A 54,861-nucleotide genomic window follows, 5' to 3' on the forward strand; every position below is an offset into this window, starting at 1 on the left:
AGGCGAAAGTTGACCTGGCGCTTTCCGACCGGGCGGTTCCCTAAGCTCGCGACTTCGAGACGCTTGGCGACCTCGGCCTTGGCCGCCTCGATGGTCATGCCATCGAGGAAGCGCGAGTTGATGATTTTACCCTCGCCGTCGTAAGCGACGTCGGTGACCACGAAGGTGGCGGGATCGGCATCGGGCGGGCAGACCACGGGCGTATTGCCGAGGCCATACTTGTTGGCAAAGTCGAGATCGCGCTGGTCGTGCGCCGGGCAACCGAAGATGGCGCCGGTGCCGTAGTCCATCAGCACGAAGTTGGCGACATAGACCGGCAGCTGCCACGTCGCGTCGAACGGGTGGGCGACGGTGAGGCCGGTATCGTAGCCGCGCTTTTCCGCCGTCTCGACCGCCGCCGCCGACGTGCCGCTGCGCCGGCACTCGGCGATGAAGTCGGTCAGATCAGGGTTGCCCTCGGCGGCGGCCAGCGCTATCGGATGATCGGCGGCGATCGCCAAAAACTTGGCGCCGAACAGCGTGTCCGGCCGGGTCGTATAGACCTCGACCTCAGTGGTGCCGAACGCGTTGGCGGCAAGCGCGAAACGGACCATCTGGCCTTCCGACCGGCCGATCCAGTTGCGCTGCATCACCTTGACCTTCTCGGGCCAGCGATCGAGCGTGTCGAGGCCGGCCAGCAGGTCTTCCGCGAACAGGCCGATGCGGAAGAACCATTGCGTCAGTTCGCGCTGCTCGACGAGCGCGCCGGAGCGCCAGCCGCGGCCGTCGATCACCTGCTCGTTGGCGAGCACGGTGTGGTCGACGGGATCCCAGTTCACCTTGGCCTGCTTGCGGTCGACAAGGCCCTTGGCGAGGAAGTCGAGGAACAGGCGCTGCTGATGCTTGTAATAGCTGGGGTCGCAGGTCGCGACCTCGCGCGACCAGTCGAGCGACAGGCCCATGGACTGCAGCTGCGTCCGCATCGTTGCGATGTTCTTATAAGTCCAGGTCGCGGGGTGGCTGGCATTGTCGCGCGCGGCGTTCTCCGCCGGCATGCCGAAGGCGTCCCACCCCATCGGATGCAGCACGTCGAAGCCCTTGGCCCGCTTGTAGCGCGCCACCACGTCGCCCATCGCGTAGTTGCGCACATGGCCCATGTGGATGCGGCCGCTGGGATAGGGAAACATCTCCAGCACGTAATATTTGGGGCCGGTGCCGCTATTGCCGGTGCGAAAAATCCCGCGCTCGTCCCAGATTTTTTGCCACTTGGGCTCGGCCTCGCGGGCGTTGTAGCGTTCGGTGGTCATGATGCTTTCGGTGAATTGACGCGTCTGTCTCTTTGTCGGCGGAGACAGCATGAATTTGGGTTAGGAGCAAATTTAACGGAGCACTCTGCGAATTCTCGCAAACGGCTGAACGGCCACTTGCCTGCTGCGAAAGCGCATGTCACGGTGAAGTATGGCCAAGAGGTCTAGCAGAGCCGACGAAATACCTGGTATGGCAATACCAACGCCGGGGCGGGTTTAGGCCTGCCTTGAACACAGCCTTTTGCTGTGGAAAACCCTTACTCTATGTCGGCTCTGCGGCCTGTCATGGGGATTAAATTGCAAAGCAAAATTAAGAGAGCAATTAGATTTAGGGCCGTAAAATTATTAAAGAAAAGAACAGCGATAGAAGCAAAAGCAGCCGAATATAGGAAGAAGTTTAGCAAGCGCACTGGCTTACCTGCGGGTCTGCCGAAACCGAAAACATATCCTGTTTTAGATAATCAATTCGAACCTATATATTGCTTGAAGAGGTCCTCACAAATTGCAAGAGGCATATGGCGATCCTCTTTACGCAAAAAATACACCGCGAAGGCAGCGCTCTTACATCGAATTCCAAAGCCCGGAGCTTTACAAAAACGTGAAATTATGGAGTTTTCGGTTCCAGATGCAGCGTTTGCTACTGTTCTGAATAATTTACTGCTAAAAAGAAATTTAAAGCGCTTTTCAGGCAACCCGTTTGCATATCGTCCAGACCGCAATCAATTCGACGCAATTATAAATCTGAAGCAATATCTTAGAAGCGACAAGATATTTGTTATACAATTTGACTTCAAAAATTATTTTGATACTATACCCCACGCTTACATAAAGCGCCTTCTTGATAATTACGGCATTATAAGCATATCTGAAGCTGAAAAACGAGTAATAGATGCTTTTTTAATTCATAAATTTGCGACCCGTAAAAAATATATTTTGGGCAGTTTTTCGCAGAAAAAAGAGATTGGAACGCCACAGGGTTCGAGCGTTTCTTTATTTTTGGCAAATTTAGCTAATGACGCTTTAGCCAAAAGGATAGAAGGCGTCAACGGTCAATTTGTTCGCTATGCGGATGACGTTGTTGCAATCGCTAATACCTATGAAGACGCTATTAAGATAGAGCAGTGCTTTCACGAACATTGCAATGATACTGGATTAGAGATCAATTTTGAGAAGTCCGACGGAATACGTTTGCTGTCTCAGAAAGCGCAGAATGAGATCTCAACCATCCAAAAATTTAAGTTTCTTGGATATGATTTTAGCCAAAAGGGCTGCGCAATATCCGATAAGGCGATTGAAAAAATTAAGTCGAAGATATCTCGTTTGATTCAAATATACCTAATTCAATACGTACATAAACATAACTTTAATCATAATAGAACGCTGCCCTCGTCGTCTTTGCCATTTTTTGACTGGGATTTGATGGGTCTTGTTTCCGAAATACGCAACTATTTATACGGGGGCTGCAGTGAGGATTTAATTTACTCTCTGCTTTCAGAGGGCAAACGGATCCCTCCTATGAGAGGTCTCATGAGTTTTTATGCACTAGTTGACTCTAAAGACGAATTGATGACGCTCGACGGCTGGATGGTCAACACTCTCAGATGCGCCTTAAACAAGAGAAGACTTATTTTCTCTGGAAAGTACTCCGTGATATATCCGCGGTTTTCGAACAAGTCTCTTATTCTAGGCTCTTGGTACGACCCCGCATGGAACAAGACTAAGTTTATTCCCGACCCGCGGCTCCCTAGCTTTGTAAGGGGCTGGCGCGCAGCTCAGAAATACTATCTTACGTTCGGATTGAGCGAGGCGGCGCCTCCGCCCTACTCCGGCTACTGATCGATTGAAAAAGCGTAACGCCCGCGTCATGAGATAAGCTCACCCGGTGTGCCAGGAAGCGACGATTACAGCCGATGCTTCGCCCAGACGGCGCGGACCTCCGCATCAGTCGCGAATTCGCCTCGCTCAGCCTGGGTTAGAGACTCCATAAATGAAGCTTCTTCGTCGACCGTCATAGAGAGCGGCTGCGCGTCGGCAGCAAGCGGTATCGTGGGTTCAACTGCAGCGGACCTGACCACTGCAGCGGTCTTGAAGAAGTCCACGTCGAGCTCTGGGATATAGCTGTCGATTTCAGAGCCGGGCCGTTCGGCCAAGGCCTTCAACGCCACCAATCTTTCTTCGGAAACGCTCATTCTTGACCCCTCCCCGACGCCCTCATCCGACCTCGCTCCGCGAGGCCACCTTCTCCCGCTTTGCGGGAGAAGGGAAGCACTTCAGTGCGGCGCGAGCATCGTGTCGGCGCGGACGATCGAATCGAATTCCTCGCCCGTCACGAACCCAAGCGCCAGGGCCTCTTCGCGCAAAGTCGTGCCGTTGTGATGCGCCTGCTTCGCCACCTTGGCGGCATTGTCGTAGCCGATTTTTGGGGCCAACGCGGTCACCAGCATCAGCGAACGGCTCAACAGTTCGCCGATGACCTTGGTGTTGGCCTGGAGCCCCTCGACGAGGTTCTTGCGAAAACTGTCGGAAACGTCGGCGAGCAGCCGGACGCTTTCGAGATAGGCGAAGGCGATCACCGGCTTCATCACGTTGAGCTCGAAATGGCCCTGGCTCGCGGAAAACGCCACCGTGGTCTCGTTGCCGAAGACGCGGGCGCAGACCATCGTCATCGCCTCGACCTGGGTCGGGTTCACCTTGCCCGGCATGATGGAAGAACCCGGCTCATTCTCCGGCAGCAGAAGCTCGCCGATGCCGGAGCGCGGGCCAGAACCCGCAAGGCGAATGTCGCTGGAAATCTTGTAGAGCGCCGCGGCAAGCGCGTTCAGCGCGCCATGGGCGAAGCACAGCGCGTCATGCGTGGCGAGCGCCTCGAACTTGTTTGGTGCCGTCTCGAACGGCAGGCCCGTATAGTCGGCGATCTTCTTCGCGAAGGCGGTATCGAACCCCTTCTTGCTGTTGAGGCCGGTGCCGACGGCGGTGCCGCCCTGCGCAAGTTGCAACAGGCCCGGCAGCGTCATCTTGATCCGCGCCTCGGCATTGGCGATCTGCGCGATGTAGCCGGAAAATTCCTGGCCAAGCGTCACCGGCGTCGCGTCCTGCAGATGGGTGCGGCCGATCTTGATGATGTGGTCGAAGGCCTCGGCCTTGACCTGCAGCGCGGCGCGTAGGCGCTCCAGCGCCGGCAGCAAGGCATGCGTGACCTCAAGCACCGCGGCGATATGCATGGCGGTGGGGAAACTGTCGTTCGACGACTGGCCGCGGTTGACGTGATCGTTGGGGTGCACTGGCTTCTTGGTGCCGAGCGGCTGGCCGAGCTTTTCGTTGGCCCGGTTCGAGATCACCTCGTTGACGTTCATGTTGGACTGGGTGCCCGAGCCCGTCTGCCAGACCACCAGCGGAAAATGATCGTCGAGCAGGCCGTCCTCGATCTCGCGCGCCGCTTCGACGATGGCGTCTGCGAGATGAGACTCGAGGTCGCCCTGGGCGTGGTTCACCTCGGCGGCGGCGCGCTTCACCATCGCCAGCGCATGGACGACGGGGAGCGGCATGGTCTGGCCGCCGATATCGAAATTTTCCCGCGAGCGCTGGGTCTGTGCGCCCCAGTAGCGGTCGGCCGCAACGTCGATCGGGCCAAAACTGTCGGTTTCCGCGCGCGTCGCGCTAGCGGTGGTCTCGCTCATGGAAATGTCCTGTGATCCGTGGCAATTCCACAGCGTCTTACCGCTCTCTTTCCGTCCGGGAAAGAGAGCGGTTGGCTTGGGCGGCTCAGTCGCTGCCGGTGCGCGAAAAACGCTGGCCGAGGAAGATCGGATCGATCGCCTGCCAGTCGCCCTCGTTGCCGAACTCGCCGCTGGATTTCAACGACAGCATCTCGGCCAGGCGATTGCGCGCCCGGTTGACGCGGCTCTTCATCGTCCCGACGGCGCAATTACAGACGCCGGCGGCTTCCTCATACGAAAGACCCGACGCGCCGATCAGGACCAGCGCCTCGCGCTGGTCGGTCGGTAGGCGCTGCAGGGCCTCGCGAAAATCGAGGAAGTCCATGTGGCCGTGCTGCGCCGGCGCCGCGGCGAGCTTGGCGGCGATCGCCCCATCGGTATCAGCCACTTCGCGCCGACGCTTCCGATACTCGGAATAGTAGATGTTGCGCAGAATGGTGAAGAGCCACGCCGGCAGGTTGGTCCCCTCGACGAAAGACCCCAGATTGCTCCAGGCCTTGACCAGCGTTTCCTGCACGAGATCGTCGGCGCGGTCGGGATTGCCGCAGAGCGACACGGCGAACGCACGCAGGTTCGGGATGACGGCGATGAGATCGGCCTTCATCTGAGCGCTTGCGGGGGGCCTTGGTGCTGGGACAGGCGGTGTAACGACGGGTTCACCGGTCACTTGGCTGCCTTCTTTTCACTCTGTCGCGGAAGCGTATCGAGATCCTTTAGGAGGTCGAGAAAACGGTCGGGCACGGGCTGCGCCAGAACGTCATTGTACACGGAACGCAACTGCCGCCCGATCTGGTCGGATATCTCCGGCTTGGCGGTCGTTTTTTTGACACGAAGAGACGACAAAGGGCTTACCTCAAAGTGTTGCTGGCGTCGTGCGACGACGCGGGTCTTGCATGCGAATGTGAGACGAGGTCATAAGCAATCCGCTGGCCGCCTCGAAGGCGGGACCGCAGTGGTCGTTCTGGCACCGAAATGGAAATCAATTCTTTTCGGTCTCTACGTTGGATCTCAGGCTATGACGGCGATGCGCGTTGCACGCGCTGGCTTGTTAATGCGGCACTTTAGAATTCGTTCCGTGCAGACGGAACTTTTCTTCGATGTCCGCGTTATGCTGCTTAGCTTGAGCTTGTGCTGCAGAGTGCCGGAAGTGTTGAGAGGAATACGTTAATGTCTGTTTCCCAAGCGATCGCCTCTCATATTCCCTATCTGCGCCGGTTTTCCCGCGCCTTGACGGGCAACCAGTCCGGCGGCGACGCCTATGTCCTGGCGACCCTCGAGGCGATCGTCGCCGATCCCAGCGGGTTCGATGCCGGACACGACGTGCGCGCCTCGCTCTATCGCGCGTTCCTCAAGGTCTGGGGCTCCATGCCGGTCAACGCGCATGTCGACCAACCCGACCTCTCCTCCGATGAACACGGCGCCCGCCGCAACCTCGAAGCCATCTCGCTGCGCCCCCGCATCGCCTTTCTTCTCAGCTCATTGGAAGGTTTTGATACGGCGGAAGTTGGACGGGTGCTTGAATGCCCTGTCGAGCAGGCCGCCTCGCTCATCGACGCTGCGGGCAAGGAAATCGCCCATCAGATCCGCACCGACGTGTTGATCATTGAGGACGAGCCGTTCATCGCGCTCGACCTGCAGACCCTCGTCGAAGAGCTCGGCCACCGCGTGGTCAACGTCGCCCGCACCCATCACGAAGCGGTGGAAGCGGTCAGCAAGGAACGCCCGGGCCTAATTCTCGCCGACATCCAGCTCGCCGACGGCAGCTCGGGCCTCGAAGCGGTCAATCAGATCCTCGACACCTTCTCGGTGCCCGTGATCTTCATCACCGCCTATCCCGAGCGCTTCCTCACGGGCGCGCCGCCCGAGCCGGCCTTTCTCATCACCAAGCCGTTCGGCGTCGACAGCCTGAAAGCCGTGATCAGCCAGGCACTGTTCTTCGACCGCCGCTCGCACCGCAAGGAAGAAGCGGAAAGCGTCGGCTGATTTTTTCGCCGGCACTATTCAGCATCTAAGGAAAAGCCGGTCAGCCTCCTGACCGGCTTTTCCTTTGTACAGCGCAGCGCCCCGAAATCGCGGCCGACCTGCCTTGACGCGTCTTCGAGGGGGCAGTGACGTAATCCAGGGCTGCTGCGTCAGGCGAGGGCGCTCAAACTGCCTGGATTGCTTCGCTGCGCTCGCAACGACAGCATGCAGAGCAACAGCAATCCGATGCCCTAGTACAGCGGCGACAGGGCGACGGGGGTCACTACCGGACCGACGCCGAGGCGACCGTTGCGGAAGACGATGGGCAGGCTGATCGCGTCGGGACCCGCCGGCTTGGATCCCGCATCATGCTTGCCGAACAGGCTGTTGAGAATCGAGCCGGCCGCGGCGAGGTTCGGGTTGATCCCGTAGCGGCGCAGGATCGGCCCGGCGCCGGTAAAACTCGCGTCGAGCTTGCCCTCGATGCGGTGCGCGTCGTCGAGGTGAAGCGGGCCGCTGGCGTCGACGCGGCTCGGACCGCGGGCCAATTGCGCCGAAGCGAAGGTGATCGCGCCACCACGCTGCCGCCAGCGTTCGATCAGCGCCGCCGGGGAAGGCGCGTCTTCGAGATCGGCATGAGTGACGCGGCCGGTCAGGGTGAGTTCGGCGGGCTGCACGCCGCCCAGGACATCGTCGAGCACCGGCACGCCGGCGCCGCCGACCGCAATCGTGAAATCGACCGCGGGATCGGCCGTTCCAGATGACGCCGCCAGGGTCACGTCGGCCTTGGCCGCGCGCGTGGCCTGTGCGCCCAGAGCGCCGAATCGTCCCTGAACGACGATGTCGGTGCCGCTCGCCGCCCCGGCATTCAGCTGCGTCGTCAGGCCGTCGAGATCGACGCTCATCCGCGACCAGGTAACGGAGAAGTCGGTCTGCCCACCAGCGGTGCGATAGACGAAGGGCGGGGCCAGCGTCAGGGTGGCGTGGCTCGGGCTGGCCAGGGAAGCCCGCATCGTCAGGCCGGCGAGCGAGCCGACGGCCTGTTCGCCGAGCATGGGGCCGGCAAAGCTCGGGAGATCGCAGGCCACATCCATCGCCAGGGGATAGCCGGTGACGGCGCGGTTCGGGCAGACCCAGCGGCGCCCCTGTGCGGCCTCCTGCGCCATCCAGGCCTCGAGCGAGCGTCCGGTTTCGCCCGCGGCGTAGAACCAGAACGCGGTCCAAGCACCCCCGATCAGCACGGCGAGAACGAGGAGGACTCCAAGGATACGCATAAATCTGCCTTTGACCGGGGACGGACGACGAGGCCATAACGGCGTTCGGCTCGAACGTCACCTTTGTCCGAGCGTCGCCGCCCTTTGGGCGTGGAACATGTCCCTTTCTTGTCCGGATCGCTGATGGAGAACGACCTCTGGGTTTTCGGTTACGGGTCGCTGATGTGGCGCCCCGGCTTCGATTATGAAGAGAAGCAGATTGCGGTCGTCCGTGGTTACCACCGGGCGCTTTGCGTCTATTCGCATGTGCATCGCGGCACGCCGGAGCGGCCCGGCCTGGTGCTCGGGCTCGACCGCGGCGGGTCCTGCAAGGGCATCGCCTTCCGAGTCGCCGAAAGCAAGGCGGCGGAGACGATTGCCTATCTGCGGGCCCGCGAACAGGTGACCATGGTGTATCGCGAGATCGTGCTGAAGGCGTCCACCGCCGATGGTCGTATCGTCAAGGCGGTGTCCTACGCCGTCGACCGAAGCCATCTGCAATATGCGGGGATGCTGGAGCTGCCCGATCTCGAGCGCTTCGTCGGACAAGGCATCGGTGTTTCCGGGGCCAATCCCGACTACGTCCGCAGCACCTACGAGCACATGGCCGGGCTTGGCATTGCCGACGCGACGTTGAAGGCGCTGACGCAGCGGTTTTCCGCCGCCCTCTGATGATGCGCCCTCTGATGATGCCGGGGGCCTGCACGGGACCTTAGAGCATCGGACGCAAAAGTTGCAGACTTTTGCGTGCGATCCGATGCTCTAAGTCTTTGAAAGATGCTCTAGGTCTTTGAAAAGAGAGCGACGGCTTATCGCTTAAGTAAGTCCCCTTAAGCGGCCGGCGCTCTAGGCGACGCTCGCCACCCGCTGGCTGGTCCCGAGATCGGCCAGCACCGCAGCACGCGCGGCGCGGTCCGGGGCCAGGAGATGCACATGCCATTCGTCGGCGCCCGGATGCAGCCGCGCCACAGCGTGCGCCCAGTCGCTGTCGCGTTCGATCGTCACCAACCCGACCATGGCGCGGCGAGCGCCATGGCGCGCCACGGCGATGAGAACGGCCGGGCCCAGGTCCGGCAGGCCGGATGCCGGATCATCATGATCGATCGAATAAACGGTCGCGGTGTAGCGCTGGCCCGAACGCCCGTGCCAGCGGTGAAACCGCACGGCCATGGCATCATCCAGCAGACTGGCGAGCGGCGCCTCGCGGACCGTCGTGCCAACGAAGCCCGCAAGAGAACGGACTCGGAATTCTACGTCCACGATCTGCATGATCCATGCTCCACCCTAGGAACAAGACTAGAACAAACACAAAACATGTCAAGTCATTCAGGCGGCAGCGGCATCAACCTTTTGGCTAAACATGAGCCCGGGGTTGGCCCGGAGCGCCTCGTTCACGAGCGCGTCGGTCGCCGGCTCGATCGCGGTTTCGAGCGCTTGAATAAACTGGCGCTTGTCGAGGCCCGGCTTGATCGGCGGCAGGAATTCGATGACGACGGTGCCCGGCGGGCGCAGCATGCTGCGGCGCGGCCAGAACAGGCCGGCATTGAGCGCGACCGGCGTGCACGGCACCGCGCAATCCGCGCAGAGAATCGCGACACCCGTCTTGTAGGCCGGCGCCGCCCCGATCGGCTTGCGTGTCCCCTCGGGGAAAATCACCACCTGCCGCCCGAGCGCCAGCTTTTCCCGCACCGCCTTTTGCAGCTGTGCCAGGGTGCCGCTGCCTTTGGCGCGATCGATGGCGATCTGGTCGCTCGCCTTCAGCCACCAGCCGAAGAAGGGGATCGCGATCAGCTCTTTCTTGAGGATGTAGGTGAAGTCGGAAAGCACCGCGATGAGGGCGATCGTCTCAAGAAACGACTGATGCTTGGGCGCGATGATCGCGGCGCCTTTGGGGAGATTGTGGAGCCCGCGAAACTCCACCTTGGTGCCGCAGATCGTGGCGAGCAGCCAGAGCGACACCCGCGCCCAGAGCCTCACGACGATCAGAACGCTCCCGCGCGAGATGATCATGGTCGGCAGGCCGATGATCATCAGGAGGATGAAAGACAGGTAGAAGGCGACGTTGAAAACGAGGGATCGGATCAGGATCATACAGTCTCGGCCATTGGGTCGCGTCCTCGACAAAAATCTTAACATTTCGCCCGACGACGGAGCCGCGGCCAAGGGATCGTAGCATTGAGAAGGCGGCACGTCGATTTCCGCGCGGCAAGACGGTGGCGAAGCGAGGGCAAGCATGGCAAGGAAGCCGCCAACCGCCGTCCGTTCGCCCAGATCCGCGGACCATCTTTCAGCCCTACCCGCATGGTCCAAGCCTGATGGTGAATGCCGAGCGCCCTTTCGAGAGCAGGATGCGATGAGCGACCCAAGCCAAGCCGCCCCGCTGACCGCCGTACCGGGACAGCCCGTCGCCGAAGGGCCGATGAAGCGGCTCTACCATTGGACGCTGCGGCTCGCGGAAAAGCCCTACGCCCCCTGGGCGCTCGGCATCATCGCTTTTGCCGAAAGTTCGTTCTTCCCGGTGCCGCCGGACGTGATTCTCGTGCCGATGTCGTTGGCGCGACCCAATCGTGCCTGGCTTTACGCCTTGATCTGCACGATCGGCTCGGTGCTCGGCGCCCTGCTCGGTTATGCCATCGGCGCGGTGCTGTTCGAGACGATCGGCAAGTGGCTGATTCATCTCTACGGCTACGACACAAAGGTGGCCGACCTCCGCACCTTCTTCAACAGCTGGGGTTGGGCCTTCATTCTGGTGAAGGGGCTGACCCCGATCCCCTTCAAGCTGGTGACGATTTTTTGCGGTCTCGTCACCTACAACCTGCCGCTCTTCGTCCTTCTCTGCTTCATCACCCGTGGCGCGCGCTTCTTCCTGCTGGCGCTGCTGCTCAACACCTTTGGCGAGACGATCAAGCGCTACCTCGAGCGATTCTTCGGCGTGTTCATGGTGGCCCTCGTGCTGATCGTGCTGGTCGGCTTCTACGTCGCCGCGAAGATCATCTGACATGAGTATGGAAGCCGTCGCTCTCGACCGCCGCATCACGCCGCTGATCCTGGCCTTCGTCGTCGTGGGTCTCGCGGTGGCGACCATCGGCGGCGCCTTCGCCTTCCAGGCCGCCGGCATTCTGCCGTGCGAACTCTGCCTGAAGGAACGCCTGCCCTACTACGCCGGCATGGTTTTGGGCGCGTTGACGATCCTTGTGGCGTGGCGCCGGCGCGGGGCCGTGCTGGTCGCGTGCTTCGCCCTGCTGGCGCTGCTGTTCCTCGGCAGCGCCGGGTTCGGCGCCTATCACGCCGGCGTCGAATGGGGCTTTTGGGCGGGCCCGAGCGACTGCACCGGCACCCTCGACCGCGCGGGTTCGATGGGCGATTTCATGAAGCAGTTGCAGACGGTCCATGTCGTGCGCTGCGACGCCGTGGCGATCCGGATTTTGGGGCTGTCGCTGGCGGGCTGGAATGCGGTGGTGTCACTGATGATCGCGGGCGTGGCCATATGGGGTATGCGGCGGGCGGTCTAAATTGAAGGCCGCAACCTTCGCTCCTCTCCCCCTTGCGGGGAGAGGTTGGGAGTGGGGGTCGAGCCGTTCTTCGCCAATAGAAGCAGGATGACGGACCCCCATCCCTAACCCTTCCCCGCAAGGGGGAAGGGAAATGCCCACTGTCACGCGTCGCCCAGATCCGCATTCAAGCGTTCGAAGACGCTTTCGCCATCGACCCCGTGCCCGGCTTGAAGCGAAGCTATACCGGCAGCAATGGCTCGCCGGACCTCGTCCTTGTCCCACGTCTCAAGTCGGTCCCGCTCGCCCAAAAGGCGCAAGGCTTCACCCACCACTTCGCTCTCCGAGCCGAATTGGCCATTCCGCAGCTTGCGCCGCACGAGGTCTTCCAGGTCTGAGGTGAGATTGACGATCATCGCTCGTCTCCGGGCTTGAGAGGCAATGTAGGCTGGATAGGTGCCGATAAAAGCGATCGCCCCCCGCCAACCTTGCCGCGTGCCCCCTCGCGCGGTAACCAGCGCACATCCGTTTTCACGCGCACCTTCATCGAGAACACGCCATGGGCTTCAAATGCGGCATTGTCGGTCTGCCGAACGTCGGCAAATCGACCCTTTTCAATGCCTTGACGCAGACGGCGGCGGCGCAGGCGGCGAATTATCCCTTCTGTACCATCGAGCCCAACGTCGGTGACGTCGCGGTGCCGGACGATCGCCTCGAGACGCTGGCCGGCATCGCCGGGTCAAAGGAAATCATCCCGACGCGCCTGACCTTCGTCGACATCGCCGGGCTGGTGCGCGGCGCCTCGAAGGGCGAAGGCCTCGGCAACCAGTTCCTCGCTACTATCCGCGAGTGCGATGCCATCGCCCATGTCGTGCGCTGCTTCGTCGATGACGACATCACCCATGTCGACGGCAAGATCGCACCGATTTCGGATATCGAGACGATCGAGACCGAGCTGATGCTCGCCGATCTCGATTCCCTGGAAAAACGCCTGTTCAACCTGGAGAAGAAGGCCAAGGGCGGCGACAAGGAGGCCAAGGAGACGGTCGATCTGGTCAACCGCTGCCTTGTCCTGCTGCGCGAAGGCCAGCCGGCCCGGCTCGTCGCGGTGAAGCCGGAAGAGCGCAAGATCTTTTTGGGGCTCGGCCTGCTGTCGTCGAAGCCCGTTCTCTACGTCTGCAACGTCGAGGAAAGCTCGGCCGACAAGGGCAACGCCTTTTCCGAAGAGGTCGCCGCCCGCGCCAAGCTGGAGAACGCCGTGGCGGTGGTCGTCTCGGCGCGCATCGAGAGCGAGATCGCGGTGATGCCGCAGGACGAGCAGAAGGACTATCTCGACGCCGTCGGCCTCGCCGAGCCCGGCCTAAACCGCGTCATCCGCGCCGGCTACGACCTGCTCAACCTCATCACCTATTTCACCGTCGGCCCGAAGGAGGCTCGCGCCTGGACGATTTCGCAAGGCACCAAGGGCCCGGCGGCGGCCGGCGTGATTCATACCGACTTCGAAAAAGGCTACATCCGCGCCGAGACGGTCGGCTATGACGACTACGTCGCCAACAAGGGCGAAAGCGGTGCCCGCGATGCCGGCAAATTCCGCCTCGAAGGCAAGGACTACGTCGTCGCCGACGGCGACGTGCTGCATTTCCGCTTCGCCAATTGAAGGACGCCGGTTTGGCTGATCTGCGCTATTTCGAGGACATTGAGCCGGGCGAAAGCGTCCGCTCCGGCCCGGTCGCGGTCACCCGCGAAGCGATCCTCGCCTTCGCCCAGATCTATGATCCGCAGCCGTTCCACCTCGACGAAGCAGCGGCCAGCGATTCGCTGCTCGGCGGGCTTGCGGCCTCCGGCTGGCACACGACGGCGATGGGCATGCGGCTGTTCTACGAGGGCTTCGTCCGCCACGTCGCGTCGATGGGCGCGCCTGGGATCGACGAAGCGCGCTGGCTGCGGCCGGTGCGGCCGGGCGATCAGCTCAGCCTCGTGACCACCATCGTCGACAAGCGGGTCTCGGCGTCGCGCCCGGATCGCGGCTTTCTCGCCATCGCGCTCGATCTGCGCAACGGGGCCGACGACAGCGTCATGACGCAGCGTTTTTCCATGATCGTCCAGCGCCGCGGCACCGGGCATGCCGCAAGCGTCAGCGCCTATGTGCCGCCGCTTGCCACCGGATCATCCATTCCGCCGGCCGATCCGACGCTGACCGCCTTCTACGAGGACGCCGAAATCGGCCACGAGACGCAGCTCGGCAGCCAGCTGTTTACGCCGGAAGCGATCATCACCTTCGCGACAGCCTACGACCCGCAGTATTTCCACCTCGATGCCGAGGCGGCGAAGGCAAGCCACTTCGGCGGGCTGATCGCCTCGGGCTGGCAGACCGCCGCCTTCTGGATGAAGCATTATATCGCCGCCCGCACCCGCTCGACCGAAGCCCGCGAGTCCGCAAGGCTCTCCGCGGCGGTCGGCGGCCCGTCGCCCGGCTTCAACGACCTCAAATGGATCCGGCCGGTCCAAGCCGGCGATACCATCACCTATTCGCTGAAGGTGACGGGCAAGCGCCCGACATCGCGCGCCGGACAGGGCCTGATCCTGACGGAAAATACCGGGCGCACGGCGGACGGCACGCTCGTCTTCTCGTTCGAGGGGCGCCTGATCTGGCCGATGGCCGCCAAGGGCTAGGCGGCGTGGACAAATTCCGACTTCAGGAGCGCGTCCGATGAATCTCCACCCCGCTGTGGTGCCGATAAATTGCTCAGCATGTTTCGAAGAGCGGAAGGGGCCGACCGTTCGCCCTTCATATTGCTCTCTGATGCCGCGCCAGCGAGTGATGACTTACGCGGCTGATCGGAACGAAGGGACCATGTAGACCTTGCCAAACTGCCATTGTATTTTGTGTCGGCTCGTCGGCCGATGGCTTGTACTTCGGCCGGGTAATTCTCCACAATGCAGTTCGACGGCCATCCGCGACGACAGCCCCTTCTAGTCCACGCATGCATTTTCTTTCGCCAGCTGAATATTCAGCAGCACAAATGGGAGCGATGCAATGTCCACGATCACGACGGCAGACGGCGTAAACATCTACTTCAAGGATTGGGGATCGGGTCAACCGATCGTTTTTAGCCATGGTTGGCCGCTCACAGCGGACGACTGGGATGCCCAGATGACATTCTTCCTTCATCACGGGTATCGGGTGATCGCCCACGACCGGCGCGGCCACGGCCGGTCGGACCAGCCCAGCACCGGCAACGACATGGACCGCTGGGTTGCCGACCTCGCGGCCCTGACAGAACACCTCGACATGCGCGACGCGATCCATATCGGGCATTCGACGGGCGGCGGTGAGGTTGCTCGCTATGTCGCTCGCCACCAGGAGCGGGTCGCGAAGGCGGTGCTGGTCGCATCGCTGACGCCGAACATGTACCGGAGCGAAGATAACCCGGCCGGTCAACCGCCGGAGTGGTTCGAAGCGATCCGGGCAGGCGTGCTGGCCAACCGGTCGGAGTTTTACCGTTTCGTGCCTGAGAACCCTTTCTACGGCTTCAACCTCGATGGCGCGAAGCCTTCGGAGGCGATCATTGCGAACTGGTGGCGCCAAGGCATGGCCGGCGGTGCCCTCGCTCACTACGCGACGGTCGACTCATGGCTCGAAGATTATACCGAAGACCTCAAGAAGATTACTGTGCCGGTGCTGGTGATGCATGGCGAAGCTGATCAAGTCGTCCCGTTCGCAAGTTCAGTGCCGCGTGCGGTCGACCTGCTTAAGAACGGGTCGTTGAAAACGTATCCCGGCTATCCACATGGCATGCTCACCACGCATGCGGATGTCCTCAACCCCGACCTGCTCTCGTTCATCAAGTCGTGACTCGCTCTTTGCCCGCCTAGGCGCGCTTGAATGGCAACCGTGACTTGTGGCATTCGCCCACGTCGCCTAGGCCTCGACGAGCTTTCGATACAGGTGCCAGGTGGCGTGACCGAGCACCGGCAGCACGATAGCCAGGCCGACGAACAACGGGAGCGTTCCGACGATCAGCGCGGCCGCCACGATCAGGCCCCAGAGCGCCATGGTCATGGGATTGGCCGCCACGCAGCGCACCGACGTCGACAACGCGGTTACAAGACCTACCGGCTTGTCGACGAGCATCGGCAAAGAGACGACGCTGACCGTCAAGGCCAGGGCCGCGAAGACGGCGCCGGCCGCGTGCCCGACGATGATCAGCGCCCAGCCCGCCGGGGTCGCGACGAGATCGTCGAGGAACAGCATCACGGAGGTGGGAGCGGCGGGCCCCAGCGTGGCGTCGTAGATCACATGGGCCGCGGCCAGCCAGGCCACGAAAATCACCGCGAGCAACACACCCACCTCGAAGATCGCCCCGAGCGACGGGGCATGGCGCAGCGAGAACACCTGCCCCCAGGACGCATCGAGCCCCAGTTCGCGGCGACGGCTCAGCTCATACAAGCCGATGGCCGCGAAAGGACCAATCAGGGCAAATCCTGCCACCAGCGGGAAGAACAGCGGAATGAGGTCGCTCCGTGCCGTCATGCGCGCCATCAAAAGCCCGACGACGGGATAGATGATGCAGAGGAAGATCATGTGGCTCGGCTTGGCCGAAAAATCGGCGAAGCCCTGAGCCAGAGCATCGGACAAATCGGGCCAGCCGATCTTGCGGACGGTCGGGCGGACGACGGTATCGGACGAACGGGTGAGAACGGCGCTTTGGGGCATCATGCGTCTCCCTACAGCAGGACTGCTGTGAGCGACGGCTCCAAGGGCAAAACGTACGATCGGCCCGCGCTCAAAGACCGTGTGGCGGCCCTGCCCTAAAACGTGTGCCGTAGCGCGCGAAGAACAAGCACGGCATTCGAGGGATGCCGCTCCGTCAGGGCCTTCAATGGGACGCGTTTTGAACGATGGGCGCGGGTTCGGAGGAGGATGTCGCCGCCGGCGTCGCGCTCGGGCGCGGATTGTTCGGTGACCCGAGCGGCCCGACCTGCCCGTCGGCCATGGTGCGCCCGCTGTTGATCGCGTTCTGTGCCCCGCTGCCCCCAGCGCTGCCGCCGCCGCCAGCAGCCAGAGCCATGGTCGTTGCGCCGACGGCCAGCACCGCCATCATAAGGGGAAGACTCACAAGATCCATGGCGTGCTCCTGCTAATGGTCGGACAGACTGCGATCGACGCGATATTTGCGCTGGTTGATGCTGCGAACGAGATGCTGGTGGTGGTGATGTCCGACAATCGGGGCGTTGCCCTGGGCTGTCGCGCCGAGAATCTGCGGATAAGGATCGTCGGTGAGATGCTGCGGGCCGCCGAGGCGCTGCGGCTCGGGATCGAGCACCTGGGCGTTGCCGCCGACGGCGCCGGGATAGGGCGTCGCGATGAGCGACTGCCCCGCATATGCGGGAGCCGCGGCGGCCGCGATTGCCACGGCAAGCGAAAGTCTCACGATCGATTTCATGCCGTAAAAATCGTCGCCGAGGCGGAATGTTCCGTCGAGCGACGTCGCGTTTTCGTGTCTCGCGTTGACGTGATCCGCGCGACCTCCTAGCTATGAGGCATCACGCCTCCATCAGACCCTGACGCGCCCCCGGCTAGCCCTGGGCGAGGCTTGCGGACGGGCCAAAGGGATCATCATGACGACGGAAACGACGGAGCTGACCACCCAGGACACCGGTTGGGTCGCGCGAAAAGTCACGGCGCTGCTCGTGCTCGCCGACGGCACCGTCCTTGAAGGCGAAGGGTTCGGCGCCATCGGCGACAAGGTCGGCGAGGTCTGCTTCAACACCGCGATGACCGGCTACGAGGAGATCCTCACCGACCCCTCCTACGCCGGGCAGATCGTCACCTTCACCTTCCCGCATATCGGCAACGTCGGCGCCAACGACGAGGACATCGAGACCTCGAACCTGGCATCCGAGTCCGGCGTGCTCGGCGTGGTCGTCCATGCCTCGGTGACCGGCCCTTCGAATTTCCGCGCAACGTCCCGTTTCGACGATTGGCTGAAGCGGCGCGGCATGATCGGCCTGTCCGGCCTCGACACCCGGGCGCTGGTTGCCCTGATGCGTGACAAGGGCGTGCAGAACGCCGTCATCGCCCATGCCGAGGACGGCGTCTTCGACATCCCGGCGCTGAAGGCCAAGGCGGCGAACTACGCCGGCATGGTCGGCGCCGATCTCGTGCCCGAGGTCACCACGGCGCAGCGCTTCGACTGGGACGAGACGGTCTGGTCGCTCGGCAACGGCTTCGGCCGCCAGGAATCGCCGCGCTACAAGGTCGTGGCGATCGACTACGGCATCAAGCGCAACATTTTACGCCTGCTCGCCGAGGCCGGCTGCGCCGTCACCGTGGTGCCCTCGACCGCCACCGCCGACGAGATCATGGCGCTCAAACCCGACGGCGTGTTCCTGTCCAACGGCCCCGGCGATCCCGCCGCGACCGGCGACTATGCGGTGCCGGTCATCAAGGATCTTCTCGAGCTGAAAGTGCCGACCTTCGGCATCTGCCTCGGCCATCAGCTGATGGCGCTGGCGATCGGCGCCAAGACCGAAAAGATGCACCAGGGCCACCACGGCGCCAACCATCCGGTGATGGATTATACCACCGACAAGGTCGAGATCGTCTCGATGAACCATGGCTTTGCGGTATCGGGCGCCAGCCTGCCGGCCAATGCCCGCGAAACGCACAAGAGCTTGTTCGACGGTTCGAACTGTGGCCTGGAGCTGATCGACCGCCCGGCCTTCTCCGTGCAGCACCATCCCGAGGCCTCGCCCGGCCCGCGCGACAGCCACTATTTGTTCAAGCGCTTCACCGAGCTGATGGACGGCAACAAGAGCCTTGGCGTGATCGCCTCGGTCTAGCCCGCGCCGCCATGGTGCGATTTCGATGAACAGCGTCATGAAAGCCTGGGCGGATCTGCCGCCCATCTTCGCCGACCGCCTCATGGCGCTGCTGACCGCGCCCGGCCGCATTGCCCAGGGTCTGCATCGCACCAACCAGCTGCTGCTCGACGCCGACGCTTTTTGCGAGCCGCACTGGCTGCGCCCGCTGCGCTGGGCGATCCTCTACCGCTATGCCGTGTTCGACCCGCTCGTCTCCGCGGCGGAGAATGCGATAGCCTCGGCCGAGCTGTGGGCCGAGCATTTTCCGGCGATCCACGACACCGTGCGCAACGTCAGCGGCGCCTGGGAGGACGAGGCGGCGGCCGCGCTGCTCGCCGACCCGTTCGCCCGGCCGGACGGGTTTTTGCCGTGGCAGCACGCGTTGCTGGACCTGGATCTGGGCTGGCTGGGGGCGGCGGCCGCGGTGTACGAGGCGCAGCGGTTGTTGATTGTGGCGGAGTTTGCCGCGGCGGGTGGCACGGATTGGGCTGCGGCGCGGCGGGGCTTTTTGCAGCGTGCGCTGGCGTGTCCGATTTTGTTCCAGAAGGTCCATGTAGACCGAGAAGCCGCAGCGCGATCGAACTTGAAAGGCGAACTCACGAGGATTGATAAACTAGAATCGTGATGAAGTGCCGCGACCAGCCCCTCTCCCCCTTGTGGGGAGAGGTTGGGAGTGGGGGTCGGCGTGTTCTTCAGCATCGAAGCAGAAGGTTAGCCCCCACCCCTAGCCCCCCGGAATGGGAAGAGGCTAGGGAATTCCAGCTTGAGTGGCGCATACGCTAATGGCGCACATCACTGCTTGCGACATATGCGCTGACAGCGTATTTGTTTGCTCGTGGACTTCGACTTCGACCCCATCAAAAGCGACAGAATCCTTGCGGAACGCGGGTTCGATTTTGCTTACGCCACCCGGGTGTTCGAAGGGCGGGTCGTCAGCTTTATCGACGACCGCCGCGGGTACGGCGAAGTCCGCATGGTTGCGATTGGCGAGATCGATGGCAGGCTCTTCACGGTCGTCTACACCGACCGGGAGGGCATTCGCCGCATTATCTCCGCCCATCGCGCAAGCCGACAGGAGAGCAGGACATGGCGACAGTCAGAATGACGGCGAAGGAGGCTAAGGCAGCGGCGCGCACCAACCTCGCCAGGCTTGACGCCACGACGGAAGAGGACATCCGGAGCCAGATGACGGAAGACGGGATGGACGCCGACGAGCCGTTCGCGGGTATGCGCCCGGTCGTGTCGCCGGCAGAGGTCCGCAAGCGCGCGGGCATGTCCCAGGACACGTTCGCGAAAGCGCTCGGCATTCCGGCCGCCACGCTGAGAAATTGGGAACAAGGGCGGACCCAACCGGACCCGGTGGCGCTGTCGTTCTTCGCGCTCGTGGCCGACGACCCGGAGCGGGCGTTCAAGGTGCTGGCGCTGCCCCGGTCTCCGAGCAAAATGCGGATTCGCATCTGATTCCGACGGCGCCTTGTGGGGTCGCGGGCAAAGACGGCGGCTGGTCTGCCGGGCCGGTGCTGCAATCTCATGCGGAAGGACAGCGGGGGCCGTGACGCGTGACGCATCGTGACGCAAGAATGTCGGGAGTCGATCGCGAATCGTGGTTTTCGTGTCACACAAAACGCGAGGCAGATGAGAGGACCCCCATCCCGTCCTTCCCCACAAGGGGACGAGGCCACGCATTTGGGATGCGGGACGCCTAAGCCGGCAGCCCCTGCTCCACCAGGCGGGCAAAAAACGCCGCGCCGTAGGGGATCGCCGCGTCGTTGAACGCATAGGCCGGATTATGCAGTGCGGCGGCATCGCCGATGCCGAGGTGAATGTAGGCGCCCGGCACCTGGTCGAGCATGAAGGAAAAGTCCTCCGAGACCATCAGCGGCGGCTCGTTGCGCGCGATACGGGCCTCGCCGACGAGCGCGGCGGCCGCATCGGCCATCGCGGTGGTGTGGATCGGATCGTTGATCAGCGGCGCGAAGATCACCCGCCAATCCAGCTCCACGCTGGCACCGAGCCCCGCGGCGACGCCCTCGGCGGTCCGGCGGAACAGGTCCTCCATCTTCGGCAGGGTCTGCGGCTGCAGCCCGCGCGCGGTGCCGCACAGCACCACCTCGGCCGGGATGACGTTGTAGGAATTGCCGCCCACGATCTTGGTGATGCTGAGCACGGCGGGCTCGTGCGGCGACAGGCTGCGCGCCACGATCCCCTGAACGGCCGAGACGATCTGCGCCGCGACGACGATCGGATCGACGCCGGTTTCCGGCCGCCCGCCATGGGCGCCGACGCCCTTGACCGTCAGATCGAAGAAGGCGCCGCCGGCCATCGACGGACCGGGATTGATGGCGAAGCGCCCGAGCTCCAGGCCCGGCTTGTTGTGCAGGCCATAGACGGCGTCGCAGGGGAAGCGGTCGAACAGCCCGTCGGCGAGCATCGCCAGCGCCCCGCCCGCGCCCTCCTCGCCGGGCTGAAAGATCAGCCGCGCCACGCCTTTGAAGCGCGGGTTGGCGGCAAGATATTTCGCCGTGCCGAGCAGCATGGTGGTGTGGCCGTCATGGCCGCAGGCATGCATCCGCCCCGGCGTCGTGCTGCGCCAGGGGACGTCGGCCGCCTCTTCGATCGGCAGGGCGTCCATGTCGGCGCGCAGGCCGATGACAGGGCCGTTGCCCGTGCCGCGGATCGTGCCGACGACGCCGTGGCCGCCGACGCCGGTCTCGACCTCGATGCCCCAGCCCTTCAGTTTTTCCGCCACCCGTGCCGCCGTACGCGGCACCTCGAGCCCGAGTTCAGGATGGGCGTGGAGGTCGTGGCGGATGGCGACGAGTTCGTCTTGGTAGGGAGCGAGAGCGTCGAGGGTGGACATGGGCGTCTCCTTTACGGGTCACAGTCTTTAGGCGGTCCGCAGCCAAACCCCTCTCCCCCTCAAACGCGGGCCTGCCCGAGTTTGACTTTAAAATGACCAAGTCAGGCAAGCCCGACTTGGTGCGGGGAGAGGTTGGGAGTGGGGGTCATGGTGTTCTTCCAGTTGATATGGAAGCACACCATGACCCCCATCCCTAGCCCTTCCCCGCAAGGGGGAAGGGGACGTACCGCGAAATCGTGTTCAGCGCGGCAGACGCTGTTTCGGCCGGCTCACGGCCTCGAACGCCGCGGCCAGCTTGAGCAGTTCGCGATCGCCCCCGGGGCGGCCGATGAGCTGCAGGCCGGACGGCAGGTTGTTGGCGCCGCCGAAGCCGGCAGGGACGCAGATGACCGGGCAGCCGGAAAGCGACCCCGGCACCATGATCTCGATCCAGCGATGATAGGTGTCCATCGGCGTGCCGGCGATCGCATGCGGCCAATCGAGCTCCTGCGCGAACGGAAACACCTGGGCGCTCGGCAACGCCAGGGCATCGTAGCGCTCGAACAGCGCGAGAAAGCGCTGATACAGCAGCGTCCGCGTCTCCGAGGCATCGTAAAGCGCTGTCGCGGTGAGACCGAGGCCGCCCTCGATCTCGAAAATCATCTCGGGCTTGAGAAGCCCGCGCTTCTCCGGATTTTCGTACGTCGTGCGGTAGCGGCCTGCCATCAGGCTGTGGCGCCACACCAGCCAGCATGCCCAGATCCGGTCCCAGGCCATGTCGAGGCTCGCCTCCTCGGCGACACAGCCCGCCTGTTGTAGCGAGCCGAGCGCCGACAGGCCGAGCTCCAGAATGCCGTCTTCGACCGGCACCGCGCCGCCGAAATTACCGAGCCAGCCGATGCGCTGGCCCGCGACATCGCCTTCGAGCAGGGCGGCTGGCAGCGGCGGCTGCGCGATCGACAGCGGCGCTCGGGAGTCATAGCCGCTCATCACCGACAGCAGCAGGGAGAGATCGGCGACGGTGCGCGCCATCGGCCCGTCGGTGCCGAGTTGCTGCAGATAGCCTTCCGGCCCCGGGAGCGCCGGCACCCGTCCCTGCGAGGGACGCAGGCCGAACACGCCGTTCCAGCCCGCGGGATTGCGCAGCGAGCCGCCGAAATCGCTGCCGTCGGCGAGCGGCACCATGTGCAGCGCCAGCGCCGCCCCGGCTCCGCCGGAACTGCCGCCGGCGCTGAAGCGCTGGTCGTAGGCGTTTCGCGTGGTGCCGAAGACGGGATTGTAGGTGTGCGAGCCGAGCCCGAATTCCGGCACGTTGGTCTTGCCGATGAGGATCGCGCCCGCCGCGCGCAGGCGCTCGACGAACAAGGCGTCCGTATCGGGAACGTTGTCCTTGAACAGCGGCGAGCCCAGCGTGGTCCGAAGGCCCTTGGTTGCCGCCAGATCCTTCACCGTATGGGGGAAGCCATGCAGCGGCCCGCGCCAGTGCCCCCGCGCAAGATCCTCGTCGGCGGCATCGGCTTCGGCGAGCAGCACTGCGGGGTCGCGCAGCGAGACGATCGCGTTGACCTGGCCGTTCACCGCCTCGATCCGGGCGAGATGCGCACTCATGACTTCGCGACAGGATACCGCCTTCGTCTTGATCGCGGCGGAGAGCGCGGTGGCATCGAGCGTGACGATATCGTCAAGCGGGATGGTATCGGGAGAAGTCGTGGTCAAAACGATCTGCCTTTCCGGCGTTGGACGCGCTTCAATCCTGCCGATCGGGTTGGGTGTCCAGGAGAATGTGAACGCAATCGTGCCGAAGAGCCGGTGCCGAGAACAAGGGCCTCGGTCTCTCGGGCGTCTCGACGCCTTGGCTGCACGAGCCTACGAGTCTTTCTGGTCGCTCACATTCTCGTCAACAAGGTGGGCGGATCGGCGGCCCCGTATTTGCCAGTACGATCAAAGCATGATCGATTTGCGTGTCGATCTGGTTTCAAACGGAATTACCCGCCCATGTCTCTGAAGTGGCTCGCGTTGATCCCCTGGATCGTTCTGTTGGTCGGCATGCCGTTCCTCAATCAGGTCGAGCCCCTCGTGCTCGGCCTCCCGCTGCCGCTCGCCTTCTCCGTCGGCTGTATTCTGCTGACGGCGGCGACCTTGGCCCTGATCTACAAACTCGATCCGGCGAACCGCGCACCATGAACATCGCAACCTTCATCATCGCCATCACCATGGTCTTCGCCCTCGTGATGGGGCTGCGCGCCGGACGCGGCCGCAAGATCGGCCTCGAAGGCTGGAGCGTCGGCGGCCGCAACTTCGGTCCGATCCTCGTTTTCATCCTGATGGCGGGCGAGATTTACACGACCTTCACCTTTCTCGGCGCCTCCGGCTATGCCTACGGCAAGGGGGCGCCGGCGTACTACACGCTGGTCTACCTCACGTTCACTTATCTGCTGGCCTATTGGATGCTTCCGGCAATCTGGCGCTATGCGCGGTCGGAAGGCATCCTGTCGCAGGCCGGCTTTTTCGCCCGCAAATACGACAGCCCCGCGCTGGGGCTGCTGGTCACCTGCGTCGGCATCCTCGCCCTCATTCCCTATCTCGTCCTTCAGCTCAAAGGCCTCGGGATTATCGTCTCGACCGCGAGCTACGGGACGCTGTCGCCGGTCCTCGGCGCCACGCTCGGCGCGATCGTGATGTCGCTCTACGTGTTCGTTTCCGGGATCCACGGGCCGGCCTCGATCGCCATCGTCAAGGACGTCCTCATCCTCGCGATCGTGATTTTCCTCGGCCTCTATCTGCCGTTTCATCTGTACGGCGGCGTCGGACCGATGTTTCACGCAATCGACGTGGCCCACCCCGGCTTTCTGATCTTCCCGGCCAAGGGGCAAAGCGTCTCCTGGTTCGAGTCGACGGTGCTGCTGACGGCCTGCGGCTTCTTCATGTGGCCGCATAGTTTCGGCTCCATCTACACGGCGCGCGACGAGCGTTCGCTGCGCCGTAACGCCGTGGTGTCGCCGCTCTACGGCCTGATGCTGTTGTTCGTGCTGTTCGTCGGGTTCGCGGCCCTCATGCGGGTGCCGGGCCTGACCGGCAAGGACATCGACCTGGCCCTGTTCAAAATCGCGCTTGCCGAGCTGCCGCCTGTCGTCATCGGGATCATCGGGGCCGCCGGCGTGCTGACGGCGCTTGTGCCGGGATCGATGATGCTGATGGCGGCGTCCACGACGCTCGCCAAGGACATCTATCCCCTCGCCCGCCGCAAGACCGACGAGCGTGAAACGGCCATCGCCGCCAAGGTCTTCGTGCCGATCGTCGCTGCCGTGGCGTTGTATTTCACGCTGAACGGTGGCGACACGATCGTCGCGTTGCTCCTCATGGGCTACTCGCTGGTGACGCAGCTGCTGCCGTCCTTGCTCGTCAGCCTGGGGAGCCGTCGCGTCTTTTCGGCGGAAGGTGCCTTCGCCGGCATTTGCGCCGGCGTCGCGGTCGTGATGTTCACCACCATCACCAAGACCAGCCTCGCTACTGTGGCGCCGGGCCTGCCGCAATGGATCCTGGACCTCAACATCGGCATCGTGGCGCTGGCCCTCAACGTAGCGGCGGCGCTGGCGGTGACGGCGGCGGTCCGCGCGATGCAAACGAGGCGGGTGGCGAGCGTGGCGTAGCGAAGGACTACAGCATCTCCGACTTGGACTTGCCGCGTCGGCTGATGATCTTGCCCGAGACCATGAACACGCCATCGCCGGTGTAGTGCAGGGTCTCGGGATGTTTCGGTACCGGTGCGACATGCGCCTTCACCACCTCGAAGATGAAGAAATTGTACTTGTCGATCAGAGCGCCATCGTGCAGGCGGCACTCGAAGTTGGCATGACACTCGCGGATCAGCGGCGCCGCGATCCGGTCTGCCGGCGCGGCCGTGAGCCCGAAACGGCCGAACTTGTCGACCGAGTCCCCGGAAGTATTTCCGATTTCCACGACCGCGTCGACAAGCGCCGCGGTCGGCAAATTGATCACGCATTCTCCGCTCGCACGGATCATCGCGAAGCTGTGGCTGCCGCTGGCGATGACGCAGCCGATGAGTGACGGCGCGAATTCCATCACGGTGTGCCAGCCCATCGTCATGATGTTTCGCGCGCCTTGCGACGCCGAGGAGACCAGCACAATGGGTCCCGGTTCGAGATAGCGCCGCACCTGCGCCACCGGCAGGTCGATTTTCTCGTGATTATTTTTCATCCCGCTTCCATGCAAGGTGTTCGCGCAACAGACGCGCGTGCGCTGGCACTACAGCAATAACAAAGCAATAATGCTGGAAACAGCCAATAAGGCCTATACATAGATGTTATAGACATTAATATAGAGCAATGAGCGTATGAATTACCTCTTTTCGGAGACACTTCCTTAGCATCAGATAAACGATCCTTGGTTAAACCCGACACCTCGGCATAATCCAGCTCGTGAAAGACGGGAATGGTCTGGGGTCGCGCACCGAAAAGCTTTGCAAGACACTTGCCTGGAACCGAATCCGGATCCTCGGCTGTCGAGTTCGCGCTGGTCGCTCCTTTCCTTCTCGTGATCGTGTTCGGGATTTTCGGCGCCGGCTCCGTTCTGGCGACCGTGAACGGCCTGGAGCAGCTGTCCGCCGGGGCGGCGCGCAGCGCCGTCGGCGGCCTGAGCACGACGGAGCGGGATTCGCTGGCTCGCACCTACATCACGACCAATGTCGGAGCCTATGCCTACATCACCCCGGCGATGCTGCAGGTTTCGACATCGAGCAATGCGGCGACCGTCTCGTTCACCGTCACCACCAGCTACGATATGTCGACGAGCCCGATCTATCTCGCGGTCAAGAATCTCGTGTCCATACCGCACCCGGTACTTGTGCGCTCTTCGACCATTCAACAGGGCGGCTACTGATGCGGCCCGGGCACGCAAGGCGCAGCGTCCGGCGATTGATGGTAGCGGCGCATGAGTTTCGCGCGAACCAGCGCGGGACCGTTGCGATCATCGCCGGATTCGCAGCTTTTGCGCTCGTCGGCGCGACGGCTCTGTCGCTCGATTCGGCGCACTTCTACCTGACTAAGCGGAACCTGCAGAACGCGACCGATCTTGCCGCCATGGCGGCGGCGGCGGATATCACCAATGCCGCTGCCGCTGCGCAGGCGACGCTGACGGCCAACGGCTTTCCCGGCGCGCTGACCAGCACGACGATGGGCACCTATGCGCCAAACCCGGCAACTCCGGCCGCGTCGCGCTTCAGTGCCGGCGGCGCCACGCCGAACGCCGTTCGTCTGGCGACTCGGGCGACGACATCGATGATCTTCGGCACCATTTTTTCCGGGCCGACACAGCCCGGCGCGCCGCGCGGCACGGTCACGTTGGGTGGCGCCGCGACGGGCATGCAGTCGGCGGTCGGCGCTTTTGCAATCGGGTCCCGTGCCGCAAGCCTTGACGGCGGCATCGCCAACACGGTGTTGAGCGCCTTGACCGGCGCGACCATCTCGCTGTCGGCCGCCAACTATACGTCACTCGTTGGCGCCAAGATCGACATGGCGGCCTACGCCCGCGCCCTGGCCACCGGCGTGAACTTGAACGTCGCCACCTACGGCGACGTTCTGTCGATGCCGATCGCGATAAGCGATGCCACCCGTATTCTCGCCGCCATGCCGAGCACCGCATCCTCGGCGGTCACGGCGTTCAAGGCGGCGATCGCGGGCGTGTCCGGGACGATCACCCTGGGTCGCGTGATCGATTTCGGGCCGTACGACACGCTCCCCATCGCTGCGACCCCACCCATTGCGCCCTTGATGAGCGCGTACGACGTCATCGCCGCCGTGGTCCAGGTCGCCAACGGTGGCCACGAGGTCGTCGCCGACCTCGGCACGTCGATCCTCGGCCTTGCCGGCGTCACTGTCGATATCGTCATCGGCAATCCGCCGGCAGCCTCGACCGTCAGCCGCATTGCGAGCCCGACGACGGCCGCGACCAACCAGATCCGTCTGACCGTCACGGCGCAGGTCGGTGTGCCCGGTCTGGTGAATTTGAACCTCCCCATCATCCTCGATATTGCCAAGGGCACCGCGACGATGAGCAGCCTGACCTGCCCATCCGGCCAGCCGACGAGCGCCTCGATGGCGCTCGCGGTCACGCCGGCCGTCGCCACGCTCTACGTTGGATCGGCGGCGCTCACGGCGCCGGGCACGCTGATGCCGCCCGTGCTGCCGGCCCCCGTCATCACGGTCGGTCTCGTGACGGTCAACGCGAGTTCGCAGATCGCGATCTCGAACCTGCAGCCGACCGCCACCAGCTTTGCCTTTACGGATGTTGCCGCAGGGACGGTCAAGACGGTTTCCACGACACAGCCGCTGCAGACCGCGGTGGCGAGCCTGTTTTCCAACCTCGTCGTCACCGTTGGACCGCCGACTTTGCTCGGCGGCATTCTCGGGGCAACCGCGACCGCCGCAGCCAATCTTTTGGGCGCGACGGTCGGCACCGCGCTTCAGGGCGTCGCCCTTCCCGTCGACAACGTGCTGGCTCCGCTCACCCGCGTGCTCGGCATCGGGGTCGGACAGGTCGACGTCTGGACAACCGGCATGCGCTGCGGCGCCGGCGTCGTGGTGGAATGACGAGCGACATGCAAAAATCTGGCGCCAGTGACGTCTAAGCGCGAGCCTTCCAGGCCGCGATGACGGCCGGGGTCTTGGTCGCGCCCATGGCTTTCGCCGCATCGAGCGCGGTCGACCCGGCGCCGTCGCGCGCATCCGGGTCCGCGCCATGATCGAGGAGGAGCTGGACGAGTTCGACCCGGTCGAACATCGCCGCGACCGCCAGCGCGCTGCGCCCGCCGTCCGCCGGACCCTGGACCGCCGCCCCGTGCGCAACCAACATCGTGGCGATCGCGAGATCGCCCTTGAAGGCGACGCCGGCGAGCGGCGTCTGCCCCTTGTCGTTCGGCTTGTCCGGATCGGCACCATGGTCCAGCAGCACCCGGACCGCGGGCACATTCTGGTTGTAGGCGGCGAGCATCAGCAGCGTATCGCCCTTGTCGTTGCTCATGTTGGGCGATAGGCCGTGTTCGAGCATCTGGCGCAGCACGTCGGCATCGCCGTCACGCGCGAGCTGGAAGATGCGGGCGGCCAGCGCGAGCGTCGCATCGTCGAAGGCTGGGTCCGTCATCGGCGTCTCTCGCTGTCTCGCATCATATGATGACCTGACAGATGGGAAGGTCATCGGATATCTCCAACTTTCGTCGAATTATACCGTTGCGCCGACCGGCACCAGCCGCCTAAGCCCGTGCGGACGAAATCGAAGATAAGGCCCGCATGCTCACCACCCTGATGGTCGTCCTCCCGATCTTCGCCCTGATCCTCGTCGGCTACGGGTGCCGCAAGATCGGCGTCCTCGGTCCCCACGCCACCTCCGAACTCAACCGCTTCGTCGTCTACCTCGCCCTGCCTGCGCTGCTGTTCGACGTGATGGCCCACACGACCTGGGCAACCTTCTACCAGCCGGGCTTCATCGCCGCCTTCGGTCTCGGTAGCCTCATCGTCTTCGGCCTGACGGTGGCGCTGCGACTGCGCCGCCCGCGGCACCTGGCCGATGCCAGCGTCGACGGCCTCAACGCCGGCTACGCCAACGTCGGCTTCATCGGCTTTCCGCTAAGCCTTATCGTCTTCGGCAAGGACAGTTTGGCGCCGACGACGATCGCCGCGATCATCACCGTCTGCGTGGTCTTCGCCCTCGCCATCGTGCTGATCGAGATCGGCCTGCAGACCGAGGCGCATCCCGCGCGCCTCGTCTGGAAAGTCGCGCGCTCGCTCGCCAAGAACCCGCTGCTCGTCGCGCCGGCGCTCGGCGCGGTGTTCGCGGCGACCGGCCTGCCGATGCCGCTCAGCGCGGAAACCTTCTTCAAACTGCTCGGCGCCGCCGCCTCGCCCTGCGCCCTCGTCGCGCTGGGCCTGTTCCTGGCCGAAGACCGGCCGGCCGCGGCCGGCGACACGACCAGCAGCCTGCTGCTGACGGTGCTGAAACTCGGGCTGCATCCGGCGATCACCTGGGCGCTGGCGACCTACGCGTTTCATCTCGCCCCGCTGCTCACCCACGTCGCCGTGGTGCTCGCCGCCCTACCGACGGGCACAGGCCCCTTCATGCTCGCCGAATTTTACGAGCGCGAGGCATCGGTGACCGCCAAAACCATCCTGATCTCGACGATCGGCTCGCTGGCGACGGTGACCGCCTATCTCGCCTGGATCGCCTGAACGCCGAACAATCCCCCTTGATCCTGCCGTCACCTTGGCCGCAGAATAAGCGACGGTTCGATCCGGGGGGAGACGCATGAACTGGCTTTTGATGCTTGCGGCGCTCGCCTGCGGCGCGGTCCTGACGACCCAGGTCGCGACCAACAAGCAGTTGGGCGAACACCTGCACAACCTCTACCTCCCTGCGGTCGCCAACATGGTTTTCGGCATGGTCGCGGCCGTCTCTTTGACCCTCGCCTTCACGCGGGAGTGGCCGACGACCGCGATGGTCAAGGATGCGCCCTGGTACAGCTGGTTCGCCGGCGGCGTTTTGGGCGCGGTCTATCTCACCGGCAATATTCTGCTCGCACCGAGGCTCGGCGCCGCCACGCTGATCGGGCTGGTGGTGACCGGCCAGATCGTCTTGTCCGTGCTGATCGACCAGTTCGGCTGGTTCGGCTTCGCCCAGCACAGTGCAAACCTGCCGCGGCTGATCGGGTGCGCGTTGCTGATCGGCGGCGTGGCTCTGGTCTCGAAGTCGTAGCACCACGCCGCTGGCATCGGGCTGGTTTCGATAGACGATCGGGACGCGAGAGCCCGCAGCGGCGGCTGACCGGCACCCGCCGAAAGACCCATTCCGACTTTGAATTTTGAATGCATAATTCATTGACGCTTTCCATGCGCCGCCGATATTGTCGGCTCAACGTACGGGGGCAAACTCCGTGATGCGAAAACGAGACAGGGAGTGAAGCATGGCTGCGGATGCCAGCGGTTCATCACGCGGCATCCCGCGTGTCGCAGCGCCGACGCGCATTTTGGGTCTTCTCTGCGTGATGTATTTCATCACCTACGTCGACCGCGTTAACATCTCGACGCTCGCGCCGCTGATATCCTCCGACCTGCATCTGTCGAACACCCAGCTCGGACTGGTGCTGTCGATCTTCGGCTATCCCTACGCGCTTCTGCAAATTCTCGGCGGCGGTGCGGCCGACAGGTTCGGCGCGCGAAAAACGCTGGCGATCTGCGGCGCCATCTGGAGCGTGGCGACGATCCTGACCGGTCTCACCGGCGGTCTTTTGTCCCTGCTGGCCGTGCGCTTCCTTCTCGGCCTCGGCGAGGGGCCGGCCTTTCCATCGGCGACCCGCGCCATGGCATCCTGGGTGCCCGCGGGGCGTCGCGGCTACGCGCAGGGCGTCACGCATGCCTTCGCCCGCCTCGCCAACACGATCACGCCACCTCTCGCCGTCTTCATCGCCATCTATCTCGGCTGGCGCGGCGCCTTCATGAGCCTCGGTTTCGTCAGCCTGGCCTGGATCATCGTATGGATCGCCTATTTCCGCGACGATCCCCGCGCGCACCCCGGCATAACGGACGCCGATCTCGCCCTGTTGCCGCCGCCGACGACGCTCACCAAGGCGCAGATCAGCAACGTCCCGTGGTCCACGCTCGTACCGACGATGGCATCCACCACGATCATCTACTTCTGCTACAACTGGACGTTCTGGCTTTTCCTCACGTGGATGCCGACCTATTTCGTCCAGTCTTATGGCCTCGATCTCGCGCACATGGCGCTGTTCAGCTTCTGCGTAAACGGGTCCGGCCTGGTGGGCGACATGCTCGGCGGCTTTCTCACCGACGCCATCGGCCGGCGGACGGGAAACATGCTGCTGGCGCGGCGCGCGGTCATCGTCCTCAGCTTTCTCGGCGCCTTGGCCTGCGTGCTGCCGCTCCTGTTCGTCCACAACTTGACGGTTGCCGTGGTGTCGCTCGCCGCGACCTTCTTCTTTCTCGAGTTGCTCATCGGGCCGATCTGGGCTGTGCCGATGGACGTCGCGCCGCAATATGCCGGCAGCGCCAGCGGCATCATGATGCTTGGGTCGGGGATCGCGAGCATTATTTCACCGCTGGTGTTCGGCATCATCACGCAATATTCCCATAATTTCGCGGCACCCTTCTACGGCTCGGCAGGCCTCCTATTCGTCGGCGCGCTCCTCGCGTTCTTTTTCCTGCCGAAGCGCGTGCTTGATTTCACCCTCGCGCCCGATGACGGACTCGCAAAGGTGAGCCTTCCGGTCGAGACGCGCCCCGCGATGTCGCCGGCGCATCAGGTGCCCGGCGCATGACGCAAGCCAAGCCGCTTTTACGCCAAACGGTTGGAAGACGGCGGGATTGAACCGATGATCGAATCCACGCAACTCCCGCGGACCTCGCTCCATGACGCACTGACGCCCGGTCTTCGTGAGCTGATCCGCGACGGCAATCTCAAGCCCGGCGACAAGATTTCCGAGCCGCGTCTCTGCGAGCATTTCGGCGTGTCGCGTACGCCGTTGCGCGAGGCGCTGAAAGTCCTGGCAGCCGAGGGGTTGATCGAACTGCTGCCACGGCGTGGCGCGGTCGTGGCGCAGATCAGCGCCGAAGACATCCGTGAGCTGTTTCCGATCATGGCCGCGCTCGAGGGCCTGGCCGGCGAGCTTGCCTGCGAGCGGATCACGGATGCCGACATCGATCACATGCGCGCCCTGCACGCTCAGATGATGGACGCCTACCAGCTGGGCAATGAGGACGCCTACCTCAAGCTCAATCGCCAGATCCACGAAGCCATTTTCACCATCGCCCGCAACGACACGCTTGCGGCGATGTATCAACAGATTCTGGCGCGAATGCATTCGCATCGCTTCATCGTCCGCAAGAGCGAAACGAACTGGAAGAACGCCGTCGAGGACCACGAGCGGATCATGGAAGCGCTTGCGGCCCGCGACAAGCACCGGCTGCCGCAGTTGCTGCGCACCCACGTCACCGGGACGACAGCCGCTATCGCGCACGAATACCTCGCGCGTCTGGCCACGACGTCATGACCGCGCGCATGGGCGACAAGAAAAGGATGAGCCTATGCTGAAAAGCGTCGATGCCGGCGTGCTGCACGTCGCCTATTCCGAAGTCGGAGACGCCGACGGCTGGCCTGTCATGCTGATGCATGGGTTTCCCTACGATATCCACGCCTATGACGATGTCGCGCCACGGCTTGCATCGCAGGGCGCGCGCGTCATCATTCCCTATCTGCGGGGGTTTGGTCCCACACGGTTCCTGTCGGCCGAGACACCGCGGTCCGGCCAGCAGGCCGCGCTCGGCGCCGATCTGCTGGCCCTCATGGACGCGCTCGCTATCCCCGATGCCGTGCTTGCCGGCTATGACTGGGGCGGCCGCGCGGCCTGCATCGTCGCGGCCCTCTGGCCGGCGCGTGCGTGCGGACTCGTGTCCTATCAAAGCTACAATATCCACAATCTCGCGAAATCGATGGAGCCGGACACCCCCGACAACGAGCACCGGCTGTGGTATCAATATTACTTCCATGGCGAACGCGGCCGCGCGGGACTGGCGAAGGACCGGCAGGCCTTCTGTCGTCTTCTGTGGGGCCTCTGGTCTCCGGCCTGGGCCTTCGACGACGCCACGTACGCGCGCACGGCAGGCTCATTCGACAATCCGGACTTCGTCGATGTGGTGATCCAATCCTACCGTCATCGCTTCGGCCTGGCGGCAGGCGACCCGAACCTCGAGGACATCGAGCAGAAGCTGGCGGCGCTGCCGAAGATCACCGTGCCAACTGTAACGATCGATGGTGGGACGGACGGCATCCGGCCCGCGGGCACAGCGTCCCATGCCGGCTACTTTGCGGGTCGTCATGAGCATCGGGTGTTTGAAACCGCCGGTCATAACGTGCCGCAGGAGGTGCCAGACCTCTTTGCCAAAGCCGTCCTGGACGTCAAGGCATGGAGCGACGTCTGACGGTTGGTCGACATACGAAACGGCACTGGCGGTCGACTTGAATATTCGAGGCGGCAGACTTGCCGCAAGACATTGGAACGGGACTAAAATCATGGACGAATGGAACAAGCGCGGCGCCGCCGAGGCGCATGACGGCGACGCGCCTGAAGGCCAAAGGGCAAAACCGCAACCGCTCGCCGGCCTGCGTGTGCTGGATGTGACGCAGGTCATGGCGGGCCCGTTCTGCAGCATGCTGCTCGCCGACATGGGCGCCGACGTCATCAAGATCGAGCCGCCGGGCTCCGGCGATCAGACGCGCGGCGCGATGGGATTCAAGATGAAGGGGCCCGACAGCATGGGCTTCCTCAACATGAACCGGAACAAGCGCAGCATGGCGCTCAACCTGAAGAGCGAGGCCGGACGCGCGCTGTTCTTCAAGCTGGCGGCGAAGGCGGACATTTTGGTCGAAAATTATCGGCCCGGCGTGATGACGCGTCTCGGCCTCGGCTACGACGCGCTTCACGCCCATAATCCCGCGTTGATCTACGCCAGCATTTCGGGCTTTGGGCAGTCCGGTCCCTGGGCGAAGCGGCCGGGCTACGACCTGATGGCGCAAGCCATGTCGGGCGTGATGAGCGTCACCGGTCATCCCGGCGGCCCGCCGGTGAAGGCTGGCGTGCCCGTCGCCGATATCGGCTGCGCGCTGTTTACCGTCTACGCAATCTTGAGCGCCTATATCGGACGCCAGAAGAGCGGCGAAGGCCAGCACATCGACGCCTCGCTCTTCGACGCGGCGCTTGCGTTTTCGATCTGGGACATTTCGGAATATTGGGGCACCGGCCGCATTCCCGAGCCGCTCGGCACGTCGAACCGGATGAGCGCGCCGTATCAGGCCGTGCGCGCCTCCGACGGCTATTTCGTCATGGGCGCGACCAACCACAAGCTCTGGACCTTGCTCTGCAACGTGCTGGGCCGGCAGGACCTTCTGCAGGACGCACGCTTCACCGACATTTCCAGCCGCCTGGCTAACCGCGAGGTTCTGATCGAGAAACTCGAGGTGAGCTTCGCGGCGAAGACCGCGGAAGAATGGGTGACGCTGCTGCTCGCCGAAGGCGTTCCGGCCGGCCGGATGAACACCTATCCCGAAGCCTTCGAGAGCGAGCATGGACGGCATCGCGAGATGCGGATCGAAGTGCCGCATCCGATCGAAGGCAGCGTCCCCAATATCGGGTTTCCCGTCAAACTATCCGCGACGCCGCAGGTCGTTCGCCGCCATGCGCCGCTTCTGGGCGAACACACGGAATCGCTGCTCGCCGAGTTCGGATTGTCGCCGCAGGAAGTCGAGGAGCTTCGCGACGCTGGGGCGTTCGCCGCATGAATGCGCAAGCTGAAACCGAAGGCGCCGTTCGCTACGAGGCAGAGGGCGGCATCGCGCGCCTCACGTTCGATCGGCCTGCCGCCCGCAATGCCCTGACCTGGCGGATGTATGACGAACTGGCCGATGGCATCGCCAAGGCCAACGCGGACCTCTCCGTCAAGGTCGTCGTGCTCCGCGGCGCGGGCGGCAAAGCCTTTGTCGCCGGCACGGATATTTCGCAATTCTCGGCCTTTTCATCGGGCGCCGATGGCGTTGCTTACGAACAGCGCATCGACGCCTACGTCGATGCCCTTGAACGCATCCGTGTTCCGACCATCGCCGTCATCGAAGGGCTCGCGATCGGTGGTGGACTGGCGATCGCCAACGCGTGCGACATCCGCATCGCGACGCCGGGATCGCGATTCGGGGTGCCGATCGCGCGCACACTGGGTAATTGTTTGTCGCCGGCCAATCTCCGCCGGCTGACGGCGACGCTGGGCTTAAGCGTGGTGAAGCGGATGCTGCTTCTTGCCGAGCTGATGACCGCCGAAACGTTGCAGCCGATGGGCTATGTCGCGGCGATCGTCGACGCCGCCGCGCTTGACGACGAGATCGCAAAGACCTGTACGCGCCTCCTCGGCCATGCCCCGGTGTCGATGGCCGTGACCCGGGAGATGCTCCAACGGCTTGCGCATGATCCCGCAACAGAGGCCGCCGATCTGATCAGCGCCTGCTACGGCAGCGAGGACTTTGCCAGCGGCGTCCGTGCCTTCCTGAACAAGGAAACCGCAATCTGGAAGGGCCGGTAGCGAGATCTCTCGAACGCCTCTACGACGCTTTTCCCGTCATCAGCGCCGTAACCCGTCGCCACGCCGCCATCAGGTCCGGACCTCGCTTGCCGTCGGCCGCCTCGACAGACACGGTCGCGGTGCGGCCGACCACCAGCCGCACGTCCTCCGGCACGCCATCGAGTTCGACGCGGACGGGGACGCGCTGCGCCAGGCGCACCCAGGTGAACGTTGGGTTGACGTTGGCGAGCAGCGTCGCGCCTTCGCTGCGCTCGCGATCCTCGATGCCGCTGGCGATGCTCGAGACGTGGCCGTGCAAAGCAGCCGGCTCGCCCATCAGGTGGATGGCGACGGGATCGCCGACGTGGATCCGCGGCAGCTTGGTTTCTTCAAAATAGCCTTCGACGCGCAGCGTGTCGCTGTCGACCAGTGCCATCACACCGTGGCCGACGGAGACGTAGGTGCCGGGCTGAAGGTCGACGTTGGTGATCCGGCCGTTGACCGGCGCGCGGACCTCCGAACGCGTCAGATTGAGCTTGGCGATGTCGCGATCGGCGAGGCTCTCGTCATAGGCGGCCTTGGCCTGCTGCGAGGTCGCCTGCACGGACTCCAGCTTCTGCTCCGAAATCACCTTGTCGCTGAGCTGCTTGTAGCGCGCGTCGTCGGCTGCGGCCTGGTCAAGCATCGCTTTCTTGCCGGCGACCTGCGCCTCCGCCTGGCGCAGCGCGAGGGTGAAGCGATCGGGATCGATGCGGAACAGGACGTCGCCGCGCTTGACCTGCTGGTTGTCCTCGACCAGCACCTGCGTCACCAGACCGGAAACGTCCGGCGCGACGGCGACGATATCGGCACGCAACCGGCCGTCCCGCGTCCAGGGCGCCTCCATATAGTAGTCCCACAGGCCGAGAGCGACGGGTACCGCGAGGGCGACCATCGCGAGGGTGACGAGAAGGCTGAAGCTGCGGGCGAGAAAGCGGGTCATGCGGAAAACCGGACAGCGAGAGTGACGACACCGCCGACGAGGACGACGTAGAGGGCGAAATCGAACAGCGGACGATGCCAGATTAGGCGGTAGACCCCGCACAGCGCGAGCACCCGCCGCAGCGGTATGCTGATCGCAAAGGCGACCAGCATCCAGACGGCGAGGTCGGGCAGGAAGACGCCATAGAGATCCATCTCGCCGGTCATGCCGCAAGCTCCAGCGTGAATGGTATGATGGTCGGCATGTAAGGGAGAGCGTCTGGGAACAGCGCGCGGCGGAGGCCGACGAGTCCGAGCCGCGCGGTGCGACCGGCGGGCACGGCAGTGGCATCAAGCGCGGCGTCGATGGCGCGCAACAGTTCGGGCGCTGTCGTCTCGAGAGCGCCCGCCAGATGCTTCGGCAGAGCGGCGATGACGGTGTCGAGCGCGCGGCGGGCGTCTGCCGGCAGATGGCGCCGGCCGCGGCGGAGTTCGACGATATTGATGCCGGCGCGCACTTCGGCGAGCAGATCTGCGGCGTGCAGGTCATCTTCGGCGGGCACGTGGACGAAGCGCGCCGAGACCAGGGCAAGCCGGTCGAGCATCAGGGCCGCCAGTTCGACGCCGTCGTGGCCACCATGGCCGCGCGCGGCAGCGACAAGCGTCATCCCATTTTTCCGCAGCAAGCGCCGCGCGCTCCACGCGCCGTCCACGGAGCGCACCAGGCGGGTAATCAGCGCGGACACCCACATGCCGAGGATCAGGGAGATGGCCGTGTTGGTGAAGCTGGCGAAATCGGCGACGAAGCTGCCTTGGAGCGCCAGCAGCGCCAGCCCCGTGACGGCGCCGCCCAGCGCCATGCCCGCGGTGCGCGGCTGCTGCATCAGCACGCCGCAGAGCAGGAGCACCGGCGCCAGCATGACGACCAGCATTTCAAAGTTGGTGGCGAGCGGCAGCACCACGAACAGGTAGAACGCGGCGAGAAGCGCGCCGATGATCGAGGCGTTGGTGAACTGGAGAATGGCCGGCGCCGGGTCGTCCTGCGCCGCGAAGAAGCAGCAGACCACGGCGGCGAACATCGGCGCGCCCGAGCCGTCGGGCCAACCCGTCGCGATCCAGATCGCGCAGGTGGCGATGAGGGCCAGAAACGCCCCGAAGGCGGAGCGCAGCGCCATGCCGTGATCGCGATGCCGGATGATCCGGGCGGCTGCCGTGTAGCGGAAGCGAAGCGCCGGCAGTGCCGTGCCGTCCGAGACGTGGCGCAGCAGAGCGCGAATGTCCTGGCGCAGGTCGACGTAATCGATGACCCGCCCCATCAGGCTTGCCAGAAGCAGCTCGTTCCAGGTCCGCGGGTCGGCCGGCGCGGCCATTTCGGCCGCTTCGCGCACCTGGGCGGCCGCGACGGCACTCGTGTCGTCCCTCTGCAGGAGGTCGCCGGCCGCTGTGAGCAAACGCTCCGCGGCGTCGGGCATGGCGTGCTGCGCCCGCAGCGCCTCGGCCCGGTCGGCGACGGCGGCGATGATCGGCAGCGCCATCAGCATGTGCTGGCGCAACATCGCCAAACCGCGGGGCGAGCGTCGCTCCCGTGAGGATTCAAAGGCGAGATGGGTGCCGAGCGTCTCCAGGGTCAGGGCGGCGGCGGCCAGCGACAGCGCCGCCTTGCTGCCGGCGCCTCGTTCGGAACCGGTGAAAGCCTGGAGGCTCAGGCTGCGCGCACCCGACAGCCAAGTCGCAAGCCGCGCCTTGATCGCACCGGCGACCGGCTGCGGCAGCACGATGGACGACACCAGGCTCGCGCAGATGATGCCCAGGCTGATCTCCTCGCTGCGCGCCACGGCGACATCGAAGATCGAGGCGGGATCGTCGACGCAGGGAAACCCGATCAGCGGCGCGGTATAGCCGGCCAGCATAAAGAGATAGCCGCGCGGCGTGCGGTCGAGCAGCGACGCGTACAGGCACACCGCGACCCACAAAGCCATGGCAAGGGAGAGCAGGACCGGCGCATTAGCAAGGTTCGATACGAGGATCACCGCCATGACCCCGCCGATCATCGTCCCGCACACGCGAAAAACGGCCTTCGATCCCGTGGCGCCGGCGAACAGCTGGCTGGTGATGTAGACCGTGGCCATGGACCAATAGGGCCGCGGCAGGTCGAACAGCAGCGCGATGTAGAGCGCGAGCATCGCCGCCGCAAAGGTCTTTGCGGCAAAGATCCAGTCGCGTCGCAGCGGCAGCGTCATGACTGCAGCTCGAGCCGCGCCACCCGCGCGCCGGCCGTATAGCGCTGCAGCGCCTGGAACACGCGAAGGCTCGCCTCGAGATCCTCCGGGCTGACATCGGCGAAGACGGCGTCCCGCAGGTCGCTCAATTCGACTTCGATGATCGCGACGGCAGCCCGCCCGGCTGCTGTCAGGCCCAGAATCTTGGCCCGGCGATCGGTTGGATCCTCGCGACGGGTCACGAGGCCTGCAGCACAAAGCTGGTCGAGAAGGCGCACCAGCGTCGGCCCTTCGATGCCGACCGCCTCGGCCAGTGTCGCCTGCCGCGGCTCGTCGGCGAACCGCCCGATGAGCAGCAGCGGCAGCGCCGTCGCCTCCGAGAGGCCATGGACGTCGACGATGCGGTCCGCCGCGCGTCGCCACAAGCGGCCGGCCTGCAGCAGGGCGGCGGTATAGTCACGGCGAATATGGCGCAGGCGGTTTTGCACGGTCATCGATCTTCTAGCGTTCGAGCCAGAGATATCGATAGCTAACTATCTATTCGCTTTCAATCGTATTATGCCGCAAGTCCTTGATGTGACGAGAGGGCCGCCCCGCGCACGACGCATTGCTCAAGTGGCCTTCACGACCTCGCAGTCACGTTTGCAATAGCCCGCCGACGATCAGGTGATCCTGGCAATCAGGGCGGCGCTGTCGACGACATCGGCATATTTTTGCGCCATGTCGAACAGGTTCGCCTCGTGCGGCCCGATCGCCCTGTCGCCGACGCAGTCGGACGGCACCACGGTAGCGAAGCCATGGCTGACGGCATCGACGACGGTGGCTCGCACGCAGCCCGAAGTGGTCGCTCCCGTGACGATGACGGTATCGACTCGATGGCCGACCAACCATGGGAGCACCCCGGTGCCGAAGAAGGCGGAGGGCGCCTGCTTTCGGACGATCAGGTCGTTCGCGCGCGGCGCCAGGTCCAAGACGATCTGCGTGGCTTGGCTGTCTTCGGTTTGCGTCAGCAGCCCCGGGACCTTGCGGGCGAACGGCCCGGCGTCCGAGCCATCGGACGCGTAGACCACGCGCGTGTAGGCGATCGGCCAGCCGGCATGCCGCGCGGCAGCCAGGAGCCGCGCCGTTGCGGTCACCGCAGCCTGGATGTTGCCGCCGCCGAATTGCGCGGGATCGACGAAGCTGTTGGTAAAATCGACGACGATGATCGCAGGACGAGCGCCGACACCGGTCGACCGTCCAAAGCCCTGCCGGGCATACACGTCCGCGTCAGAAACCACAGGGGGCCCGGCAAATCGGTCCTGCAGCGATGGTGCATCCTTTGTTGTCACGGCATCCTTATCCAAGCAGACCGCACGTATCCGTCAATGATGGTTCGGAACGACAGCAGAGGTCGTCCCGAACGATGCCGGCATGGCCCATGATCAGGCCGGAAAAAAGCGATTGTCCGGACGCGGCAGTCCGAGATGGTCGCGGAGCGTCGTGCCCTCGTAGTCCGTCCGAAACAGGCCGCGCCGCTGCAACTCCGGAACGACTCCGTCGACGAAGTCGTCGAGACCTTCCGGCAGGTAGGGGAACATGATGTTGAAGCCGTCCGACCCGTCGCCGCTGATCCATGCCTCCATCGCGTCGGCGATCGTCTGCGGCGTGCCGACGAACGCGAGGCCCGCATAGCTGCCGGCTTTTTGCGCCAATTCGCGAATGGTCGAGTTTTTGGCCCGCGCGACCTCGATGATGCGGGCCCGCGCGCTTCTGCTGGCGTTCGTCTCCGGGATCTCGGGCAGCGGCCCATCGGGGTCGAAGCCCGAGACGTCATAGCCCAGCATCCCGTTCAGGGAGGCGATCCCACTGTCGTAATGGACGAGGCTGTCGAGGTGCGCGCGCTTGGCTTCGGCCTCCGCCACCGTATCGCCGACCACGACGAAGGCGGCAGGCAGAATTTTAAGATGGTTGGGGTCTCGGCCGATCGCCCGCATGCGGCCTTTGATGTCGGCATAGAGGCGTTGGCCGGCGGCAAGGTTCGGCTCGGCGGCGAACACTACCTCGGCGGTCTCGGCGGCGAGTTGGCGTCCGGGATCGGACGAACCGGCCTGGACGATCACCGGCCAGCCCTGGACCGGACGGGCAATATTGAGCGGGCCGTGCACGGAGAGGCTTGGCCCCTTGTGATCGAGCACATGCATTTTGGCCGGGTCGAAATAGAGACCGGCTGCGACATCCCTGACAAAGGCGTCGTCGGCAAAGCTGTCCCACAGGCCGGTGACCACGTCGTAGAACTCACGCGCGCGAACGTAGCGCGCGTCATGGTCCATGAGATCCTCGTAGCCGAAGTTGAGCGCGGCGTCCGGATTGGCCGTCGTCACGACGTTCCAGCCGGCACGCCCTTCGCTCAGATGGTCGAGCGAGGCGAAGCGGCGCGCCACATGATAGGGCGCATCGAACGTCGTCGACGCCGTCGCGATCAGCCCGATGCGCTCCGTCACCGAGGCCAGCGCCGACAACAGTGTGAACGGCTCGAACGACGTCACCGTGTGACTGCGCTTCAGCGCATCGACCGGCATGTTGAGCACGGCCAGGTGGTCGGCGAGAAAGAAGGCATCGAACTTCGCGGCTTCGAGCCGCTGCGCAAAATGCTTGAGATGCTTGAAGTTGAAGTTGGCATCGGGATAGGCGCCGGGATAGCGCCAGGCGCCGGTGTGGATGCTCACCGGCCGCATGAAGGCGCCGAGATGCAGCTGCCGCGTTCCACTCATCTTGATCTCTCCGGATGCCACCAGGTCAGCCGGGACAAGACGCCCCGGACCGATCCTTCCGCCGCGGCCAGCTAGAGCGCGGCCGTCCCCAATCTAAGGGGTCGCCGCGCCTTTTTCGATGGCACCTGCAAATGTTTTATCGACGATGTCGTCCGCCTTGAGCTTTGTTTTGATGAGGTTGTTGCGGACATAGAGATCGATCGTGTTCTGTTCGTCGGTGACGACGCTATCGTCGATCGGCGCGAGCTTGATCTGCGCCCGCGACAGCCAGAGTTGGGGGACTTTCGGTGGCAGGCCGACGAGCTTGCCCCAGGTCGCGGCATAGTCGTCGATATGGGACAAGGACCACGTCCGCGCCCGCGACAGACGGGTGATGAAATCCTCGAGCATCGCGCGCTTGGTGGCGATCGCGTCGTCACGCGCCACCTGATACGTCAGCCCCGGCGTCAATCCTTCGCCCGTGACGATGCGCCGGGCGCCGAACAAGACCTCCTCTTGCGCCACATAGGGCTCCCACGTCGACCAGGCGTCGACTGAGCCCGTGGAATAGGCGATCTTCGCATCCGACGGCAGAAGGAACGTCGTACGGACGGCATCTTGCGCCCAGCCCTTCTTTTCCAGAAAAGCGACGAGCAGCTGATGCCCGATCGACCCGCGTCCGGTGGCAATCTTCTTGCCCTTGAGATCGTCGGCAGTGACGATCGGCGACGCCTTGCTGACGAGGATCGCCAGGCCGCCCGGATTCTGCCGGACGGCGGCAATCGCCTTGGCCTTCAGTCCGACGGCCTTGGCGAAGGTGAAGGGCGCATCGCCCACGATGCCGGTATCGATGGCGCCGGCGTTCAGCGCTTCCAGCAGCGGCGCGGCCGCGACGAATTCCTTCCAGTCGATCGTGTAGGGCGTGTCCTTCAGGACGCCGGCCGCTTCCATGAGCGCGCGGGACCCGCCCTTCTGGTCACCGACGATCAGGACGGACTCGGCCCGCGCCGGCATCGTGAACGCGGCCAGCGCCGCAAGCGCATAGAGGGCAAGTGATTTCATATCAGACTCTGATCCTAAGGCTCGGCCATCCCCGGAACTGGGATGGCCGATATGTTCAAACCGCAACGGTTTCTGGGATGTTGAAACGAGGCCACCGGCGCGCGCGCAAAGACGCCCGATTTTGCCGTCCATGGGTTCGGCATCATCAGACCCTCGGCCGGCTGGTGCAATCGCCTTTTCGAGACGTCCGGCAGAACGATCATCTCGAAAACTCGACCTGGAAAGAATATTATTCCACGGCGCCTAGACAGCCATTGCAACCGTGTGGCGCAACCACACAATGCCGCCGTCTAAAACCTCGGTCGAGACCAGCTTAACCGCGAGGCGTTTCGCCGTCGCATCATCCGGCTCGCCGGTATAGTCGAACACCGTCGGCGTGCCGACCAGACCGTCGACGGCCGGCGCCAGCAGCAGGCTGATTTCATCGATCGCACCGGCCTTCAGAAACGACCCGTTGATGCGACCGCCACCCTCGACGAGCAGGCGTTTGATGCCGAACGTTGTGCCCAAGATGCCGAGCACCCGCGCCACGTCGATCGCATCGCGACCACCGAAAATGTAGGACACCCCGGCGCGCCGGAGCGCATCCAGGTGCGCGTCGCTCACGCTTTCCGTCAGCACCATCACGACGTGATCGCCGGTGATATCGTTGCGGGTGCCCCAGTTCATCTTGCCGTGAGCATCGAGGCCGATCGCATAACGCTCGGCGCGGCGTGCAACGAAGTCCGTCCGCGGAATGGCCGGGCCATCGTAGGCCGGGGGCGCCTCGCCCATTGCGTAGCCCTGCATGGTGATGCGCCCGCAGATCCAGGCGTCACCCTCGAGCTTGTCGTGGATTTCCTCATAGGCCTTCTCGACGTGGCCCTCGACGTCGACCGTGCTCCAGCGTTTGATCTTGATCCGCCCGTCGACGGAACTGGTCATGTGGCAGATCACGTGGGGTTTTGGCATGAAAATCCTCTCGCAGGCGCTCAACGTCGATCGACCCTGCGCCCGTCAGATAAGGCGTTTCACCCGAAGGTGAAGGCGAACGCCTGCACGCCCGGATCCAGAAACTCGATCGCAAACGTATGGTCGGCGATTTTTCCGTGCTGGCGGATCAACTGGTACAGCCGCTGCTCGGTGACGACGCCCGTCCCATCATCGGCGACATCGACGCCGTGATCACCGGCCGGCGGCTTGCCGTCGATGGTAACGCGATAACGCACCGGCTTGCCGTCCTTGCCCGGCCCGAGCACGAGATGCAGATCGCGCGCGTGAAATGTGTAGACGATCTGCCCGCCGCTTTGCTCGAGGCTGGCGCTTTCGGCATCGTCGGTCCAGGTGCCGCTGAAACCCCAGTCGTTGAGCGCGGGCGTGCCGACAGTGTAGGCCTTGGGCTCTTCCTGGTTCACGCCGCCGGGCGAGACGAAGTGTTCGGCACGGGCGAAGCCAATGTAGGTCTCGGGCGAATTGAGATCGTCGTCGTCGGATAGGGCCTGCGCCCCGGACGCTGTTACCGACACAAGAGACCCGTCTACCTTCGCCTGGCCGGCCTCTGCCAGAAGCTGCTGGATGATCTTTTCCGACTCGTCGTACTCGCCTTCGCCCAAATGGTTGTGGCGAATATTGCCCTGCGCATCGATGAAGTAATGCGCCGGCCACGCATGATTGTCGAAGCCGCGCCAGATCGCATAATCATTGTCGATGGCGACGGGGTAGTCGATCTTCAGGTCCGCCACGGCCCGCTTGACGTTGTCGATGTTCTTCTCGAATGCGAATTCCGGCGCATGGACGCCGATGACGACGAGCCCCTTGTCTTTATATTTTTCCGCCCAGGCGCGGACATAGGGGATCGCTCGCAGGCAGTTGATGCAGGAGTAGGTCCAGAAATCGACCAGCACCACCTTGCCGCGCAGGGAGTCCGGCGTCAGCGGCTTGCTGTTCAGCCAGGCCACCGCGCCCGAGAGCGGCGGGAGGTGGCCTTCGATCGGCAGGCCCGATGCCTTGGCGCTTTGCACGGCGGCGCTGTCGCTCATCATCGCCGCACCGGAAGCGCCGTTCGATTTCGCGGTCGTCTGCGCGCCAGCACTACCCGGGCCCTTGAGCTTGTCGAGCAGGGACTGCTCGAGCGACGTCGTGTTGGCGGTGGAGAGGCGCGCGAGAAGGCCGGTGTCGAGACCGAACGCGATCGCCACGACGCCGGCGATCACGGCGATCCCAAGGCCACGGCGCACCCACTCGCCGGCGCCGAGCGAGCGCTTCATCACCGCAAAGACTTTTCCGCCGAGAAGCAAGGCGAGCGCGAGCGACGTCGCGGCGCCCAGCGCGTAGCAGAACAGCAGAAGCGTCGTCTGGACGCTCGCGCCCTGAAGGGCGGCGCCCGTCAGAATCACGCCGAGGATCGGGCCGGCACAGGGCGCCCAGAGAAAGCCGGTCGCGATGCCGAGCAGGAACGAGGACCAAATGCTTGCGCGTGTCGTCCGGCCGTCGCCGTCGGCCGCCTGCGACAACCGGCTGCCGAAGCCGACGAGCGGCCGCATCAGACGATCGGAAAACGCGGGGAACAGGAGGGTCAGCCCGAAGCAGGCGAGCAGCGCCAGCGCGACCCAGCGGCCGTACTCGTTGGTCGAGACGGCCCAGCCGCCGCCGATCGCGGCCAGCGTGGCGATGGCGGCAAAGGTCAGGGCCATGCCGAGCAGCATCGGCAGGCCGCTACGGGCGAAGGGCTGATTGGCGCGCGCGAAAACGAAGGGCAGAACCGGCAGAATGCACGGGCTGAGGATCGTCAGAGCCCCGCCGAAATATGCGAGAATGGGAAGGATCATCGAGGCCTCGGGATCAGCGACCGTTGCGGGCGCGCATAGGCCCACGGCGTGCGGCGGGCTCATGCAGCTATACGTTTGCGCCTCTCGATTTGTTACAGGGACCGAGCGGCATCGCTATTCCTTAGCAGATATAGCGCGCCGCGCCGGTTTGCCCGCCTCGCGGCGTTTGTCCGCGACCGCTAATCAAGTTATGTTGAGAGATGTCGCCTCCCTGCAGGTCAACCATAATGCCATCGCTCAGTGTGCGGATCGATCTGGAAACCGGCGGCCGCATCGGGCCGGGCAAGATCGAGCTCCTGGAACAGATCGCCTCGCTGGGCTCGATTTCCGCCGCGGGCCGGGCGTTGGGCATGTCGTATCGCCGCGCCTGGGAACTCGTCGACGATACCAATCAGATTTTCGGCCAAGCGGTCGCGGAGCGCCAGATCGGCGGCAAGGGCGGCGGCGGCGCCACCCTGACGCCCTTCGGCGTGTCCCTGGTTTCACATTATCGCGCCATCGAGCGGGCCGCCGAAGATATCGCGCGGACGCATATCGAGGCCCTTCAGATCGAAGTCAAAGCTGGCGCGCAGGCGAAGAGCCCCGTCCGCGAGACCGCGTAACCGCATCACATCCGCGCGACCGCCGCACCGGAAAGCACGGGCATGTCGCAACGGCGACGCCGAGAGGCCAAGCCACCCGCGGCCGTTGAATCCCGGCATTTAGACTAGGGTCGAGCGATTCACGACCCGTCACGCGACCGTCCCGACTTTGACCTGACGCATCGGCATCGCTATAGTCCTCGAAACATAGCGACGATGACGGGAGGAAGAATGTCCACCATCACACGGATGCTAAGCGCAGCCCTCGGCCTTTTCGCCCTTGCCGCGCCTATCGCGGCGAACGCCGAAATCGCGCTTCCTGGCGACCGCATCTTTCCGGAAAGCCTCACATCGAAAGCCGACGGAACGCTGCTGATCGGCAGTCTCGGTGCAGGCGGCGTGTTGCGCGTCAAGCCGGGGACACAAGCCGCAGAGTTGTGGATCAAACCAGGTGCCTACGAGACGCGCTCGATCTTCGGCGTACTGGCGGATGAGCGCTCGCAGACGCTCTGGGTGTGCTCGAACGATGTGTCCGCGCTCGGCGTTGCCGGCCCGACCACGGTCAAGGGCAGCTTCCTCAAGGGGTTCGACCTGACGACGGGCGAAGGCAAGATCAGCCTGCCGCTGCCCGGCAGCCCTGCGCTGTGCAACGATATCGCGCTCGGCCCGGACGGGACGCTGTTCGTCACGAATTCTCTGGCACCGCAGATCCTGACGCTGAAACCGGGCGGCCACACGCTTGAGGTATGGGCAACCGACCCGCTGTTCACGCCGCCAAAAGCGGGGGCCGGGCTCGATGGAATCGCCATCGGCGGCGATGGCGCCATCTATGTCGACACGTTCAACAAAGCCGAGTTGTTTCGCGTCGCCATGAAGGATGGCGCAGCCGGCACGGTGACGCGGCTGCAGACGTCGCGGCCGCTGGTTCTGGCCGATGCTCTCCGCATCGTGAAGGACAACACGCTCCTGCTGATCGAGGGAGCCGGCAGTCTCGACCGCGTAACTATCGACGGCGACAAGGCGGCCATTGAAACGATCAAGGGCGGGTTAAACCAGCCGACGAGCGTGACGACGATCGGGGCGACGGCGTTTGTGACGGAAGGCCAGCTCGCATCGGCATTCGATCCCAGCAAGGGGCCGCCGCAGTTGCCCTTCCAGGTTCGCCCCGTCGCTCTATCTGTTCCGTAATGCCGGGCCGACGCCGTGTACCCGCCTCTGGCGACACGACGATCGTCCGGCTTCCCGTGCGACCGCCATCAAAGGATTTGAACGCCATGAGCAACCGTGTGAAACGCCGCGCCCTCGGCGCAACCGCAAGCGGCCTTCTTCTCGTCGCCGCGCAATTCGCCGTATCACCTGCGCCGGCACAAACGGCCAAGGATGCGAGCCCGAAGGCCTGCACCGGCGGCGACGTCGGCATCACGTTGCCGGCTGGCTTTTGTGCAAGCCTCTTCGCCGACAAACTGGGCCACGTCCGGCAGATGGTCGTCACGCCAGATGGCGTGCTCTACGCCAACACCTGGAGCGGCATTTATTACAATAACGATACACCGCACGAGGGCGGTTTCCTCATCGCGCTGAAGGACACCAGAGGTACGGGCCAAGCGGATACGATCGCGCGCTTCGGCGAGACGGTCGCGAGCGGCGGACATGGCGGCACCGGCATCGCGCTCTACAAGAAGGGCCTGTTTGCGGAGATCGACGACCGCATCGTGCGTTACGCGCTGAAGGGCGGCGAGATCGCACCGTCGAGCCAGCCGCAAACCGTCGTGTCGGATCTACCGATCACCGGCGATCACCCAATGCATCCGCTGATCATCGACGCCAAGGGCGACCTGTTCACCGATCTCGGCTCCGCGACGAACGCCTGTCAGGACCAGAACCGGATGACGCAGTCCGTCGGGCACACGCCATGCACGGAATTGGAAACACGCGGCGGCATCTGGCGCTACGACGCCAACAAGACCGGGCAGCATTTTTCTCCGAAAGAGCGCTACGCGACCGGATTGCGCAACGGCGAAGGGTTCTCCTTCGATGCATCGGGTCACCTTTTCTCGACGCAGCATGGCCGCGACCAGCTCTTCGAAAACTGGCCGCAGCTCTACAATGCCGATCAAGGCCATGCGCTGCCGGCGGAAGAACTGGTCGAAGTGAAGAAGGGCTCCGACTTTGGCTGGCCGGAATGCTATTTCGACAATGATCAGAAGAAGCTCGTGCTCGCGCCGGAATACGGCGGCGACGGCGGCAAAAAGGTCGACGTCTGCGCGAAGAAGCAGGCCCCCGTGGCGTTCTTCCCCGGCCATTGGGCACCAAACGACATGAAGATCTACAACGGCGGCAATTTTCCCAAGGCCTATCGCGGCGGCGCCTTCATCGCATTCCATGGTTCGTGGAACCGGGCACCGGCCCCGCAGGGCGGCTACAACATCGTCTTTCAGCCGCTCGCCGACGGCAAGGCCACCGCGCCTTACGTGATCTTCGCCGACGGTTTTGCCGGCGCCACGAAGGAGCCGGGCAAGGCGGCCCATCGCCCGACCGGGCTCGCCTTCGCACCTGACGGCGCGATGTATATATCCGATGACGTCGGTGGCCGCATCTGGCGCGTCACGTATAATGGCGCGGCCGACGCACGTGTCGAGGCGGCGCCCCCGCCTGCCGGTTCGACGGTGACGGCCTCCGGCGAAGTGCTTCCGCCGGAGGGCATTCATCCTGACGCCGGCAAAGTGGTCGCGGATCTTCCGACGCCGCCCGGCGCCACGAAGGACGAGGTCGTCCTGGGCAGCAAGATCTTCCACGGCGATGTGGATGGCGGCACGTGCGGTGGGTGCCACGGAGCGGATGCGGCCGGCAGCCCGATCGGCGCCGATCTCACCAGCGGAAAGTGGCTGTGGAGCGATGGCAGCCTCGCCGGGATAACCCAGACCATCACGACGGGCGTCCCGGCCCCCAAGAATCATCCCGGCGCGATGCCGGCGATGGGTGGGACGCAGCTGTCACCGGCCGATCTCAAGGCGGTTTCCGCTTATGTCTGGGCCGTCGGCCACAAGAGCTGACCGGCGCGCCGACACAGAGGTCGTTCTCCGTGGCGCCGCATGGCGGCGGGGAACGCCAGAGGGCCAAGACCATGTCCGCTAGCGAAGCGCAGAACAAGGCTGAGGAGGAGTTGCTCAATCTCGTCGGCGGCGTCGATGTCCAACGCTTCGTCGTGGCCATCTACCGACATGCGGACCGATGGGTGGTCGAGGCGACGGACCGAAGCTCGGGACTGTCGCGGGTCGGTGAAGGATCGAGCTTTGCGGAAGCCTGGCTCCAACAGGAACCGAAATACGCCTATGGTTCGGTGGCCAACGATCATGGTTCTGACGGGTTGGATAGACCCCGTCAAAGCTTTTAGCGTGCTTTACGATGCCGCTCCGCCAAATTTACCGAACGCTGCACGCGCGCGGCGCGCCGGATGCACTCATCGCGAATGGTCAGATCCATCGCGTTCGCGCTATGCTTCATATGCTCGGGCGCCCGCTGTCATGAGGACAGATCGGACCGTCTCGACCAGCCTGGGATAAGATGACAAAAGCCAAAATAGGAACGCTGGCATGGCGCCATGCCGCATCGGCGAAGGGACGGATCGGTCTGGTCGCTCTGACGGCACTGGCCTTATTGTCGTCAACAAAAAGTCATGGCGCGATGGCAGCACCGGTAAAAATCTACGCGGCGGGAAGTCTGAAAGCGGCCATGCAGGCGCTGATCCAGGATTCCGGCATCTCCGCGGAGTCGATGGCGGAGCCAGTGTTTGGACCGGCCGGCACGCTTCGCGAGCGCCTGGAAAAAGGCGAGACGGCCGACCTCTTCGCCTCTGCCGATATGGCCCAACCGATGGCGCTTGCCGCGACGCGGCCGCAGAGTCTGATCGTCCCCTTCGTCCGCAACCGCATGTGCGTGGTCGCCAGATCGTCCGTCGGGCTGACCGCGGCGAACGTCCTGGACAAATTGCTCGCCCCGGACCTGCGCCTTGCGACCTCGACCCCAGTCGCGGATCCCGGCGGCGATTACGCCATGGCGGTGTTCGACAAGGCGGATCAAATCCGGCCAGGCGCCGGCGCGACCTTGCGGGCCAAGGCGCAGCATCTTCTCGGGGCGCCGGGCAAGATGGCGCCGATCGCAGGCAAAAATCCGGCAGCCGCAATCTTTCTGGAAAACCGGGCTGATGCGCTGATCTATTATTGCAGCGGAGCCCCGGGCCTTTTGAAGGAGGTCGACGGCCTTGCCAGCCTACCCCTTCCGGAACCGTTGGAAGTCCATCCGGTCTACGGCTTGACGATCCTGTCGGACAAGCCGGTCGCAGCTCGCTTTGCCTTGTTCGTCGTGTCCGTGAAAGGGCAGGCAATCCTCTCACGTTTCGGCTTTGTGCCGCTGACCGCACAATAGCGGGCAGCGGGAACGCTCCGGCCAGATGCTTGCACTTGGCCGAATAGCACGGGGTCGTCGCGTTTACGCGAGCGACGCCATGTCGATGACGAAGCGATACTTGACGTCGCTTTTCAGCATCCGGGTATAGGCCGTTTCGATCTCGTCCATCTTGATCATCTCGATGTCGGCCGTGATGTTGTGCTTGGCGCAGAAGTCGAGCATCTCCTGCGTTTCCGCGATGCCGCCGATCAGCGAGCCCGCGAAGTTGCGACGACGCCAGATCACGCTGAACACGTTCACGGCCAGCGGCTTCTCAGGCGCGCCGACTTGCACGAGCGTGCAGTCCGGCTTGAGCAAACCGAGATAGGCATTGATGTCGTGGTCAGCAGCAACGGTGTCGAGGATGAAATCGAACGTTTCGCCCTGCGCCGCCATCGCAGCAGCATCCTTCGAGATCACGACCTCGTCGGCCCCGAGCTTGCGCGCATCGTCGGATTTGCCTGGCGACGTCGTGAACAGCGTGACTTTGGCGCCCATCGCATGCGCGATCTTGACGCCCATGTGACCGAGGCCGCCGAGGCCGACAATCCCGACCTTCTGTCCGGGACCGACTTTCCAATGCTTTAGGGGCGAATAGGTCGTGATGCCGGCGCAAAGCAGAGGCGCCACGCCGGCCAGGTCGAGATTCTTCGGAATATGTAGCACGAAGTGTTTGTCGACGACGACGTGGCTGGAATAGCCGCCATACGTAGCGCCACCTTCGATGTGTTTGTCCGGACCATTGTAGGTGCCGACGAAACCGGGCTTGCAATATTGTTCGAGGCCTTTGCGGCAACTCTCGCATTCGCGGCAGGAATCGACCATACAGCCGACGCCCGCGGTGTCACCTGCCTTGAAGCTGGTCACGGCGCTGCCGACGCGGGTCACCGTGCCGATGATCTCGTGGCCGGGGACGCAAGGATACATGGTGCCACCCCATTCGTCGCGCACCGTGTGCAGATCGGAATGGCAAACACCGCAATATTGGATCTTGATTTCGATGTCGTCGACGCCGGGGTCGCGGCGCTCGAAGGTGAATGGCGCCAGGGCGTCTTTGGGTGACTCCGCGGCGTAGCCGATACAAGAAAACATATGATGGCCTTTCAACGTTTGATAGCTAACGAACAATCCAAATCAGATTCTACATCGATCGCGCGACCGGAAACCGGGAGGCCGGCGCCCAACAGCTAAGGCGCCGAATGCCGCATCGCGGCGCCAGGAGCAGTTGCATGAAGCGCCGCGAGAAAGCTGGCGAGACTGGCCGAGCGAAGCGGAATGTACGGTTTCCCGGCGTCGCGGCACACCTTCTTCACCTTCCCCGCAGCGAGATGGCTGATGCAGTCGACAGGAAAGAAGGTGCGGTCGGCCTGGCTGATCAGGCCCGCCAAGAGCGCCGTGTTGTCTTCGACACCGCCGTCATGGGCGAGCAGAGCCCCGCCGCGCTGCGCCGTGATCGCTTTCAACTGATCGACGACCTTCGGGCGTCCTCCGACGTACAGAAGCGTCAGGCCTGCCAAATCCCGTGAAACGGCACTTGGCTCGCCGGGATCGCAAGCTTCGTTTAACGAAAATTCGACCGCTGCGACTTCACTTCTCAGCTGGTCATTCTGGGCGCTGAGTATCGTCGCACGCTGTTCGGCCGCGCGAAGCTGCGTCTCGACGCGGTGCAGACGCTCGGCCAGGGCGGATGCGCGCGCCTTTTCGGCGTCCAGCCTTTGCAGCTGGGACGCTGGCTCGATCGTATCGTCCATCGTCTTTGTCTTCGCGCACGCCTGCGCCGCCTGTTGCAGGCGTTCGGCCTCGAGAGCCTCGATCCGGCGAAGCAGCGCCAAACGATCCTGCGCGGCGGCTTGCAACCGGGCTTCCTGGCGCGCGGATTTCTCCGCCTCTTCGCCCAATTCGCGTTCGAGCCGCGTCAAGCGAGCGATGTCGACGCGGTTCGCAGAGCCAACCAGATGCGACAGCATATGGACTTCGCCGAACACGTCTTCGAGCAACGCCCGATCGGATGCCGGATGTGTGAGGGTGGCCCAATAGGCACCGGGAATGGCGCCTTGCTCGAAGGCATGGCGCCAGAGCGCGCGGATCTCCGCCGGTGTGGTCGCTTTGGCGAAACGCTTGATGACGATCTCGTGTCGCGCATCGATGGTCTTGTGCAGCTGCTTGCCGGCGAGATCGTGTTGCCCCGCCGCACGCACGCCGCGGCTATGGAGCGCGTGGTCCGAGGCCGTTTTTGCGTCGGGCTCGCGCAACCGGACGAAGACTTGGCGAAGCTCCGCGGCTGTCAGGCACGTCCCGACGATCGAGCAATGAAACACCGGCGCGATGTCCCAGATCTTGGTGCGCCTCTCGCCCTTCGGATCGGCGAGCGCCAGGGGGGCGGGGGCGCGCTCGCGCTTGAGCAGGGCGCCGAGGTCGGTTGGCGCTTTGTAGTTCAGGACGGTCTGTGCCGACACGGAAGGACCCACAGCTATAGCCAATAGGGAATAACGACTACCGGGCCTCATGATGACTCGCAAGCGCATTTCGCAGGCACACTGCCCACTAAAGCGGTCGTCAGGTGCCGGCAATCCTGTGGACGAGCCGGGGCCTTGCCGCGTGTGCCAACCGCCGACGTGCTAGGAGGACGGTTGGAGACGCGTTGTATGAGTTTCGAGATCAATCTGGGCCTTGCCGGCGACCGCCCGGGCACGCTCGACCTTGTCGAGCTGCTGGCCACGCGGCTCCTCGTCCAGGGGAATTCCGGCTCCGGCAAATCGCATCTCCTGCGCCGGCTTCTGGAGCAGAGCGCCGGGCTCGTGCAGCAGGCGGTGATCGACCCGGAAGGCGATTACGTGTCGCTCGCCGAGCGCTACGGGCACATCGTGATCGAGGCGACCGGCGACGATGCCGAATTGACGCAGATCGCCGCGCGCGTTCGCGCGCACCGGGTTTCCGTTGTCCTGTCCCTCGAAGCCCTCGATGCCGAGGCACAGATGCGCGCCGCTGCAGCGTTTCTCGGCGGCCTGTTCGAGGCGGACCGGGAGCAGTGGTATCCCATGCTCGTGGTGGTCGACGAGGCGCAGATCTTTGCGCCCGCGGCAGCCGGCGAGGTGTCCGACGAGGCGCGCCGGCTATCGCTCGGCGCGATGACCAACCTGATGTGTCGCGGGCGCAAGCGCGGCCTCGCCGGGATCATCGCCACCCAGCGCCTCGCCAAGCTCGCCAAAAACGTCGCGGCGGAAGCCTCTAATTTTCTCATGGGCCGCACGTTTCTCGATATCGACATGGCCCGTGCCGCCGATCTGCTCGGGCTCGAACGGCGCAACGCCGAGACCTTTCGCGACCTGCCCCGCGGCCATTTCGTGGCGCTCGGCCCAGCCCTGTCCAAGCGGCCGCTGACCATCGCGATCGGCCCGACCACCACCGGCAGCCGCAGCGTCCCGCATGGTCTGGAGCCGCTGCCGGAGACGACGACCGACACGCGCTCGCTGATCATGACCGCGGTTCCGGGCGTCGCGCGCCTCCCCGCCGCGCCGCGCCCTAAGCCGCGCCCGGCGAGTCAGGATCTCCTGGTGCAGCTCGCGAACTATCGCCCACCGGTGCCGGACGATCTCCCGGCGGAAGAACCCTTCGATCTGTTCGAGCGGGAAACCGCGCTGGCCGAGGTTTTTGAATCGGTGCTCGCCGACGCCGATGCCGGCCTCTCCACGCCGGCAACGCTGTACCAGGATTTCACCATCCGCTGCCGCATCAGGCGGCTGAGCGGCGAAGCCATGGGCCTGTCCGAGTTCAAGCGTCGGCTCGCCGTCGCCCGCGCCGGCGTCGGCGGCGCCACGGTCTCGAACAGCCCGACGTGGGAAAGCGCGCAGGCGGTGGCGCGCAGCCTGCCGGACGACCTTGCCGGCCTCTACCTGCTCATCGTGCGCGCGGCGATGGAAGGCGCACCATGCCCGAGCCACGCGGCATTGGCCGAAGCCTATGGGACGAGTTCGGAAGGCCGCGCGCGCCGCATGCTGACCTACCTCGAGGAGCGCGGCGTCATCGTGATCCGCCGCGATCTCCGCGGCGCGCCGATCATTGCCGTGCCGGAGCTGTCGATCGAGACGGCGCCGGGCCAACCCGAAGTCGCCATGGCCCCGGCGAAGCGGCGCAGCCGCGGCGCCTGACTCTCGGCCGCCACGAGACTCGCCGGAAGCGTCTTAGGCCGCCCCCGGCCCCGGCACGGCCTTCTCCGGGCATTTTCCCAGGATGATCATCCCCAAAACCTCGTCCTTGGTCACGTCGCCGACCCGCGCCGAGCCGACGAGCCGCCCGTTCTTCATCACATAGACGCGGTCGGCCAGGTCGAACACGTCATGGATGTCGTGGCTGATCAGAAAAATGCCGATCCCCTCTTTCTTAAGCGAAAGCGTCAGCTCGCCGACCTGGCGCGTTTCAGCCGGTCCGAGCGCCGCCGTCGGCTCGTCCATGATGAGGATGCGGGCATCGAAATGGATGGCCCGGGCGATCGCCACCGATTGCCGCTGGCCGCC

The 54,861-nt window shown here is 64.2% G+C and carries 57 protein-coding genes (1 of these 57 cut by a window edge); 29 read left to right on the top strand and 28 right to left on the bottom strand.

Going from position 1 to position 54,861, the window contains the following annotated elements:
* Positions 1–1,286: leucine--tRNA ligase (locus GSQ79_RS29470; protein ID WP_246725268.1), on the bottom strand; the 1,286-nt coding region annotated here is incomplete at its 3' end.
* A gap of 246 nt (positions 1,287–1,532) precedes the next feature.
* Between GSQ79_RS29470 and GSQ79_RS11560 the strand changes: the two genes are divergently transcribed.
* The gene (locus tag GSQ79_RS11560; protein WP_158808859.1) at positions 1,533–3,122 is read left to right on the top strand and encodes a reverse transcriptase domain-containing protein; all 1,590 of its coding nucleotides are present in this window, start codon (positions 1,533–1,535) and stop codon (positions 3,120–3,122) included.
* A 65-nt stretch (positions 3,123–3,187) separates the two neighbouring features.
* Here the strand turns inward: GSQ79_RS11560 and GSQ79_RS11565 are convergent, their stop codons facing one another.
* From GSQ79_RS11565 to GSQ79_RS11580, 4 genes are all read right to left on the bottom strand, one after another.
* Positions 3,188–3,475 carry a hypothetical protein gene (locus tag GSQ79_RS11565; RefSeq protein ID WP_158808860.1) on the bottom strand — a complete coding sequence of 96 codons (288 nt, stop codon included), beginning with the start codon at positions 3,473–3,475 and terminating at the stop codon, positions 3,188–3,190.
* 81 nt (positions 3,476–3,556) lie between these two features.
* On the bottom strand, positions 3,557–4,963 hold the full coding sequence (gene fumC, locus GSQ79_RS11570) for a class II fumarate hydratase (RefSeq protein ID WP_158808861.1): 1,407 nt from the start codon (positions 4,961–4,963) through the stop codon (positions 3,557–3,559).
* A gap of 85 nt (positions 4,964–5,048) precedes the next feature.
* Positions 5,049–5,606: a sigma-70 family RNA polymerase sigma factor gene (locus GSQ79_RS11575; RefSeq protein WP_158808862.1), complete on the bottom strand. Its 558-nt coding sequence runs from the start codon at positions 5,604–5,606 to the stop codon at positions 5,049–5,051.
* Positions 5,607–5,665: 59 nt separating this feature from the next.
* Positions 5,666–5,845: a NepR family anti-sigma factor gene (locus GSQ79_RS11580; RefSeq protein ID WP_158808863.1), complete on the bottom strand. Its 180-nt coding sequence runs from the start codon at positions 5,843–5,845 to the stop codon at positions 5,666–5,668.
* 324 nt (positions 5,846–6,169) lie between these two features.
* Here GSQ79_RS11580 and GSQ79_RS11585 point away from each other — a divergent pair, with 324 nt between their 5' ends.
* Positions 6,170–6,985, top strand: a complete 816-nt coding sequence (locus GSQ79_RS11585; RefSeq protein ID WP_158808864.1) for a response regulator — start codon at positions 6,170–6,172, stop codon at positions 6,983–6,985.
* Between the two features lie 230 nt (positions 6,986–7,215).
* On the opposite strand, the gene GSQ79_RS11590 is transcribed toward GSQ79_RS11585, so the two are convergent.
* Complete coding sequence (locus GSQ79_RS11590) at positions 7,216–8,238, bottom strand: DUF2125 domain-containing protein (RefSeq protein WP_158808865.1); 1,023 nt, start codon at positions 8,236–8,238, stop codon at positions 7,216–7,218.
* Positions 8,239–8,361: 123 nt separating this feature from the next.
* On the opposite strand from GSQ79_RS11590, the gene GSQ79_RS11595 reads away from it, so the two are divergent.
* Positions 8,362–8,889 (top strand): gamma-glutamylcyclotransferase, encoded by a 528-nt coding sequence (locus tag GSQ79_RS11595; protein WP_158808866.1) that lies wholly within the window; start codon positions 8,362–8,364, stop codon positions 8,887–8,889.
* Positions 8,890–9,063: 174 nt separating this feature from the next.
* On the opposite strand, the gene GSQ79_RS11600 is transcribed toward GSQ79_RS11595, so the two are convergent.
* Positions 9,064–9,486: a hypothetical protein gene (locus tag GSQ79_RS11600; RefSeq protein ID WP_158808867.1), complete on the bottom strand. Its 423-nt coding sequence runs from the start codon at positions 9,484–9,486 to the stop codon at positions 9,064–9,066.
* 57 nt (positions 9,487–9,543) lie between these two features.
* A complete protein-coding gene (locus GSQ79_RS11605) occupies positions 9,544–10,308 on the bottom strand; it encodes a 1-acyl-sn-glycerol-3-phosphate acyltransferase (protein ID WP_158808868.1) in 765 nt (254 codons plus the stop codon).
* Positions 10,309–10,636: 328 nt separating this feature from the next.
* On the opposite strand from GSQ79_RS11605, the gene GSQ79_RS11610 reads away from it, so the two are divergent.
* Together GSQ79_RS11610 and GSQ79_RS11615 are read left to right on the top strand one after the other, a co-directional pair.
* The gene (locus GSQ79_RS11610) at positions 10,637–11,215 is read left to right on the top strand and encodes a YqaA family protein (protein ID WP_158808920.1); all 579 of its coding nucleotides are present in this window, start codon (positions 10,637–10,639) and stop codon (positions 11,213–11,215) included.
* A gap of 1 nt (position 11,216) precedes the next feature.
* Positions 11,217–11,729, top strand: a complete 513-nt coding sequence (locus tag GSQ79_RS11615; RefSeq protein ID WP_368669938.1) for a disulfide bond formation protein B — start codon at positions 11,217–11,219, stop codon at positions 11,727–11,729.
* Positions 11,730–11,872: 143 nt separating this feature from the next.
* Here the strand turns inward: GSQ79_RS11615 and GSQ79_RS11620 are convergent, their stop codons facing one another.
* Positions 11,873–12,124, bottom strand: a complete 252-nt coding sequence (locus GSQ79_RS11620) for a type II toxin-antitoxin system ParD family antitoxin (protein WP_158808869.1) — start codon at positions 12,122–12,124, stop codon at positions 11,873–11,875.
* Between the two features lie 143 nt (positions 12,125–12,267).
* Here GSQ79_RS11620 and ychF point away from each other — a divergent pair, with 143 nt between their 5' ends.
* The 3 genes from ychF (at position 12,268) to GSQ79_RS11635 (ending at position 15,564) form a co-directional block, all read left to right on the top strand.
* Entirely contained in the window at positions 12,268–13,365 is a 1,098-nt protein-coding gene (gene ychF / locus GSQ79_RS11625; RefSeq protein ID WP_158808870.1) for a redox-regulated ATPase YchF, read from the top strand.
* Between the two features lie 11 nt (positions 13,366–13,376).
* Complete coding sequence (locus tag GSQ79_RS11630) at positions 13,377–14,381, top strand: MaoC/PaaZ C-terminal domain-containing protein (protein ID WP_158808871.1); 1,005 nt, start codon at positions 13,377–13,379, stop codon at positions 14,379–14,381.
* Positions 14,382–14,745: 364 nt separating this feature from the next.
* The gene (locus GSQ79_RS11635) at positions 14,746–15,564 is read left to right on the top strand and encodes an alpha/beta fold hydrolase (protein WP_158808872.1); all 819 of its coding nucleotides are present in this window, start codon (positions 14,746–14,748) and stop codon (positions 15,562–15,564) included.
* A gap of 66 nt (positions 15,565–15,630) precedes the next feature.
* Here the strand turns inward: GSQ79_RS11635 and GSQ79_RS11640 are convergent, their stop codons facing one another.
* The 3 genes from GSQ79_RS11640 to GSQ79_RS11650 all read right to left on the bottom strand — a co-directional run bounded on the left by GSQ79_RS11640 (position 15,631) and on the right by GSQ79_RS11650 (position 17,155).
* On the bottom strand, positions 15,631–16,425 hold the full coding sequence (locus tag GSQ79_RS11640) for a DUF2189 domain-containing protein (protein WP_158808873.1): 795 nt from the start codon (positions 16,423–16,425) through the stop codon (positions 15,631–15,633).
* Positions 16,426–16,588: 163 nt separating this feature from the next.
* Positions 16,589–16,837 carry a hypothetical protein gene (locus GSQ79_RS11645; RefSeq protein ID WP_158808874.1) on the bottom strand — a complete coding sequence of 83 codons (249 nt, stop codon included), beginning with the start codon at positions 16,835–16,837 and terminating at the stop codon, positions 16,589–16,591.
* A gap of 12 nt (positions 16,838–16,849) precedes the next feature.
* Positions 16,850–17,155, bottom strand: a complete 306-nt coding sequence (locus GSQ79_RS11650) for a hypothetical protein (protein WP_158808875.1) — start codon at positions 17,153–17,155, stop codon at positions 16,850–16,852.
* A gap of 175 nt (positions 17,156–17,330) precedes the next feature.
* On the opposite strand from GSQ79_RS11650, the gene carA reads away from it, so the two are divergent.
* The 4 genes from carA to GSQ79_RS11670 all read left to right on the top strand — a co-directional run bounded on the left by carA (position 17,331) and on the right by GSQ79_RS11670 (position 20,036).
* Entirely contained in the window at positions 17,331–18,554 is a 1,224-nt protein-coding gene (gene carA, locus GSQ79_RS11655) for a glutamine-hydrolyzing carbamoyl-phosphate synthase small subunit (RefSeq protein ID WP_158808876.1), read from the top strand.
* A 25-nt stretch (positions 18,555–18,579) separates the two neighbouring features.
* A complete protein-coding gene (locus GSQ79_RS11660) occupies positions 18,580–19,200 on the top strand; it encodes a hypothetical protein (RefSeq protein ID WP_158808877.1) in 621 nt (206 codons plus the stop codon).
* 210 nt (positions 19,201–19,410) lie between these two features.
* A complete protein-coding gene (locus GSQ79_RS11665) occupies positions 19,411–19,680 on the top strand; it encodes a BrnT family toxin (protein WP_158808878.1) in 270 nt (89 codons plus the stop codon).
* Positions 19,677–20,036 (top strand): DNA-binding transcriptional regulator, encoded by a 360-nt coding sequence (locus GSQ79_RS11670; RefSeq protein ID WP_158808879.1) that lies wholly within the window; start codon positions 19,677–19,679, stop codon positions 20,034–20,036. The genes GSQ79_RS11665 and GSQ79_RS11670 overlap by 4 nt, the downstream gene beginning before the upstream one ends.
* A 241-nt stretch (positions 20,037–20,277) precedes the next feature.
* On the opposite strand, the gene GSQ79_RS11675 is transcribed toward GSQ79_RS11670, so the two are convergent.
* Together GSQ79_RS11675 and GSQ79_RS11680 are read right to left on the bottom strand one after the other, a co-directional pair.
* Entirely contained in the window at positions 20,278–21,435 is a 1,158-nt protein-coding gene (locus GSQ79_RS11675; protein WP_158808880.1) for a M20 aminoacylase family protein, read from the bottom strand.
* 240 nt (positions 21,436–21,675) lie between these two features.
* On the bottom strand, positions 21,676–23,130 hold the full coding sequence (locus tag GSQ79_RS11680) for an amidase (protein WP_158808881.1): 1,455 nt from the start codon (positions 23,128–23,130) through the stop codon (positions 21,676–21,678).
* A 279-nt stretch (positions 23,131–23,409) separates the two neighbouring features.
* Between GSQ79_RS11680 and GSQ79_RS11685 the strand changes: the two genes are divergently transcribed.
* A complete protein-coding gene (locus GSQ79_RS11685; RefSeq protein ID WP_158808882.1) occupies positions 23,410–23,598 on the top strand; it encodes a DUF3311 domain-containing protein in 189 nt (62 codons plus the stop codon).
* Complete coding sequence (locus GSQ79_RS11690) at positions 23,595–25,064, top strand: sodium:solute symporter (protein WP_158808883.1); 1,470 nt, start codon at positions 23,595–23,597, stop codon at positions 25,062–25,064. The genes GSQ79_RS11685 and GSQ79_RS11690 overlap by 4 nt, the downstream gene beginning before the upstream one ends.
* A 7-nt stretch (positions 25,065–25,071) precedes the next feature.
* Here the strand turns inward: GSQ79_RS11690 and GSQ79_RS11695 are convergent, their stop codons facing one another.
* Positions 25,072–25,632: a flavin reductase family protein gene (locus GSQ79_RS11695; protein ID WP_158808884.1), complete on the bottom strand. Its 561-nt coding sequence runs from the start codon at positions 25,630–25,632 to the stop codon at positions 25,072–25,074.
* A gap of 273 nt (positions 25,633–25,905) precedes the next feature.
* Here GSQ79_RS11695 and GSQ79_RS11700 point away from each other — a divergent pair, with 273 nt between their 5' ends.
* Together GSQ79_RS11700 and GSQ79_RS11705 are read left to right on the top strand one after the other, a co-directional pair.
* A complete protein-coding gene (locus GSQ79_RS11700) occupies positions 25,906–26,313 on the top strand; it encodes a TadE/TadG family type IV pilus assembly protein (RefSeq protein WP_158808885.1) in 408 nt (135 codons plus the stop codon).
* 38 nt (positions 26,314–26,351) lie between these two features.
* Entirely contained in the window at positions 26,352–28,022 is a 1,671-nt protein-coding gene (locus GSQ79_RS11705; RefSeq protein WP_158808886.1) for a TadG family pilus assembly protein, read from the top strand.
* A gap of 34 nt (positions 28,023–28,056) precedes the next feature.
* Here the strand turns inward: GSQ79_RS11705 and GSQ79_RS11710 are convergent, their stop codons facing one another.
* The gene (locus tag GSQ79_RS11710; protein WP_158808887.1) at positions 28,057–28,572 is read right to left on the bottom strand and encodes an ankyrin repeat domain-containing protein; all 516 of its coding nucleotides are present in this window, start codon (positions 28,570–28,572) and stop codon (positions 28,057–28,059) included.
* A 146-nt stretch (positions 28,573–28,718) separates the two neighbouring features.
* Between GSQ79_RS11710 and GSQ79_RS11715 the strand changes: the two genes are divergently transcribed.
* The 7 genes from GSQ79_RS11715 (at position 28,719) to GSQ79_RS11745 (ending at position 35,561) form a co-directional block, all read left to right on the top strand.
* Entirely contained in the window at positions 28,719–29,654 is a 936-nt protein-coding gene (locus tag GSQ79_RS11715) for an AEC family transporter (protein ID WP_158808888.1), read from the top strand.
* Between the two features lie 76 nt (positions 29,655–29,730).
* Positions 29,731–30,177, top strand: coding sequence for a DMT family transporter (locus GSQ79_RS11720; protein ID WP_158808889.1), 447 nt, complete (start codon positions 29,731–29,733; stop codon positions 30,175–30,177).
* A gap of 208 nt (positions 30,178–30,385) precedes the next feature.
* Positions 30,386–31,756 (top strand): MFS transporter, encoded by a 1,371-nt coding sequence (locus GSQ79_RS11725; RefSeq protein ID WP_158808890.1) that lies wholly within the window; start codon positions 30,386–30,388, stop codon positions 31,754–31,756.
* 54 nt (positions 31,757–31,810) lie between these two features.
* Positions 31,811–32,488 (top strand): GntR family transcriptional regulator, encoded by a 678-nt coding sequence (locus GSQ79_RS11730; protein WP_158808891.1) that lies wholly within the window; start codon positions 31,811–31,813, stop codon positions 32,486–32,488.
* 34 nt (positions 32,489–32,522) lie between these two features.
* On the top strand, positions 32,523–33,416 hold the full coding sequence (locus GSQ79_RS11735; protein ID WP_158808892.1) for an alpha/beta fold hydrolase: 894 nt from the start codon (positions 32,523–32,525) through the stop codon (positions 33,414–33,416).
* A 91-nt stretch (positions 33,417–33,507) separates the two neighbouring features.
* A complete protein-coding gene (locus tag GSQ79_RS11740; protein ID WP_158808893.1) occupies positions 33,508–34,773 on the top strand; it encodes a CaiB/BaiF CoA-transferase family protein in 1,266 nt (421 codons plus the stop codon).
* Positions 34,770–35,561 carry an enoyl-CoA hydratase gene (locus GSQ79_RS11745; RefSeq protein ID WP_158808894.1) on the top strand — a complete coding sequence of 264 codons (792 nt, stop codon included), beginning with the start codon at positions 34,770–34,772 and terminating at the stop codon, positions 35,559–35,561. Before GSQ79_RS11740 ends, GSQ79_RS11745 begins: the two co-directional genes overlap by 4 nt.
* Positions 35,562–35,580: 19 nt before the next feature.
* On the opposite strand, the gene GSQ79_RS11750 is transcribed toward GSQ79_RS11745, so the two are convergent.
* The 9 genes from GSQ79_RS11750 to GSQ79_RS11790 form a co-directional block, all read right to left on the bottom strand.
* Complete coding sequence (locus GSQ79_RS11750; RefSeq protein WP_158808895.1) at positions 35,581–36,522, bottom strand: HlyD family secretion protein; 942 nt, start codon at positions 36,520–36,522, stop codon at positions 35,581–35,583.
* The gene (locus GSQ79_RS11755) at positions 36,519–36,728 is read right to left on the bottom strand and encodes a DUF1656 domain-containing protein (protein ID WP_158808896.1); all 210 of its coding nucleotides are present in this window, start codon (positions 36,726–36,728) and stop codon (positions 36,519–36,521) included. The genes GSQ79_RS11750 and GSQ79_RS11755 overlap by 4 nt, the downstream gene beginning before the upstream one ends.
* The gene (locus tag GSQ79_RS11760) at positions 36,725–38,740 is read right to left on the bottom strand and encodes an FUSC family protein (protein ID WP_158808897.1); all 2,016 of its coding nucleotides are present in this window, start codon (positions 38,738–38,740) and stop codon (positions 36,725–36,727) included. Before GSQ79_RS11760 ends, GSQ79_RS11755 begins: the two co-directional genes overlap by 4 nt.
* Complete coding sequence (locus tag GSQ79_RS11765) at positions 38,737–39,213, bottom strand: MarR family winged helix-turn-helix transcriptional regulator (protein WP_158808898.1); 477 nt, start codon at positions 39,211–39,213, stop codon at positions 38,737–38,739. Before GSQ79_RS11765 ends, GSQ79_RS11760 begins: the two co-directional genes overlap by 4 nt.
* A 168-nt stretch (positions 39,214–39,381) precedes the next feature.
* The gene (locus GSQ79_RS11770; RefSeq protein WP_246725269.1) at positions 39,382–40,050 is read right to left on the bottom strand and encodes an isochorismatase family protein; all 669 of its coding nucleotides are present in this window, start codon (positions 40,048–40,050) and stop codon (positions 39,382–39,384) included.
* A 93-nt stretch (positions 40,051–40,143) separates the two neighbouring features.
* Positions 40,144–41,472, bottom strand: a complete 1,329-nt coding sequence (locus tag GSQ79_RS11775; protein WP_158808899.1) for an LLM class flavin-dependent oxidoreductase — start codon at positions 41,470–41,472, stop codon at positions 40,144–40,146.
* A gap of 93 nt (positions 41,473–41,565) precedes the next feature.
* Complete coding sequence (locus tag GSQ79_RS11780; RefSeq protein ID WP_158808900.1) at positions 41,566–42,513, bottom strand: ABC transporter substrate-binding protein; 948 nt, start codon at positions 42,511–42,513, stop codon at positions 41,566–41,568.
* A gap of 243 nt (positions 42,514–42,756) precedes the next feature.
* A complete protein-coding gene (locus tag GSQ79_RS11785) occupies positions 42,757–43,464 on the bottom strand; it encodes a dihydrofolate reductase family protein (RefSeq protein ID WP_158808901.1) in 708 nt (235 codons plus the stop codon).
* Between the two features lie 59 nt (positions 43,465–43,523).
* The gene (locus GSQ79_RS11790; RefSeq protein WP_158808902.1) at positions 43,524–45,320 is read right to left on the bottom strand and encodes a cytochrome c biogenesis protein DipZ; all 1,797 of its coding nucleotides are present in this window, start codon (positions 45,318–45,320) and stop codon (positions 43,524–43,526) included.
* 227 nt (positions 45,321–45,547) lie between these two features.
* On the opposite strand from GSQ79_RS11790, the gene GSQ79_RS11795 reads away from it, so the two are divergent.
* The 5 genes from GSQ79_RS11795 (at position 45,548) to GSQ79_RS11815 (ending at position 50,326) form a co-directional block, all read left to right on the top strand.
* Positions 45,548–45,922, top strand: a complete 375-nt coding sequence (locus GSQ79_RS11795; RefSeq protein ID WP_158808903.1) for a winged helix-turn-helix domain-containing protein — start codon at positions 45,548–45,550, stop codon at positions 45,920–45,922.
* Between the two features lie 210 nt (positions 45,923–46,132).
* Complete coding sequence (locus GSQ79_RS11800; protein ID WP_246725270.1) at positions 46,133–47,089, top strand: hypothetical protein; 957 nt, start codon at positions 46,133–46,135, stop codon at positions 47,087–47,089.
* 86 nt (positions 47,090–47,175) lie between these two features.
* Positions 47,176–48,954, top strand: coding sequence for a PQQ-dependent sugar dehydrogenase (locus GSQ79_RS11805; RefSeq protein ID WP_158808904.1), 1,779 nt, complete (start codon positions 47,176–47,178; stop codon positions 48,952–48,954).
* A 29-nt stretch (positions 48,955–48,983) separates the two neighbouring features.
* On the top strand, positions 48,984–49,295 hold the full coding sequence (locus tag GSQ79_RS11810) for a hypothetical protein (RefSeq protein WP_158808905.1): 312 nt from the start codon (positions 48,984–48,986) through the stop codon (positions 49,293–49,295).
* Positions 49,296–49,465: 170 nt separating this feature from the next.
* On the top strand, positions 49,466–50,326 hold the full coding sequence (locus tag GSQ79_RS11815; protein ID WP_158808906.1) for a substrate-binding domain-containing protein: 861 nt from the start codon (positions 49,466–49,468) through the stop codon (positions 50,324–50,326).
* A gap of 63 nt (positions 50,327–50,389) precedes the next feature.
* Here GSQ79_RS11815 and GSQ79_RS11820 read toward each other — a convergent pair whose 3' ends face one another.
* Both GSQ79_RS11820 and GSQ79_RS11825 read right to left on the bottom strand, forming a co-directional pair.
* Positions 50,390–51,439, bottom strand: coding sequence for an NAD(P)-dependent alcohol dehydrogenase (locus tag GSQ79_RS11820; RefSeq protein WP_158808907.1), 1,050 nt, complete (start codon positions 51,437–51,439; stop codon positions 50,390–50,392).
* 95 nt (positions 51,440–51,534) lie between these two features.
* Positions 51,535–52,803 carry a DUF2325 domain-containing protein gene (locus tag GSQ79_RS11825; protein WP_158808908.1) on the bottom strand — a complete coding sequence of 423 codons (1,269 nt, stop codon included), beginning with the start codon at positions 52,801–52,803 and terminating at the stop codon, positions 51,535–51,537.
* 189 nt (positions 52,804–52,992) lie between these two features.
* On the opposite strand from GSQ79_RS11825, the gene GSQ79_RS11830 reads away from it, so the two are divergent.
* Complete coding sequence (locus tag GSQ79_RS11830) at positions 52,993–54,495, top strand: ATP-binding protein (protein ID WP_158808909.1); 1,503 nt, start codon at positions 52,993–52,995, stop codon at positions 54,493–54,495.
* A gap of 33 nt (positions 54,496–54,528) precedes the next feature.
* Here the strand turns inward: GSQ79_RS11830 and GSQ79_RS11835 are convergent, their stop codons facing one another.
* On the bottom strand, positions 54,529–54,861 hold the end of the coding sequence (locus tag GSQ79_RS11835) for an ATP-binding cassette domain-containing protein (RefSeq protein WP_158808910.1). It continues 450 nt past the right edge of the window; the window shows 333 of its 783 coding nt (coding positions 451–783); its start codon lies beyond the right edge, outside the window — the gene reads right to left on this strand; it ends in the stop codon at positions 54,529–54,531.

The sequence above is a fragment of the Beijerinckia sp. L45 genome (assembly GCF_009765775.1).
Classification (GTDB): Bacteria; Pseudomonadota; Alphaproteobacteria; order Rhizobiales; family Beijerinckiaceae; genus RH-AL1.

Excerpts from the sequence above, each read along its gene's own strand:
- GSQ79_RS11565 (WP_158808860.1), bottom strand. The coding sequence starts at position 3,475 with ATGAGCGTTTCCGAAGAAAGATTGGTGGCGTTGAAGGCCTTGGCCGAA.
- fumC (WP_158808861.1), bottom strand. The coding sequence starts at position 4,963 with ATGAGCGAGACCACCGCTAGCGCGACGCGCGCGGAAACCGACAGTTTT.
- GSQ79_RS11575 (WP_158808862.1), bottom strand. The coding sequence starts at position 5,606 with ATGAAGGCCGATCTCATCGCCGTCATCCCGAACCTGCGTGCGTTCGCC.
- GSQ79_RS11585 (WP_158808864.1), top strand. The coding sequence starts at position 6,170 with ATGTCTGTTTCCCAAGCGATCGCCTCTCATATTCCCTATCTGCGCCGG.
- GSQ79_RS11590 (WP_158808865.1), bottom strand. The coding sequence starts at position 8,238 with ATGCGTATCCTTGGAGTCCTCCTCGTTCTCGCCGTGCTGATCGGGGGT.
- GSQ79_RS11595 (WP_158808866.1), top strand. The coding sequence starts at position 8,362 with ATGGAGAACGACCTCTGGGTTTTCGGTTACGGGTCGCTGATGTGGCGC.
- GSQ79_RS11600 (WP_158808867.1), bottom strand. The coding sequence starts at position 9,486 with ATGCAGATCGTGGACGTAGAATTCCGAGTCCGTTCTCTTGCGGGCTTC.
- GSQ79_RS11605 (WP_158808868.1), bottom strand. The coding sequence starts at position 10,308 with ATGATCCTGATCCGATCCCTCGTTTTCAACGTCGCCTTCTACCTGTCT.
- GSQ79_RS11610 (WP_158808920.1), top strand. The coding sequence starts at position 10,637 with ATGAAGCGGCTCTACCATTGGACGCTGCGGCTCGCGGAAAAGCCCTAC.
- GSQ79_RS11615 (WP_368669938.1), top strand. The coding sequence starts at position 11,217 with ATGAGTATGGAAGCCGTCGCTCTCGACCGCCGCATCACGCCGCTGATC.
- GSQ79_RS11620 (WP_158808869.1), bottom strand. The coding sequence starts at position 12,124 with ATGATCGTCAATCTCACCTCAGACCTGGAAGACCTCGTGCGGCGCAAG.
- ychF (WP_158808870.1), top strand. The coding sequence starts at position 12,268 with ATGGGCTTCAAATGCGGCATTGTCGGTCTGCCGAACGTCGGCAAATCG.
- GSQ79_RS11635 (WP_158808872.1), top strand. The coding sequence starts at position 14,746 with ATGTCCACGATCACGACGGCAGACGGCGTAAACATCTACTTCAAGGAT.
- GSQ79_RS11640 (WP_158808873.1), bottom strand. The coding sequence starts at position 16,425 with ATGCCCCAAAGCGCCGTTCTCACCCGTTCGTCCGATACCGTCGTCCGC.
- GSQ79_RS11645 (WP_158808874.1), bottom strand. The coding sequence starts at position 16,837 with ATGGATCTTGTGAGTCTTCCCCTTATGATGGCGGTGCTGGCCGTCGGC.
- GSQ79_RS11650 (WP_158808875.1), bottom strand. The coding sequence starts at position 17,155 with ATGAAATCGATCGTGAGACTTTCGCTTGCCGTGGCAATCGCGGCCGCC.
- carA (WP_158808876.1), top strand. The coding sequence starts at position 17,331 with ATGACGACGGAAACGACGGAGCTGACCACCCAGGACACCGGTTGGGTC.
- GSQ79_RS11660 (WP_158808877.1), top strand. The coding sequence starts at position 18,580 with ATGAACAGCGTCATGAAAGCCTGGGCGGATCTGCCGCCCATCTTCGCC.
- GSQ79_RS11670 (WP_158808879.1), top strand. The coding sequence starts at position 19,677 with ATGACGGCGAAGGAGGCTAAGGCAGCGGCGCGCACCAACCTCGCCAGG.
- GSQ79_RS11675 (WP_158808880.1), bottom strand. The coding sequence starts at position 21,435 with ATGTCCACCCTCGACGCTCTCGCTCCCTACCAAGACGAACTCGTCGCC.
- GSQ79_RS11685 (WP_158808882.1), top strand. The coding sequence starts at position 23,410 with ATGTCTCTGAAGTGGCTCGCGTTGATCCCCTGGATCGTTCTGTTGGTC.
- GSQ79_RS11690 (WP_158808883.1), top strand. The coding sequence starts at position 23,595 with ATGAACATCGCAACCTTCATCATCGCCATCACCATGGTCTTCGCCCTC.
- GSQ79_RS11695 (WP_158808884.1), bottom strand. The coding sequence starts at position 25,632 with ATGAAAAATAATCACGAGAAAATCGACCTGCCGGTGGCGCAGGTGCGG.
- GSQ79_RS11705 (WP_158808886.1), top strand. The coding sequence starts at position 26,352 with ATGGTAGCGGCGCATGAGTTTCGCGCGAACCAGCGCGGGACCGTTGCG.
- GSQ79_RS11710 (WP_158808887.1), bottom strand. The coding sequence starts at position 28,572 with ATGACGGACCCAGCCTTCGACGATGCGACGCTCGCGCTGGCCGCCCGC.
- GSQ79_RS11715 (WP_158808888.1), top strand. The coding sequence starts at position 28,719 with ATGCTCACCACCCTGATGGTCGTCCTCCCGATCTTCGCCCTGATCCTC.
- GSQ79_RS11720 (WP_158808889.1), top strand. The coding sequence starts at position 29,731 with ATGAACTGGCTTTTGATGCTTGCGGCGCTCGCCTGCGGCGCGGTCCTG.
- GSQ79_RS11725 (WP_158808890.1), top strand. The coding sequence starts at position 30,386 with ATGGCTGCGGATGCCAGCGGTTCATCACGCGGCATCCCGCGTGTCGCA.
- GSQ79_RS11730 (WP_158808891.1), top strand. The coding sequence starts at position 31,811 with ATGATCGAATCCACGCAACTCCCGCGGACCTCGCTCCATGACGCACTG.
- GSQ79_RS11735 (WP_158808892.1), top strand. The coding sequence starts at position 32,523 with ATGCTGAAAAGCGTCGATGCCGGCGTGCTGCACGTCGCCTATTCCGAA.
- GSQ79_RS11740 (WP_158808893.1), top strand. The coding sequence starts at position 33,508 with ATGGACGAATGGAACAAGCGCGGCGCCGCCGAGGCGCATGACGGCGAC.
- GSQ79_RS11745 (WP_158808894.1), top strand. The coding sequence starts at position 34,770 with ATGAATGCGCAAGCTGAAACCGAAGGCGCCGTTCGCTACGAGGCAGAG.
- GSQ79_RS11750 (WP_158808895.1), bottom strand. The coding sequence starts at position 36,522 with ATGACCCGCTTTCTCGCCCGCAGCTTCAGCCTTCTCGTCACCCTCGCG.
- GSQ79_RS11755 (WP_158808896.1), bottom strand. The coding sequence starts at position 36,728 with ATGACCGGCGAGATGGATCTCTATGGCGTCTTCCTGCCCGACCTCGCC.
- GSQ79_RS11760 (WP_158808897.1), bottom strand. The coding sequence starts at position 38,740 with ATGACGCTGCCGCTGCGACGCGACTGGATCTTTGCCGCAAAGACCTTT.
- GSQ79_RS11765 (WP_158808898.1), bottom strand. The coding sequence starts at position 39,213 with ATGACCGTGCAAAACCGCCTGCGCCATATTCGCCGTGACTATACCGCC.
- GSQ79_RS11775 (WP_158808899.1), bottom strand. The coding sequence starts at position 41,472 with ATGAGTGGAACGCGGCAGCTGCATCTCGGCGCCTTCATGCGGCCGGTG.
- GSQ79_RS11780 (WP_158808900.1), bottom strand. The coding sequence starts at position 42,513 with ATGAAATCACTTGCCCTCTATGCGCTTGCGGCGCTGGCCGCGTTCACG.
- GSQ79_RS11785 (WP_158808901.1), bottom strand. The coding sequence starts at position 43,464 with ATGCCAAAACCCCACGTGATCTGCCACATGACCAGTTCCGTCGACGGG.
- GSQ79_RS11790 (WP_158808902.1), bottom strand. The coding sequence starts at position 45,320 with ATGATCCTTCCCATTCTCGCATATTTCGGCGGGGCTCTGACGATCCTC.
- GSQ79_RS11795 (WP_158808903.1), top strand. The coding sequence starts at position 45,548 with ATGCCATCGCTCAGTGTGCGGATCGATCTGGAAACCGGCGGCCGCATC.
- GSQ79_RS11800 (WP_246725270.1), top strand. The coding sequence starts at position 46,133 with ATGTCCACCATCACACGGATGCTAAGCGCAGCCCTCGGCCTTTTCGCC.
- GSQ79_RS11805 (WP_158808904.1), top strand. The coding sequence starts at position 47,176 with ATGAGCAACCGTGTGAAACGCCGCGCCCTCGGCGCAACCGCAAGCGGC.
- GSQ79_RS11815 (WP_158808906.1), top strand. The coding sequence starts at position 49,466 with ATGACAAAAGCCAAAATAGGAACGCTGGCATGGCGCCATGCCGCATCG.
- GSQ79_RS11820 (WP_158808907.1), bottom strand. The coding sequence starts at position 51,439 with ATGTTTTCTTGTATCGGCTACGCCGCGGAGTCACCCAAAGACGCCCTG.
- GSQ79_RS11830 (WP_158808909.1), top strand. The coding sequence starts at position 52,993 with ATGAGTTTCGAGATCAATCTGGGCCTTGCCGGCGACCGCCCGGGCACG.